The sequence below is a fragment of the Methylorubrum aminovorans genome (assembly GCF_022179725.1).
GTDB lineage: Bacteria > Pseudomonadota > Alphaproteobacteria > Rhizobiales > Beijerinckiaceae > Methylobacterium > Methylobacterium aminovorans.
Genome location: NZ_BPRC01000009.1, coordinates 57,292 through 111,580 on the forward strand (window position 1 = coordinate 57,292; position 54,289 = coordinate 111,580).

The 54,289-nt window shown below is 70.4% G+C and carries 57 protein-coding genes and 1 riboswitch (2 of these 58 running past the window's edge); of the genes, 30 read left to right on the top strand and 27 right to left on the bottom strand.

The annotated features are described in order from the left end of the window. The 4 genes in view from rfbG to MFF24_RS13935 are tightly spaced (at most 6 nt apart) and all read left to right on the top strand, a layout consistent with a single transcriptional unit that may run on beyond the window. Window positions 1-798 carry the 3' portion of a CDP-glucose 4,6-dehydratase gene (gene rfbG, locus MFF24_RS13920; RefSeq protein ID WP_238224996.1) on the top strand. Its footprint begins 309 nt before the window's first position, so the window shows 798 of its 1,107 coding nt (coding positions 310-1,107); the start codon falls outside the window, past its left edge; it ends in the stop codon at window positions 796-798. After that, the gene (locus MFF24_RS13925; RefSeq protein WP_238224998.1) at window positions 795-2,024 is read left to right on the top strand and encodes a class I SAM-dependent methyltransferase; all 1,230 of its coding nucleotides are present in this window, start codon (window positions 795-797) and stop codon (window positions 2,022-2,024) included. The genes rfbG and MFF24_RS13925 overlap by 4 nt, the downstream gene beginning before the upstream one ends. 6 nt (window positions 2,025-2,030) lie before the next feature. Further along, window positions 2,031-2,564 carry a dTDP-4-dehydrorhamnose 3,5-epimerase family protein gene (locus MFF24_RS13930; RefSeq protein ID WP_238225000.1) on the top strand — a complete coding sequence of 178 codons (534 nt, stop codon included), beginning with the start codon at window positions 2,031-2,033 and terminating at the stop codon, window positions 2,562-2,564. Then, the gene (locus tag MFF24_RS13935; protein WP_238225003.1) at window positions 2,561-3,553 is read left to right on the top strand and encodes an NAD-dependent epimerase/dehydratase family protein; all 993 of its coding nucleotides are present in this window, start codon (window positions 2,561-2,563) and stop codon (window positions 3,551-3,553) included. The genes MFF24_RS13930 and MFF24_RS13935 overlap by 4 nt, the downstream gene beginning before the upstream one ends. On the opposite strand, the gene MFF24_RS13940 is transcribed toward MFF24_RS13935, so the two are convergent. The 6 genes from MFF24_RS13940 to MFF24_RS13965 form a co-directional block, all read right to left on the bottom strand. Further along, the gene (locus tag MFF24_RS13940; RefSeq protein WP_108938822.1) at window positions 3,528-3,926 is read right to left on the bottom strand and encodes a response regulator; all 399 of its coding nucleotides are present in this window, start codon (window positions 3,924-3,926) and stop codon (window positions 3,528-3,530) included. The two genes, MFF24_RS13935 and MFF24_RS13940, sit on opposite strands and share 26 nt — an antisense overlap. Before the next feature lie 228 nt (window positions 3,927-4,154). Continuing rightward, entirely contained in the window at window positions 4,155-5,405 is a 1,251-nt protein-coding gene (locus MFF24_RS13945) for an adenosylmethionine--8-amino-7-oxononanoate transaminase (protein WP_238225005.1), read from the bottom strand. Window positions 5,406-5,591: 186 nt separating this feature from the next. Continuing rightward, window positions 5,592-8,438 (bottom strand): aminomethyl-transferring glycine dehydrogenase, encoded by a 2,847-nt coding sequence (gcvP, locus tag MFF24_RS13950; RefSeq protein ID WP_238225007.1) that lies wholly within the window; start codon window positions 8,436-8,438, stop codon window positions 5,592-5,594. Window positions 8,439-8,510: 72 nt separating this feature from the next. Further along, window positions 8,511-8,873, bottom strand: coding sequence for a glycine cleavage system protein GcvH (gene gcvH / locus MFF24_RS13955; RefSeq protein ID WP_108938825.1), 363 nt, complete (start codon window positions 8,871-8,873; stop codon window positions 8,511-8,513). Between the two features lie 26 nt (window positions 8,874-8,899). Then, window positions 8,900-10,078 (bottom strand): glycine cleavage system aminomethyltransferase GcvT, encoded by a 1,179-nt coding sequence (gene gcvT / locus MFF24_RS13960; RefSeq protein ID WP_238225009.1) that lies wholly within the window; start codon window positions 10,076-10,078, stop codon window positions 8,900-8,902. 144 nt (window positions 10,079-10,222) lie between these two features. After that, window positions 10,223-10,325: riboswitch (glycine riboswitch) on the bottom strand. A gap of 58 nt (window positions 10,326-10,383) precedes the next feature. Beyond that, entirely contained in the window at window positions 10,384-10,605 is a 222-nt protein-coding gene (locus MFF24_RS13965; protein WP_108938827.1) for a hypothetical protein, read from the bottom strand. Between the two features lie 101 nt (window positions 10,606-10,706). On the opposite strand from MFF24_RS13965, the gene MFF24_RS13970 reads away from it, so the two are divergent. After that, entirely contained in the window at window positions 10,707-11,870 is a 1,164-nt protein-coding gene (locus tag MFF24_RS13970) for an aminotransferase class I/II-fold pyridoxal phosphate-dependent enzyme (protein WP_238225010.1), read from the top strand. Window positions 11,871-11,873: 3 nt separating this feature from the next. On the opposite strand, the gene MFF24_RS13975 is transcribed toward MFF24_RS13970, so the two are convergent. Beyond that, a complete protein-coding gene (locus MFF24_RS13975) occupies window positions 11,874-12,734 on the bottom strand; it encodes a C40 family peptidase (RefSeq protein WP_238225012.1) in 861 nt (286 codons plus the stop codon). Window positions 12,735-13,046: 312 nt separating this feature from the next. Here MFF24_RS13975 and MFF24_RS13980 point away from each other — a divergent pair, with 312 nt between their 5' ends. Beyond that, window positions 13,047-13,418 carry a hypothetical protein gene (locus tag MFF24_RS13980; RefSeq protein ID WP_108938830.1) on the top strand — a complete coding sequence of 124 codons (372 nt, stop codon included), beginning with the start codon at window positions 13,047-13,049 and terminating at the stop codon, window positions 13,416-13,418. A 4-nt stretch (window positions 13,419-13,422) separates the two neighbouring features. On the opposite strand, the gene MFF24_RS13985 is transcribed toward MFF24_RS13980, so the two are convergent. Both MFF24_RS13985 and MFF24_RS13990 read right to left on the bottom strand, forming a co-directional pair. Next, complete coding sequence (locus MFF24_RS13985) at window positions 13,423-14,109, bottom strand: SDR family oxidoreductase (RefSeq protein ID WP_238225014.1); 687 nt, start codon at window positions 14,107-14,109, stop codon at window positions 13,423-13,425. Between the two features lie 65 nt (window positions 14,110-14,174). Continuing rightward, window positions 14,175-14,891: an MgtC/SapB family protein gene (locus MFF24_RS13990; protein WP_238225015.1), complete on the bottom strand. Its 717-nt coding sequence runs from the start codon at window positions 14,889-14,891 to the stop codon at window positions 14,175-14,177. A gap of 295 nt (window positions 14,892-15,186) precedes the next feature. Between MFF24_RS13990 and MFF24_RS13995 the strand changes: the two genes are divergently transcribed. The 8 genes from MFF24_RS13995 to MFF24_RS14030 all read left to right on the top strand — a co-directional run bounded on the left by MFF24_RS13995 (window position 15,187) and on the right by MFF24_RS14030 (window position 23,212). Next, a complete protein-coding gene (locus MFF24_RS13995; RefSeq protein ID WP_133089886.1) occupies window positions 15,187-16,182 on the top strand; it encodes an AAA family ATPase in 996 nt (331 codons plus the stop codon). A gap of 5 nt (window positions 16,183-16,187) precedes the next feature. After that, entirely contained in the window at window positions 16,188-17,120 is a 933-nt protein-coding gene (locus MFF24_RS14000; protein ID WP_238225017.1) for a DUF58 domain-containing protein, read from the top strand. 33 nt (window positions 17,121-17,153) lie between these two features. Further along, complete coding sequence (locus MFF24_RS14005; protein WP_238225019.1) at window positions 17,154-17,612, top strand: DUF4381 family protein; 459 nt, start codon at window positions 17,154-17,156, stop codon at window positions 17,610-17,612. Window positions 17,613-17,617: 5 nt separating this feature from the next. Next, window positions 17,618-18,637 carry a VWA domain-containing protein gene (locus MFF24_RS14010; protein WP_238225022.1) on the top strand — a complete coding sequence of 340 codons (1,020 nt, stop codon included), beginning with the start codon at window positions 17,618-17,620 and terminating at the stop codon, window positions 18,635-18,637. Window positions 18,638-18,648: 11 nt separating this feature from the next. Continuing rightward, entirely contained in the window at window positions 18,649-19,572 is a 924-nt protein-coding gene (locus tag MFF24_RS14015) for a VWA domain-containing protein (protein WP_238225023.1), read from the top strand. After that, window positions 19,572-20,510: a tetratricopeptide repeat protein gene (locus MFF24_RS14020; protein ID WP_238225025.1), complete on the top strand. Its 939-nt coding sequence runs from the start codon at window positions 19,572-19,574 to the stop codon at window positions 20,508-20,510. The genes MFF24_RS14015 and MFF24_RS14020 overlap by 1 nt, the downstream gene beginning before the upstream one ends. 56 nt (window positions 20,511-20,566) lie before the next feature. Next, window positions 20,567-21,829 (top strand): hypothetical protein, encoded by a 1,263-nt coding sequence (locus MFF24_RS14025; RefSeq protein ID WP_238225027.1) that lies wholly within the window; start codon window positions 20,567-20,569, stop codon window positions 21,827-21,829. A gap of 420 nt (window positions 21,830-22,249) precedes the next feature. Further along, window positions 22,250-23,212, top strand: coding sequence for a DMT family transporter (locus MFF24_RS14030; RefSeq protein ID WP_238225028.1), 963 nt, complete (start codon window positions 22,250-22,252; stop codon window positions 23,210-23,212). Here the strand turns inward: MFF24_RS14030 and MFF24_RS14035 are convergent. From MFF24_RS14035 to MFF24_RS14065, 7 genes are all read right to left on the bottom strand, one after another. Beyond that, the gene (locus MFF24_RS14035; protein WP_238225029.1) at window positions 23,203-23,502 is read right to left on the bottom strand and encodes a hypothetical protein; all 300 of its coding nucleotides are present in this window, start codon (window positions 23,500-23,502) and stop codon (window positions 23,203-23,205) included. The genes MFF24_RS14030 and MFF24_RS14035 overlap by 10 nt on opposite strands. A gap of 352 nt (window positions 23,503-23,854) precedes the next feature. Continuing rightward, window positions 23,855-24,943 (bottom strand): CYTH domain-containing protein, encoded by a 1,089-nt coding sequence (locus MFF24_RS14040; RefSeq protein ID WP_238225030.1) that lies wholly within the window; start codon window positions 24,941-24,943, stop codon window positions 23,855-23,857. Between the two features lie 254 nt (window positions 24,944-25,197). After that, complete coding sequence (gene msrB / locus MFF24_RS14045) at window positions 25,198-25,614, bottom strand: peptide-methionine (R)-S-oxide reductase MsrB (RefSeq protein WP_166058509.1); 417 nt, start codon at window positions 25,612-25,614, stop codon at window positions 25,198-25,200. A gap of 116 nt (window positions 25,615-25,730) precedes the next feature. Further along, on the bottom strand, window positions 25,731-26,885 hold the full coding sequence (locus MFF24_RS14050; RefSeq protein WP_238225031.1) for a YihY/virulence factor BrkB family protein: 1,155 nt from the start codon (window positions 26,883-26,885) through the stop codon (window positions 25,731-25,733). A 170-nt stretch (window positions 26,886-27,055) separates the two neighbouring features. Then, window positions 27,056-28,522 (bottom strand): HWE histidine kinase domain-containing protein, encoded by a 1,467-nt coding sequence (locus MFF24_RS14055; protein ID WP_166058511.1) that lies wholly within the window; start codon window positions 28,520-28,522, stop codon window positions 27,056-27,058. Window positions 28,523-28,772: 250 nt separating this feature from the next. Then, window positions 28,773-30,305, bottom strand: coding sequence for a malonate--CoA ligase (locus tag MFF24_RS14060; protein ID WP_238225032.1), 1,533 nt, complete (start codon window positions 30,303-30,305; stop codon window positions 28,773-28,775). A 166-nt stretch (window positions 30,306-30,471) separates the two neighbouring features. Continuing rightward, complete coding sequence (locus tag MFF24_RS14065; protein WP_238225034.1) at window positions 30,472-30,924, bottom strand: hypothetical protein; 453 nt, start codon at window positions 30,922-30,924, stop codon at window positions 30,472-30,474. A 337-nt stretch (window positions 30,925-31,261) separates the two neighbouring features. Here MFF24_RS14065 and MFF24_RS14070 point away from each other — a divergent pair, with 337 nt between their 5' ends. Continuing rightward, window positions 31,262-32,176, top strand: coding sequence for a collagen-like domain-containing protein (locus tag MFF24_RS14070; RefSeq protein WP_238225036.1), 915 nt, complete (start codon window positions 31,262-31,264; stop codon window positions 32,174-32,176). A gap of 7 nt (window positions 32,177-32,183) precedes the next feature. On the opposite strand, the gene MFF24_RS14075 is transcribed toward MFF24_RS14070, so the two are convergent. Beyond that, the gene (locus MFF24_RS14075) at window positions 32,184-33,407 is read right to left on the bottom strand and encodes a TIGR03862 family flavoprotein (RefSeq protein ID WP_238225038.1); all 1,224 of its coding nucleotides are present in this window, start codon (window positions 33,405-33,407) and stop codon (window positions 32,184-32,186) included. Between the two features lie 314 nt (window positions 33,408-33,721). Between MFF24_RS14075 and MFF24_RS14080 the strand changes: the two genes are divergently transcribed. Both MFF24_RS14080 and MFF24_RS14085 read left to right on the top strand, forming a co-directional pair. Further along, window positions 33,722-34,747: a TerC family protein gene (locus tag MFF24_RS14080; protein ID WP_238225042.1), complete on the top strand. Its 1,026-nt coding sequence runs from the start codon at window positions 33,722-33,724 to the stop codon at window positions 34,745-34,747. Window positions 34,748-34,888: 141 nt separating this feature from the next. Then, window positions 34,889-35,191 (top strand): hypothetical protein, encoded by a 303-nt coding sequence (locus MFF24_RS14085; RefSeq protein ID WP_238225044.1) that lies wholly within the window; start codon window positions 34,889-34,891, stop codon window positions 35,189-35,191. A gap of 92 nt (window positions 35,192-35,283) precedes the next feature. On the opposite strand, the gene MFF24_RS14090 is transcribed toward MFF24_RS14085, so the two are convergent. Next, the gene (locus tag MFF24_RS14090) at window positions 35,284-35,862 is read right to left on the bottom strand and encodes a type 1 glutamine amidotransferase domain-containing protein (protein WP_108938850.1); all 579 of its coding nucleotides are present in this window, start codon (window positions 35,860-35,862) and stop codon (window positions 35,284-35,286) included. Window positions 35,863-36,038: 176 nt separating this feature from the next. Between MFF24_RS14090 and MFF24_RS14095 the strand changes: the two genes are divergently transcribed. Together MFF24_RS14095 and MFF24_RS14100 are read left to right on the top strand one after the other, a co-directional pair. Then, window positions 36,039-36,260 carry a hypothetical protein gene (locus tag MFF24_RS14095; RefSeq protein ID WP_238225045.1) on the top strand — a complete coding sequence of 74 codons (222 nt, stop codon included), beginning with the start codon at window positions 36,039-36,041 and terminating at the stop codon, window positions 36,258-36,260. A 193-nt stretch (window positions 36,261-36,453) separates the two neighbouring features. Beyond that, entirely contained in the window at window positions 36,454-36,885 is a 432-nt protein-coding gene (locus MFF24_RS14100; RefSeq protein ID WP_238225047.1) for a translation initiation factor 2, read from the top strand. A 33-nt stretch (window positions 36,886-36,918) separates the two neighbouring features. Here the strand turns inward: MFF24_RS14100 and MFF24_RS14105 are convergent, their stop codons facing one another. Next, a complete protein-coding gene (locus tag MFF24_RS14105; protein ID WP_108938852.1) occupies window positions 36,919-37,308 on the bottom strand; it encodes a hypothetical protein in 390 nt (129 codons plus the stop codon). Window positions 37,309-37,642: 334 nt separating this feature from the next. On the opposite strand from MFF24_RS14105, the gene MFF24_RS14110 reads away from it, so the two are divergent. After that, complete coding sequence (locus MFF24_RS14110; RefSeq protein WP_009866236.1) at window positions 37,643-37,852, top strand: cold-shock protein; 210 nt, start codon at window positions 37,643-37,645, stop codon at window positions 37,850-37,852. Window positions 37,853-38,065: 213 nt separating this feature from the next. Next, complete coding sequence (locus MFF24_RS14115) at window positions 38,066-38,293, top strand: AsnC family transcriptional regulator (RefSeq protein ID WP_108938853.1); 228 nt, start codon at window positions 38,066-38,068, stop codon at window positions 38,291-38,293. Between the two features lie 76 nt (window positions 38,294-38,369). Here the strand turns inward: MFF24_RS14115 and MFF24_RS14120 are convergent, their stop codons facing one another. Together MFF24_RS14120 and MFF24_RS14125 are read right to left on the bottom strand one after the other, a co-directional pair. Beyond that, window positions 38,370-38,810: a DUF1489 family protein gene (locus MFF24_RS14120; protein WP_166058520.1), complete on the bottom strand. Its 441-nt coding sequence runs from the start codon at window positions 38,808-38,810 to the stop codon at window positions 38,370-38,372. A gap of 60 nt (window positions 38,811-38,870) precedes the next feature. Then, complete coding sequence (locus MFF24_RS14125) at window positions 38,871-40,139, bottom strand: hypothetical protein (RefSeq protein ID WP_238225050.1); 1,269 nt, start codon at window positions 40,137-40,139, stop codon at window positions 38,871-38,873. 166 nt (window positions 40,140-40,305) lie between these two features. On the opposite strand from MFF24_RS14125, the gene MFF24_RS14130 reads away from it, so the two are divergent. From MFF24_RS14130 to MFF24_RS14150, 5 genes are all read left to right on the top strand, one after another. Further along, window positions 40,306-41,511, top strand: coding sequence for an MFS transporter (locus tag MFF24_RS14130; protein ID WP_238225051.1), 1,206 nt, complete (start codon window positions 40,306-40,308; stop codon window positions 41,509-41,511). Window positions 41,512-41,676: 165 nt separating this feature from the next. Continuing rightward, a complete protein-coding gene (locus tag MFF24_RS14135) occupies window positions 41,677-42,825 on the top strand; it encodes an ABC transporter permease (RefSeq protein WP_238225052.1) in 1,149 nt (382 codons plus the stop codon). Window positions 42,826-42,859: 34 nt separating this feature from the next. Continuing rightward, window positions 42,860-43,696 (top strand): ABC transporter ATP-binding protein, encoded by an 837-nt coding sequence (locus MFF24_RS14140; RefSeq protein ID WP_373322693.1) that lies wholly within the window; start codon window positions 42,860-42,862, stop codon window positions 43,694-43,696. Between the two features lie 71 nt (window positions 43,697-43,767). Continuing rightward, on the top strand, window positions 43,768-44,850 hold the full coding sequence (locus MFF24_RS14145) for an MlaD family protein (protein WP_238225053.1): 1,083 nt from the start codon (window positions 43,768-43,770) through the stop codon (window positions 44,848-44,850). Between the two features lie 119 nt (window positions 44,851-44,969). Further along, the gene (locus tag MFF24_RS14150; protein ID WP_238225054.1) at window positions 44,970-45,578 is read left to right on the top strand and encodes an ABC-type transport auxiliary lipoprotein family protein; all 609 of its coding nucleotides are present in this window, start codon (window positions 44,970-44,972) and stop codon (window positions 45,576-45,578) included. Between the two features lie 150 nt (window positions 45,579-45,728). Here the strand turns inward: MFF24_RS14150 and MFF24_RS14155 are convergent, their stop codons facing one another. Beyond that, window positions 45,729-46,547 (bottom strand): inositol monophosphatase family protein, encoded by an 819-nt coding sequence (locus tag MFF24_RS14155; protein WP_238225055.1) that lies wholly within the window; start codon window positions 46,545-46,547, stop codon window positions 45,729-45,731. Window positions 46,548-46,909: 362 nt separating this feature from the next. Between MFF24_RS14155 and MFF24_RS14160 the strand changes: the two genes are divergently transcribed. Further along, the gene (locus MFF24_RS14160) at window positions 46,910-47,410 is read left to right on the top strand and encodes a DUF6101 family protein (protein WP_238225056.1); all 501 of its coding nucleotides are present in this window, start codon (window positions 46,910-46,912) and stop codon (window positions 47,408-47,410) included. A 31-nt stretch (window positions 47,411-47,441) separates the two neighbouring features. Here the strand turns inward: MFF24_RS14160 and MFF24_RS14165 are convergent, their stop codons facing one another. The 4 genes from MFF24_RS14165 to MFF24_RS14180 form a co-directional block, all read right to left on the bottom strand. Then, the gene (locus tag MFF24_RS14165; RefSeq protein ID WP_108938861.1) at window positions 47,442-47,630 is read right to left on the bottom strand and encodes a ribosome modulation factor; all 189 of its coding nucleotides are present in this window, start codon (window positions 47,628-47,630) and stop codon (window positions 47,442-47,444) included. A gap of 66 nt (window positions 47,631-47,696) precedes the next feature. Beyond that, window positions 47,697-48,491: a hypothetical protein gene (locus MFF24_RS14170; protein ID WP_238225057.1), complete on the bottom strand. Its 795-nt coding sequence runs from the start codon at window positions 48,489-48,491 to the stop codon at window positions 47,697-47,699. 66 nt (window positions 48,492-48,557) lie between these two features. Next, the gene (ubiA, locus tag MFF24_RS14175) at window positions 48,558-49,508 is read right to left on the bottom strand and encodes a 4-hydroxybenzoate octaprenyltransferase (protein ID WP_238225058.1); all 951 of its coding nucleotides are present in this window, start codon (window positions 49,506-49,508) and stop codon (window positions 48,558-48,560) included. 21 nt (window positions 49,509-49,529) lie between these two features. Beyond that, window positions 49,530-49,961, bottom strand: coding sequence for a hypothetical protein (locus MFF24_RS14180; protein ID WP_373322694.1), 432 nt, complete (start codon window positions 49,959-49,961; stop codon window positions 49,530-49,532). A gap of 496 nt (window positions 49,962-50,457) precedes the next feature. Here MFF24_RS14180 and MFF24_RS14185 point away from each other — a divergent pair, with 496 nt between their 5' ends. The 3 genes from MFF24_RS14185 (at window position 50,458) to MFF24_RS14195 (ending at window position 53,782) form a co-directional block, all read left to right on the top strand. Beyond that, window positions 50,458-51,210: a 16S rRNA (uracil(1498)-N(3))-methyltransferase gene (locus tag MFF24_RS14185; protein ID WP_238225059.1), complete on the top strand. Its 753-nt coding sequence runs from the start codon at window positions 50,458-50,460 to the stop codon at window positions 51,208-51,210. 29 nt (window positions 51,211-51,239) lie between these two features. Further along, window positions 51,240-52,256, top strand: a complete 1,017-nt coding sequence (locus MFF24_RS14190; protein ID WP_238225060.1) for an asparaginase — start codon at window positions 51,240-51,242, stop codon at window positions 52,254-52,256. Between the two features lie 155 nt (window positions 52,257-52,411). Continuing rightward, a complete protein-coding gene (locus MFF24_RS14195) occupies window positions 52,412-53,782 on the top strand; it encodes a glutamate--cysteine ligase (RefSeq protein ID WP_238225061.1) in 1,371 nt (456 codons plus the stop codon). A 28-nt stretch (window positions 53,783-53,810) separates the two neighbouring features. Here MFF24_RS14195 and MFF24_RS14200 read toward each other — a convergent pair whose 3' ends face one another. Next, window positions 53,811-54,289: the end of a DUF8728 domain-containing protein gene (locus MFF24_RS14200; protein WP_238225062.1), read on the bottom strand. Its footprint extends 1,021 nt past the window's final position; 479 of the gene's 1,500 nt are visible here — the last part of the coding sequence; the start codon falls outside the window, past its right edge — the gene reads right to left on this strand; the stop codon is at window positions 53,811-53,813.

Below are 54,289 nucleotides of genomic sequence, written 5' to 3' on the forward strand. Positions count from 1 at the left end.
GTCGGCACCTTCGCAATCAACACGATGGGCACCGTCCACCTGCTGGAGGCGGCGCGGGCGGTGCCGGGCCTGCGCGCCGTCGTCGTCGTGACGAGCGACAAGGCCTACGAGAACCGGGAATGGCCCTATGCCTATCGCGAGATCGAGGCGATGGGCGGGCGCGACCCCTACAGCGCCTCGAAGGGCTGCGCCGAACTCGTGACGAGCGCCTACCGCGCCTCGTTCTTCGCTGAAGGCGGCCACCCGGCGCGGATCGCCAGCGCGCGGGCCGGCAACGTCATCGGCGGCGGTGACTACGCGCTCGACCGGCTGATCCCCGACATCGTCCGCGCCTTCGGGGCCGGCGAGTCCGTCGAGATCCGCGCGCCGCACGCAATCCGTCCCTGGCAGCACGTGCTGGAGCCGCTGGCCGGCTACCTGCGGCTGGCCGAATGTCTCGCGGGCGCCGACGGAGACCGCTTCGCCGAGGGCTGGAATCTCGGGCCGGCGGACGAGGATTGCCGGCCGGTCTCCGACCTCGTCGAGCGGCTGGCCCGGGGCTGGGGCGACGGGGCCCGCTGGCACCTCTCGCAGAAGACGCACCCGCACGAAGCGACCTATCTCAAGGTCGATGCCTCCAAGGCGCGTGCCCGGCTCGGTTGGGACCGGCGCCTGACCCTCGACACCGCGCTCGACTGGACCGCCGCGTGGTACCGCGCGGCCGCCGCCGGCGCCGATCCCCGCGCTCTGGCCGAGGCCGAGATCGCGCGCTACGAGGCGCTCGGCCAGCCAGGAGCCCCTCTCGGAGTCACAGCGTGACCGCCCCGTCCTGCCGCGCCTGCGGCGCCGCCCTCACCCGGACCTTCTGCGATCTCGGCCTGTCGCCGCTCGCCAATTCCTACGTCACGCCGGAGCGGCGCCACCGGGGCGAGGTCTTCCACCCGCTCCACGCCTATGTCTGCGACGCCTGCTGGCTGGTGCAGCTCGAAGCCTTCGAGAGCCCTGAAGCGATCTTCTCGGACTACGCCTACTTCTCCGGCTTCTCCGCCGGCTGGCTGCGGCACGCGGAAGCCTACGTCGACGCGATGATCACGCGCTTCGGGCTGGGGCCGGACAGCAAGGTCGTGGAGGTCGCGAGCAACGACGGCTACCTGCTGCAATACTTCGTCGCCCGTGGTGTGCCGGTGCTGGGCGTCGAGCCGGCGGCCAACGTCGCCCGCGCTGCGGTCGAGCGCGGCGTGCCCACCGAAGTCGCCTTTTTCGGCCGCGAGACCGCCCGGCGGCTGGCAGCAGAGGGCCATAAGGCAGATCTGACGGCGGCCAACAACGTGCTCGCCCATGTGCCCGACATCCTCGACTTCACCGCGGGCTTTGCCGAGATCCTGAAGCCGGAGGGCGTGGCGACGTTCGAATTCCCGCACCTGCTGCGGATGATCGAGAGCCGGCAGTTCGATACGATCTACCACGAGCACTTCTCCTACCTGTCGCTCGGCGTGGTGATCGGCCTCCTGCGCCGACAAGGCCTGCGGGTGTTCGATGTCGAGGAATGGCCGACGCATGGCGGCTCGCTGCGCGTCTTCGCCTGCCACGAGGGCGCCGCGCACGCGCCGACGCTGGAGTTGGAGCGCGTGGTGCTCTCCGAATGGGGGGCGAACCTGTTTGACCCGTCCGGCTACGCCGGCTTCGGTCAGGCGGTGGCCGACATCAAATGCGCGGCGCTTCGTTTCCTGATCGAGGAGCGGGCGGCGGGGCGGACCGTCTGCGCCTATGGCGCGGCGGCCAAGGGCAACACCTTCCTCAACTATTGCGGCATCGGCCCGGAGCTGATCCGGGCGGTGGCCGACCGCTCGCCGCACAAGCAGGGCACATGGCTGCCCGGCAGCCGCATCCCCGTGGTCTCGCCCGACGAGCTTTTAGGCATGCGCCCCGACACGGTGCTGATCCTGCCGTGGAACCTCAAGGACGAGATCGCCGGGGAGATGGCGGCGATCCGCGAATGGGGCGGGCGCTTCGCCGTGGCGATCCCCGAACTGACGGTGTTCTGAAGCTCGATGATCTTCGAGGAACTTGAGCTGCCCGGCCTGTTCCGGCTCCTCCCTGAGCCGCATGCGGACGAGCGCGGCTTCTTCGCCCGCACCCATTGCGAGAGCGAATTCGCGGAGCGCGGGCTGGTCGGACGCTTCGCGCAATCGAGCGTGTCGTTCAACCACCGTCGCGGGACCGTGCGCGGAATGCATTTCTCGAAGCCGCCTCACGCCGAGACGAAGCTCGTGCGTTGCACGGCCGGCGCGATCCACGACGCGGTGATCGATCTTCGCCCGGGCTCGCCGACCTATCGGCGCAGCCTATCCGTGACGCTCTCGGCCGCGAACCGCCACGCCCTCTACATCCCGGCGGGCCTCGCCCACGGCTTCCAGACACTGAGCGACGACACGGAAATCCTCTATATGATCGACCGGCCCTTCGTGGCCTCCGCCGCCGACGGAGTGCGTTGGGACGATCCCGCCTTCGATCTTACATGGCCCGAGCCGGTGTCGATCATCGCAGCCCGCGACCTCGCCTTTCCCGATTGGACGGGGCGGTGAAGCGGGTCCTCGTCACCGGAGCGGCCGGCTTCGTCGGCCGCCCCGCGGTTGCCGCACTGGCCGCCCGCGGCTTCGAAGTTCACGCGGTCGGCCGGACCGCGCCGGAGGGCGTCCACGCCTTCCACGCCGCCGACCTACTCGACCCGTCCGAGCGACGCGCCGCCGTGCAGGCGGCCGCAGCGACCCATCTCCTCCACCTCGCCTGGATCACCACGCCCGGCCGCTACTGGCAGGCGCCGGACAATCTCGATTGGATTGCCGCGAGCCTCGACCTCGTGCGGACGTTTCGCGAGGCGGGCGGCAGCCGCGCGGTGGTGGCCGGGACATGTGCCGAGTACGACTGGACGCGAATCGACCCACTGTCGCGCGCAGAACTCGAATCCCCTACTCCCCGCCTGCGGAGCGAGGGGGATGCAGCCGCGATCCGAATCGGCCAGCTCTTCGAATCTGCCCCCTGCGAGCCCGCAACGCTCTACGGCGCCGCCAAGGACGGCCTGCGCCGCGTCCTCGCGGCCTACGCGGCCACCGCCGGTCTCTCCCTCGCATGGGGGCGGCTGTTCTACCTCTATGGTCCCAGTGAGACGCCGGGCCGGCTCGTCGGCGATGCGGCGCGGGCGCTGCTTGCGGGCGAGCGCCTCGCCACCAGCGAGGGCCGGCAGCGCCGCGACTTTCTCCACGTCGGCGATGCGGGCGCCGCCTTCGCGGCCCTGCTGGACTCAGCGGTGGAAGGTCCCGTCAATATCGGCTCGGGCGATGCCGTGCCGGTGCGGACGATTCTGGAAACGATCGGTACGCTCACCGGCCGTCCGGACCTGATCGATTTCGGAGCGCGGCCGCTCGGTCCCACGGAGCCGGCCTGCATCGAGGCCGACATCCGGCGCTTGGCGAACGAGGTCGGCTTTTCCCCGCGCTACCGCCTCGATCAGGGCTTGGCGGAGACGGTGACGGGCTGGCGCGAAGCGCTCAGCATTGCGGCATCAGGCCCTTGAGGCGGGCCAGGATATCCTCGCCCGCGCAGGGCCGGGCGAGGAACTGAGCGCCGGCCGGCATGCGCTCGGGATCGGGTGAGGCACGGCCGGAGACGATCAGGATCGGCAGGTTCGGCCGGGCCTGAGCGACGGAATTCGCCAGTTCAAACCCATCGACACGCCCCGAGAGCTGCACGTCGGTCACGAGACCGCAGATATCCGGTCGCGCCTGCAGGATGGACAGCGCGCGCTCGGCGGAGGCGCATTGCACGGTGTCGTAGCCGCCCTCCTCCAGCACGTCGCCGAGGTCCATGATGGTCAAGGCCTCATCCTCGACGATGAGGATGACGGGACGGTCGGCTTCCGGATTCGTCGTCTCGGTCTGGCTCGCCACCTTACGCTCTCCCCGATTTGCTCCAGCGACCCGAATTGTTCGCAGACTTGTTGTTCGCGGACCTATCGCTCGCAGACTTGGCCTTTTCCCGTGACGGAAGCCGCTGCGCTGCGCTGATCCAACGAGTAACCCCGCTGCGGGTTGCAGGGTCCCGGAGAGTGCCCGTCGGTTATCCTGCGGACGAGCCGGCCACCCCTGCGCCGCGGGGCCGGCCGCTGCAAGCCGGCCTCAGGCGGTGGCCTCCGTCACCGCCGTCACGGCGGCAATCAGGCGGTCGAAATCCTCCGCCTCAATGCTCAGCGCGGGGGTGAGGTAGACGATGTCCCCGAACGGCCGCACCCAGACGCCACGCTCGACGAAGCGGCGCTTCAGGTCGGCGAGATCGGGGGCATTCGCGAACTGCACCGCGCCGATGGCGCCGAGCACCCGCACGTCCCGCACGCCGGCCACCCGACGGAGCGGCGCGAGTCCCGCCTCCAGGCGCGCGGCGATGGCGTGGGCCTGGGTCAAGCGGGGCTCGAATTCGAACAGGTCGAGACTGGCATTGGCCGCCGCGCAGGCGAGCGGGTTCGCCATGAAGGTCGGGCCGTGCATCAAGGCCGCCGCAGGATCGTCCGACCAGAAGGCGGAGAAGATTTCGGTGGTGGCCACCGTCGCGGCGAGCGCCATCGTCCCGCCGGTGAGCGCCTTCGACAGGCAGAGAATGTCGGGCACGATCCCTGCTTGCTCGCAGGCGAACATCGTCCCGGTGCGGCCGAACCCGGTGAAGATCTCGTCGGCGATGAGCGGCAGGCCGTGGCGGCGGGCGAGCCGGGCGACGGTGGCGAGCACCTCCGGCGGATGGGTCAGCATTCCGCCTGCGCCCTGCACCAGCGGCTCGATGATCACCGCCGCGAGTTCGTGGCGGTGGCGGGCGAGCGCCGCGTCGAGGGCCGCTTCCTGGCCTGCGTCGCGCGGAAGCTCGCAAAAGACCTGTGCCGGCAGGTAGGCGCCGAAGCGGCGGTGCATCCCCTCCTCGGGATCGCAAGCCGACATCGCGCCCATGGTGTCGCCGTGATAACCGCCGCGGAAGGCAAGGACGCGGGTGCGGCCGGTCTCGCCGCGGTTGAGCCAGAGCTGCACCGCCATCTTCAGCGCCACCTCAACGGCGACCGAGCCGGAATCGGTGAAGAAGACGTGGTTGAGCTCACCCGGCAGCAAGGCGGCGAGGCGCGCCCCCAGCCGCTCGGCCGGAGCGTGGGTGAGGCCCCCGAACATCACGTGCGGCATGCGCAGCAGTTGGTCGGCCATCGCTGCGGCGATGTAGGGGTGGTTGTAGCCGTGAACGGCGGTCCACCACGAGGCGATGCCGTCGATCAGTTCCCGCCCGCCCTTGAGCGTGATGCGCGTGCCCCGCGTCGCGATCGCCTCCAGCGGCGGCGCGGCCGTCTTCATCTGGGTGTAGGGCCGCCAGAGGTGGTGCTGATTGAGCGCGGTCATGGGCGGGGGATGAGGGGTGGGGGCCGCCGAGTCAAACGCGCAGCCGCCCCCTGTTCGGGCGAGGGTAGCCCCCCGAAGGCGGCCGCGTGAGGGGAGCGCCGCTTCCGGACGGGTCCGTGCCAGCCCTCGCCTCCTGCTTCGCAGACCCCTCCCCCCCGCAGGGGGGGCGGGGTTCAGGCGCGCGCTCTACTCCGCCGCCTCGCCGTAGGCTTCGGTCGGCGGGCAGGAGCAGACGAGGTTGCGGTCGCCGTAGGCGTTGTCGACGCGGTTCACCGGCGGCCAGTACTTGTCCATGCGCAGGGACCCCGACGGGAAGCAGGCCGCCTCGCGGGAATAGGGCCGTTCCCAGGCGCCGATCAGGTCCTGCACCGTGTGCGGCGCGTTCTTGAGCGGGTTGTTGGCCCGGTCCATCCGCCCCTCCTCGATCGCCCGGATTTCTTCCCGGATCGCCAGCATGGCGTCGCAGAAGCGGTCGATCTCGGCCTTGGTCTCGGATTCGGTCGGCTCGATCATCAGCGTCCCCGCCACCGGCCAGCTCATCGTCGGCGGATGGAAGCCGCAATCGATCAGGCGCTTGGCGATGTCCTCGACGGTGACGCCCGCGCTCTTCTGGAAGGGGCGCACATCGACGATGCATTCATGCGCCACGCGCCCGTTTTGTCCGGAATAGAGGATCGGGTAGGCGCCCTCCAGCCGCCGGGCGATGTAGTTGGCGTTGAGGATCGCCACCCGCGTCGCCTGGGTGAGGCCGCGCCCGCCCATCATCAGGCAGTAGCTCCACGAGATCGGCAGGATCGAGGCCGAGCCGAAGGCGGCGGCCGAGACCGCGCCCTCCTCTCCGGTGCGCGGATCGGAGGGCAGGAACGGGATCAGGTGCGTCTTGACGCCGATCGGCCCCATGCCGGGCCCGCCACCGCCATGCGGGATGCAGAAGGTCTTGTGCAGGTTGAGGTGGCTGACATCGGCGCCGATGTCGCCGGGCCGGGCCAGCCCCACCATGGCGTTGAGGTTGGCCCCGTCGAGATAGACCTGTCCGCCATGCCAGTGGACGATGTCGCAGAGTTCGCGCACCCGCGCCTCGAACACGCCGTGGGTCGAGGGATAGGTGATCATGCAGGCGGCCAGCTTGTCGGCGTGCTGCTCGGCCTTCTTCGCAAAATCCTCGACGTCGATGTTGCCGTGGGCATCGGCGCCGACCACCACCACGCTCATGCCGCACATCTGGGCGGAAGCCGGGTTGGTGCCGTGGGCAGACGACGGGATCAAGCAGACCGTGCGATGCCCCTCCCCGCGCGAGAGGTGGTAGCGGCGGATGGCGAGCAGCCCCGCATACTCACCCTGCGCGCCGGAATTCGGCTGCATCGAGATCGCGTCGTAGCCGGTGATCGCGCAGAGCTTTTGAGACAGGTCGTCGATCAGCTCCCGGTAGCCCAGCGCCTGATCCTCCGGCACGAAGGGGTGCAGCTCCGAAAACTCCGGCCAGGAGACCGGCAGCATCTCGGCGGTGGCGTTGAGCTTCATCGTGCAGGAGCCGAGCGGGATCATCGCCCGGTCGAGGGCAAGGTCGCGATCCGCGAGGCGGCGCATGTAGCGCGTCATCTCGCTCTCGGCCCGGTTCATATGGAAGATCGGGTGAGTTAGGTATTCCGAGGTCCGCTCCAGGGCCGAGGGCAGGCGTGGCTCGGGATAGGCCTCGTCGTAGGCCAGTTCGGTGCCCCCGAAAGCGCGCCAGACCGCCTGGATGATGTCGGGCCGGGTGCGCTGATCGACGCTGATGCCGATGCGGTCGGTGCCGATCCGGCGCAGGTTCACTCCGTTCTCGACCGCGCTGCGCAGGATCACGCCCTGGAAGGCGCCGACCTTGACGGTGATGGTGTCGAAGAAGTGCCGCGGCTCGACCGTGAAGCCGAGCTTTTCCAGCCCCGCGGCGAGGCGCACGGCGTCGCGGTGGACGCGGAGCGCAATGGCCTTCAGCCCGGCCGGCCCATGATAGACCGCGAACATCGAGGCGATGACCGCAAGCAGCACCTGGCTGGTGCAGATGTTCGAGGTCGCCTTCTCCCGGCGGATATGCTGCTCGCGGGTCTGGAGCGCGAGGCGATACGAGCGGTTGCCGCGGGCATCGACCGAGACGCCGACGATGCGGCCGGGCAGCGCGCGCTTGTGAGCGTCGCGGGTCGCCAGATAAGCGGCGTGCGGGCCGCCATAGCCCATCGGTACGCCGTAGCGCTGCATCGAGCCCACCGCGATGTCGGCGCCCATCTCGCCCGGCGCCTTCAGCAGCGTCAGCGCCAGCGGGTCCGCGGCAACCACGGCGAGCGCCCCGGCCTCATGCAGCGCGGTTATCACCTCGGAGAAGTCGTGAACGGCGCCGTTCACGCCGGGATACTGGAACAAAGCCCCGAAGACGGCGGAGGGGTCGAGATCCGAGAAGGGATCGCCGACCACGATGTCCCAGCCGAGCGGCGCGGCGCGGGTCCGCAGCACGGCAATGGTCTGGGGCAGGCAGTCGTGATCGACGAAGAAGGCGTTCCGGTCTGACTTCGCCACGCGACGCGCCATGCCCATGGCCTCTGCCGCGGCGGTGGCCTCGTCGAGCAGCGAGGCGTTGGCGACATCGAGGGCGGTGAGGTCGCAGACCAGGGTCTGGAAGTTGAGCAGCGCCTCCAGCCGGCCCTGGCTGATCTCGGGCTGGTAGGGCGAGTAGGCGGTGTACCAGGCCGGGTTCTCGAAGATATTGCGCTGGATCGCCGGCGGCATGGTCGTGCCGTGGTAGCCCTGGCCGATCAGCGAGACGAGAAGGCGGTTCTTGTTGGCGGTGGCGCGCAGCTTCTCCAGCGAGCGGCGCTCGGTCAGCGAAACGCCGAAATCGATGTACTCCGCCTGACGGATGTCGGGGGGCAGAGTCTCGTCGATCAGCGCGTGCAGCGACTTCGCGCCGACCGTCTCCAGCATCTGGTCGATCTCGGACAGCTTCGGGCCGATATGGCGGCGGGCGGCGAAATCGAAGGGATCGTGGCGATCGTATTTCATCGGGAAGCCTTTTCGAGCGACCGGTTGCCGTGGCGTCCCTCCCCCGCGGGGGGGGAGAGCTCGTTCAGCGAGCTACTTCGCGAATTCGGCGTAGGCGGCCTCGTCCATCAGCCCGTCCATGGCCGACGGATCGTCGAGCTTGAGCCGGTAGAGCCAGCCGCCGCCCTGCGGGTCGGCACCGACCGAAGCCGGATCGGAGACCGCCGCCTCGTTGACCTCGGTGACCTCGCCGGAGAGCGGGGCGTAGACGTCGGAGGCCGCCTTGACGGACTCGACCACGGCGGCCGCCTCGCCCTTGGCGAGCTTCGCGCCGACCTTCGGCAGTTCGACGAAGACGAGGTCGCCGAGCTGTTCGGCGGCATGCGCCGTGATGCCGACCGTGGCGACGTCGCCGTCGAGGCGCAGCCATTCGTGCTCGTCGGTGAAACGCAGCATGGTTCGAACTCCTGTCACGAGTAGGATCAGCCGCGCTTGAAGCCGGCTGGGACGAAGGGAAGCGGGGAGACGACGAGCGGCAGCCGCTGGCCGCGCAGTTCCGCGAAGACGCGGGTGCCGGGGGCGGCAAGCGCCGCCGGCAGGGTGCCCATGGCGACGGGTGCGCCGAGGGTTGGCCCGAAGCCGCCCGAAGTGACGCGGCCGATCGAATCGCCCCCGGCCTCCGCGGCGAAGAGCGGCGCATCCGCCCGCACCGGCGCGCGACCTTCCAGGCGCAGGCCGACGCGGCGGCGGGCGGGGCCCGCCTCCATCTCGGCCAGGATTCGGTCCGCGCCCGGAAAACCGCCCGCGCGGGCGCCGCCGCGGCGGCGAGCGGGGGAGATCGCCCAGGCCAGACTGGCCTCGACCGGGCTGGTGCCGGCGTCGATGTCGGCACCGTGGAGAGGGAGACCGGCTTCGAGGCGCAGGGAATCGCGGGCACCGAGGCCCACCGGCATGACCTCGGGCGCGGCGAGCAACGCCTCGGCCACCGCCTCGGCTTGCTCGGCCGGCACGGCGATCTCGAACCCGTCCTCGCCGGTATAGCCGGAGCGGCTGACGAGACAGGGCACGCCGAGGATCTCGACCGCGCGCACGTCCATGAACCGCATCGCCGCGGTGTCGGGGGCGAGGCGGGCGAGCACGTCCGCCGCCTTCGGCCCCTGGAGCGCGATCAGCGCATCCGGCAGCAGCGTCGCATCGATGCCCTCGGGCAGGTGCGCCCGGATCCGCGCGAGATCGGCCGCCTTGTTGGCAGCGTTGACCACGACGTGCAGCCGATCGGCCAAGCGCGCGACCATCAGGTCGTCGAGGATGCCGCCGGCCTCGTCCGTCAGGAAGCCGTAGCGCTGGCGCCCGATGCCGAGCCCGAGGATATCGATCGGAACCAATGCTTCGAGGGCGCGGGCCGCCTCCGCGACATCGCCGGAGCGGGGCGTCAGCGCGATCTGGCCCATATGCGAGACGTCGAAGAACCCGGCGGCCGCCCGCGTATGCAGGTGCTCCTTGAGCAGCCCGGCGGGGTATTGCAGCGGCATCGCGTAGCCCGCGAACGGCACCATCTTGGCGCCGAGGCGCAGATGAAGTGCGTGCAGCGGCGTCTGTGCCAGGGACTCAGCGGAAACGGGGGCGGCAGGGCTCACGGCCCCGGCGGCTTGCAGGCTCATCGGGCACTCCACGACAGATGGATCTTGCCCGCCGGCCGGCTGGCAAGTTGCCCCCATCTGTCGCGCTTACCTGAGAGCTTCCCTCACTCCGCGGAGCGAGGTTTCTCCTTCGGTGGACGCCGGTCGGCGCCTCTCTCCAGATTGTCCAACGATACGGTGATTGTGCCTGAGAGTTTCCGGGGGTCGTTGCTCCGTCGGCGCCATAACCCCTCTTTACGAGCGGTCTGGGCTCTCCCGTATCGTCTGTATCGGACGGCCAAAGGCTCGCACGGTGCGAACCGCGCTGCAACCCACCGGCGTGACGATCACCGCTGCATGTTGCGGAAGCGGCAATAGCCGCGAAAGCTCTGGTATCCTGCCGGGCAGCGGCGGACGCAGGCCCCGTCCGCGTATTTCAACGGCGGGCGGCAGGCGTTGCGGAAGCGCTGCTCGCCGAACAGGTAGTCCTGAGCGGGTCCGGCCAGGACCGGCGCCGGGGCGGTCAAGACACCGGCCAGCATAAGGAGGGCAACGAAGGCGCGCGTCATGGCAGCGTGTTCCGAGAGAGCAGGAGCAACGCGCCGCTCTGCACCGGGTTCGCACCGGGCGGCGGCTTGACATCCAACGGACCGCGTCGCCTTCAGGCCCCATGTCGCCGAATCCCTCGCCGAACTCATCGAACAGCCTCGACGCCTTCGCCGCGGAGAAGCTTGCCGGCCTGGAGGCTGCCGCCCTGCGTCGCCGGCTGGCAGTGACCGCCCGCGGGCCGGGCGCGACGGCGGAGCGGGGCGGCCGCGGCCTCATCTCGTTCTCCTGCAACGACTATCTCGGCCTCGCCCATGATCCGCGGGTGATCGCGGCGGCCACAGAGGCGCTGGCGCGCTACGGCGCGGGCGCGGGCGCCTCGCGGCTGGTGACCGGCAACGCGCCTCCGCTCGCGGCGCTGGAGGAGCGGCTCGCCCGGCACAAGGGCAAGGACGCGGCCCTCGTCTTCGGCTCCGGCTATCTCGCCAATCTCGGCATCGCTCCGGCGCTGGTCGGCGCAGGCGACCTGATCCTGATCGACGAACTCGGCCATTCCTGCCTGTTCGCAGGGGCGAAGATGTCGGGCGCTCAGGTCGTGCGCTTCGCCCATAACGACCTCGCACAGTTGCGCGCGGGTCTCGCCGCGCATCGCGGCGGGACGCGGCGGGCGCTGATCCTGACCGAGCGGGTGTTCAGCATGGACGGCGACCGGGCGCCGCTGCCCGAGATCCTGGCGCTCGCGGCCGAGTACGACGCCTGGACGCTGGTGGACGACGCCCACGGCCTCGGCGTGGTCGAGCCCGGCCTGCGGGCGCCGCTCGAAATGGGAACGCTGTCGAAGACGCTGGGCTCCTACGGCGGCTATCTCTGCGCCTCTCAGGCGGTGATCGACCTGCTGACGAGCCGGGCCCGCAGCCTCGTCTACACCACCGGCCTGCCGCCGGCCTCCGCCGCCGCCGCGCTCGAAGCCCTGGCCATCGTCGAGGCCGAGCCGGAGCGTGCCGCCCGGCCCTTGGCGCTCGCCCGCCGCTTCACCGCGCGGCTCGGCCTGCCCGAGGCGGAAAGCCCGATCGTGCCGGTTCTCGTCGGCGCGGCGGAAGCCGCGCTCGCCCTCTCGGCGGCGCTCGAAGCGCGCGGCTTCCTCGTCGTGGCGATCCGTCCGCCGACGGTGGCGCCGGGCACCGCGCGCCTGCGGGTGGCCTTCTCGGCAGCCCATGACGAGGCGCAGGTCGATGCCCTAGCCGAGGCGCTGGCCGAACTCGCGCCCCAGACTGTCCGCGCCGCCTAAGCGTCAGGCGGAGAAATCGAGCCGCCGGATCGAGGTGACGGTGCCGAAACTCTTGACGGCGATACGCGCGACCGCCTCGCGCAACGGCTCGACCGCCACCGCCATGTGGTGGCCGTTGGCGTGGATCAGCCGCTCGGCGTCGAGCATCAGCCCGACATGGCCCTTCCAGAACACCAGATCGCCGCGCCGCAGGCCGTCGAGCCCCGGCGGCAGGCTGTCCCCAAGTGCCCGCTCCTGCTGGTCGGCGTCGCGCGGACAGGCGCGGCCCGCATGCTCCAGGCAGAGCTGCACGAGGCCGGAGCAATCGAGGCCGAGGCTGGTGCGCCCGCCCCAGAGATAGGGCGTGCCGACGAGCCGCTCGGCGGTGGCCGCGTAATCGGCCTCGGCGGTCCCGAACGGCACGGCATGGCCCGCGAAGACGAAGCCGCCTCCGGCGAGTTGCCAATACTCGCCCTCCTGCGCCTGCGCTGCGAAAGTGGCGCCGAGGCTCAGATGAGCCACGTGCGGGCGCTTCAGATCGGGCGCTGGGTAGACGAAGGTGCGCAAGGCGGCGACCCGGTGAGTCGGCTCCGGATCGACCGCTCCCAGAGCCGATTCCGGCAAGTAGCCGACATAGCCGTCGCGGTGGATCTGCACCCAGGCGAAGCCGTCACGGATCTCGAAGACGCTCACCGCGTCGCCCATCACCGCCTCGGTATCGAGTCCAGCCTCGAGGCGCGGCGCGCGGCGCAAGGGCGCGGAGGGCACGGCGACCCGCGCCGGCGCGCCCGCGACATAGCGCTCGGCGGCGACGACGCCCCTCAGGCGAATATCGGCGAGGTCGGATCGGGCCGGGGTGAGGCGGGGATCGGAGGTGTCTGGCATCGTGTGGCCGGAGGTGCCGCAGGATCGGGGCGGGATTCGGGATGGAAGTCTCTCGAAACCGCGAAATTCCGCACGCCCGGTTGGCCGGACCAGCGCGACATCCACTTGCTGCGCTGCCGCGACACTTTGCCCATCGCGGGCCCTGCCGACCGGGCGGCCCCGTCAACGAATGTGCTGGCGGCGCTGCGGATCGGCGCGCATCCTGCATCCTCGACGAGCGGGGCGTCCGCCCGGCAGCCATGCGGCCGGCGGTCCGTCACGTCCGATGTGTGTGCAATGCACAAACCGGACGGGCCGTCCTATGATCGGTGCATGAAGACCGCGAGTCGTGCCGTGAAGAAAACGCCCAAGAGCTTCCAGGATCTGCCTCCGATCCGGGTCCGGCGCGAGCCGCCGACGGTGGCCGAGGCGGTCGCCGCCGCGCAGGATCTCGCCGACGATGTCGACCAGCAGGTGGAGATCGCCTGCGGGCTGATCGGCCTCGGCCCGGACGAGGTGCGCCCGCACGTGGTCGCCGCCGCCAAGGCCGCGGCGGCGCGGCCCGCCCATCGTCCCCAGGAGCAGCGCATCCTGGCCCCGACGAGCCCCAACCGGGCGCCGCCGCGCGCCGTCATCGTCGAGCGCCGCAGTCGCCCGACGGTGGTGGTCGAGCGCCGCAGCCGGCCTCTCGACCCGCGCCGCTGAAGCCTCACCAGGGCAGCGTTTCGCCCCGGTAGTCGAGAAAGGCGAGATCGGTCCGGCCCGCCCTCGCCTCGATCACGTCCGCCAGTCCGGCCGCGCTCGTCGCCACATCGAGATCGGCCCCCTCGCCGCCCATATCGGTGGCAACCCAACCCGGATGCAGCAGGAGCACGCCGAAATCGCGGGCCGCGTGACGCGCCGCGAAGCTCCGGGCGTTGGTGTTCAGCGCCGCCTTGCTCGCCCGGTAATTCTCCCAACCGCCCTCGGTGTTGCGGCCGACGCTACCGAGCACAGAGGACATGAAGGCGAGCGTGCTGCCGGGCGCCAGCCGGTCGCGGAAGGCCTCGGCGAACAGGAGCGGGCTCACCGCATTGGTGAGGAAGATCTGCGCATGGACGGCCCGCGATACGGCGTGGAGCGGTTGGTCCGACTCCAACACGATACCGGCCACGACGAAGATCAGGTCGAACCGTTCGCCCGCCAATCGCTCGTGCAGGGCGGTGACGGAGGCATCGTCGTCGATATCCACTGCCTCCACCCGCACGCCCTGCGCCGTGAGCGGTTCGAGGCCGGGCGCCGCCCCGCGCCGGGTCGCGGTGACCCGCCAGCCGCGCCGCAGAAAGGTTTCGGCGAGCCCGAGCCCGAGGCCGCGGGAGGCGCCGACGATCAGGGCATGCTTTTTCGAATGGGTCATGATGGCTCGTCCGCGTCTGCACGCTCCTGCGCAATGACGGCGGTACGCCCAGCCTCAAGGTCGGATCAATCCCCCGTCTGTACCGTCCAGGTCGCGTGGCGCACCTCCGGCCGCTTCTCCAGATCGGCCACGACGGCGTCGAGATCCTTGGCATGCGCCGTCCGCGCGGTCAGAGTGGCGATGACGTCGACATTGGCCTCGCCGCGCTCCTCCACCGCCGTCGTGCCGACGGGATAGTCCGCCGCCTCCAGGCGTTCGACCAGCAGGTCGCGAGCGAGGCCGGCGGATTCGGCGGGCGCCGTCACCTGCACCTCGTAGGTCGCCTCCGTGGCACTCTCGTCGATAGGGATGCGGTCGATCAGGTTGACGAGCGGACGCAGCAGCGTGTTGCCGGCCAGCACGGCGAGGGTGACGAAGCAGGCTTCCAGCGGCAGGTCGGCCCCGGAGAAGGCGCCGACGGCGGCCGAGCACCAGAGGGTCGCGGCGGTGTTGAGGCCGCGCACGTTCATCCCCTCCTTCATGATGACGCCCGCGCCGAGGAAGCCGATGCCGGAGACGACGTAGGCGACCACGCGGGTCGCCCCCTCGCCGCCGGTCAGCCGCATGCCGAGATCGACGAAGGCGGCGGCGCCCAGCGCCACCAGCACGGCGGTGCGCAGGCCCGCGCTGCGCTGCCGGTACTGCCGCTCGACCCCGATCAGGGTGCCTAGGCCGAAGGCGACCGCGAGGCTGATGCCGGAATTCAGGGCTTCGGGCGTGGGAAAGGGAAACGGGCCGGGCATCGAACCTTTCGGGGACTTTTTCGGTGTCGTGCGGTTTCTCCGCTGTCGCACGAGCGTGACGGTTGCGTGACGAAACGTCACCGATCGGCGCATCCCCGGTCGAATACGGGCAATTTGCCCGTGGCCGGGGTCGTGATGCGGGATTGACGCGGCAAGCGGGCAGCGGGCAAACCGGCAGGATTGTGGGACCTATAAGAAAAACCCACGCTGAGGAGACGTGCATGCGGCAGGATTGTTCTCCTGCGACGAGGGCCGAGGCTCGGCCGGCGCAAGGAACGCAGGCAGAGGCGCTGGCATGAGCGTCGAGGCACTCGCCCGGCCCGCGGCAGGGGCGGCTCCGGTTCGCGACCGCATCCTCCAACTCCGCGATGGATTGAGCCACGGGCTGATCGGCGCCGACAAACTGGTCGAGCGCCTGCTGATCGGGCTTCTCACCGGCGGCCATCTGCTGATCGAGGGCGCGCCGGGTCTTGCCAAGACCCGCGCGGTCAAGCGCCTGTCGGATGGGCTCGACGGCTCCTTCGCCCGCGTGCAGTGCACGCCCGACCTGATGCCGGCCGACCTGACCGGCACCACCGTCTGGCGCCAGGATGCGGGCACCTTCGAGTTCCTGCCCGGTCCCCTGTTCCACTCGCTGATCCTCGTCGACGAGGTGAACCGCGCGCCGCCCAAAGTGCAGTCGGCCCTGCTGGAGGCGATGGCGGAGGGGCAGATCACGGTTTCGGGCCACACCCACCGCCTGCCCGACCCGTTCATGGTGGTGGCGACGCAGAACCCGATCGAGCACGCGGGCACCTTCCCGCTGCCCGAAGCGCAACTCGACCGCTTCCTGCTCCACGTCGTCGTCGAGATGCCCGACGAGGCCTCCGAGCGCCGCATCCTCGACCTCGTCGAGGGTGAGCTGAACCACCACGCCGAGGCGATGCCGGTGAAGCTCTCGGTCGCCGAGGTCATCGCCGCCCGCGAGGCGGCGCTCGCCACCTACGTCTCGCCGGCCCTCAAGGACTATCTCGTGCGGCTCGTGGCCGGCACGCGCACCGATGCGGTGGCGCCGGAGCTGCGCGCGGCGATCGAGCACCCGGCCTCGCCGCGCGGGACGCTCGCTCTGATGGTCGCGGGCAAGGCGCGGGCCTACCTGCACGGCCGCGATCACGTGGTGCCCGAGGATATCTCCGAACTCGCCGCCGATGCCCTCTCCCACCGCATCGGCCTGACCTGGCGCGCGGCGGCCGAGGGGCGCACCACGCGCGGCATCATCGACGGGCTGGTCGAGCGGACGCGGGCGCTGTAGCCGCCATGACCGCGACCGCGGCCCCCGCGAGCGACGACCCGACCGACGCCCCCGGCATCCACCTCTCCGGCGCCGGGCTGATGAGCCTGCGCCACCTAGCGCGACGCGGCGTCTCGCCCGCGACCCGCACCATCGCCGGCCTGCCCGGCGGCATCGTCACGCGGAAGCGCGGGCGGGGCTCCGAGCCCGACGACGTGCGGCCCTGGTCCGAGGGTGACGACCGCCGCTTCATCGACCGCAACGCCACCGCCCGCACCGGCGAACTGCACGTGCGCACCCACCACGACGAGCGCGACCGCGCCGTAGTGCTGCTCGCCGATTTCCGACCCTCGATGCTGTTCGGCACCCGCCGGGCGCTGCGCTCGGTGGCGGCGGCGGAGGCGCTGGCGCTCCTCGGCTGGCGCATCGTCGGTGACGGCGGGCGCATCGGCCTGATCGCAGCGGGGACGGCCGAGCCCTCGGTGGTCCGCCCGGCCGGTGGCGAGCGGGCGATGACTGCCGTCACCGGAGCGATGGCCCATGCCCACGCCGCCGCGCTTGCCCGCCCGGCGGCGGACGATCCGCCGCTGACCGATACCCTGGCGCTCGCCCGCTCGCTGCTGCCGTCGGGCGGACACCTCGTCGTCGCGACCGCCCTCGATGCGCCGGGGCCGGATTTCGAGAACCTGATCACCGCGCTCGCCGAGCGGCTCTCGATCCGCCTGCTCCTGGTCAGCGATGCCTTCGAGCGCCTCCGGCCGCCCGGCTTCTACCCCTACGCCTTGCCGGACGGACACCGTGGCACCATCCAGGCCCGCCGCGGGGCAGCGGCTCCCGATGACATCGACCCGCGTCTCGCCCGCCTCCACGCCTGCGGCGTCGAGGGCCTGCGCATCGATGTCGAGGCCGGGCCGGAAAGCTACGCCCCTCTGATGGAGCGGCTCGATGCGGTGCTGTGAGGCAGGGAGAGGGGATGCGCGGAGGGGTGAGGGATGACCGCCTCCCCCGACCTCTCCGCCCTGCGCAGCTTGCATCTGCCCACCGGCGGCACCGGCGCGGTGCAGCCCGAGATGGTGGCCGCCATTGCCATCGGCTTCGGCCTCGCGCTGCTCGTGGGCGGGATCCGCCTGCTCCGCGCACGGCGCGGTGCCTCCCTGCGCCGGGCGGCCCTGCGGGAGCTGGCACAAGCCGCGCGGCTGGAACCGGAGGCCCGGCGCGTCACCCAGGCCCGTCTCCTGCGCCGCGTGGTCCGCACCCTGAAGGGCGAGGAGGCGGCGCGCGCCCGCGGCGCCGCCTGGGCTGCGACGCTCGATGCCACCTTCGGCACCGATTTCTTCCGCACCGGCCCGGGCCGCGCCTTCGCCGACGACCTCTATCGCCGGCCCGCTTCCGTCGATTCCGCCGCCATCGATGCCGGCCTCGGCCGCCTTCTCACACAGATCCGGGCCTGACCCGAATGCCCGCCTGGTTCACGGCCCTCGTCTCCGCCTTCGACTTCGCGACGCCGCTCGCGCTGCTGCTCCTGCCCCTGCCGCTCGCCGCCCGGCTGATCCCGCCGGAGCGCGAGGGCAGCAGCGGTGCGCTGCGGGTCCCGCCCTCGCTCGTCCTCGGCGCCGAGCGCTCCGAGTCCATCGCCGCCCGCGGACGGCGGCGGCTCTGGCTCATCGGCACGCTCTGGGTTGCGCTCGTGGTCGCGCTGGCCGGTCCCCGCTTCGTCCTGCCCGCCACCGCGCTGCCGGCCTCGGCCCGCGAGATCGTGCTCGCCCTCGATCTGTCGGGCAGCATGGAACGCAAGGATTTCTCGCTCGACGGCGAGACGGTGAGCCGCCTCGCTGCGGTCAAGCGCGTCGGCGCCGAGTTCATCCGCCGCCGGGCCGGCGACCGCATCGGCCTCGTCGAATTCGCCGATCAGGCCTACGTCGCCGCCGCTCCCACCTTCGACACGGCGACCGTCGCCCGCACCCTGGAGGAGGCCACCATCGGCCTCGTTGGGCGCTCCACCGGCATCGGCGACGGGCTCGGCCTCGCCCTCAAGCGCCTCGCTCCGGCGCAGGTCGCCGCCGCGGACGGCAGCGGGCCGCCTCCGTCCCGCGACAAGGTCGTGATCCTGCTCTCCGACGGCGCCAACAATGCCGGCCAGACCGCGCCCAAGGACGTGGCGGCTCTGGCCAAGGACCTCGGCGTGCGCGTCTACACTATTGCGCTCGGACCGATCGACATGGCCGACAACCCCAACAACGAGCAGGACGTGGTCGATGTCGAGACGTTGCGGGCCATGGCCGAGACCAGCGGCGGCCGGGCGTTCCGGGTGAAGACCACCGACGACCTGGAGGCGGTCGCCAACGCCATCGACGAGCTGGAGGGCGGACGCGCCAAGGCACCGCCGCTGCCGCTGCGGCGCGACCTCTGGCCGTGGCCGGCGGCGCTGGCCTTCCTCTGCGCCTGCGGGCTGCTGGCGACGCGGCGCCGGATCTGAGCGGGAATCGCATGATCGAATCCCTCACCCTTCTGCGCCCGCTCTGGTTTCTGGCGCTGCCCGTCGTGGCCGTGCTGGCGCTGCGCGCCGCGTGGCGCTCGGCGCCGCTGGGCGATTGGAACAAGGCGATCGATCCCCACCTGATGGCGCTGCTTGCCCGAAGCGGCGCCCTGCTCGGCGGGCGGCGGCAGGCCAATATCGCCGCCGCGCTCGCCGCGGGCATCCTGGCGCTCGCGCTCACCGGGCCGGCGATCGAGCGCCCGGAAGCCGCGACCTTCCGCAACCTCGACGCCACGGTGATCGTGCTCGACCTCTCCCGCTCGGTCACCGAGGGCGGGCGCTTCAAGGAGGCACGGCAGGCGGCGCAGGCCGTGGCGGAGGCCGCGGGCACCCGCTCGCTGGCCCTGATCGTCTATGCGGGTGACGCTTACACCGCTCTCTCGCCCACCCACGACCGCGAGACGCTGGCCACCACGCTGTTCGCGCTGGACGCCGACACCGTCCCCGACCGAGGCAGCCACCCGGAACGCGGGCTGGCGCTGGCCCGCCGGACTCTCGCCGAGGCCAACGTCGTCGCCGCCGACGTGGTGCTGATCTCCGACGGCGACGGCATCGGGCAGGCCGCCGAGCGCGAGACCGCCGCGATCCGCGACAAGGGCTGGCAGCTCCACGCCCTGTTCGTGCCGGCCGCCAAGGCGCTGCCGGCCGGTGCGCCGCGTCCCGACCGGACCGCCCTCGACCGGCTCGCGACGGCGGGCGGTGGGCGCGCCGCCGATATCGAAGGTCCCCAGGCGGTGCTCGACCGCGTCGGCGCCTCGACCGCGCAGCACCTCGCGGCGGGCGGTTACGGCGTGCTCGCCTTCGCCGATCTCGGCCGCTGGCTGCTGCTGCTGGCGCTGGTGCCGGCGTTCTTTCTCTTTCGACGGAGCGCGTGATGGTGGCGCTCACTCCGCCCCGACTCTTCGCCGGCGCAACGCCTCTGCGGCGGGCTCTGCCAATCGCTTTTCCGCGCCACTGGCGCAAGCTCGCACGCATCGCCGGCCTCACGCTCGCAGGGCTCGGCATCCTTAGTCTGCTGCTCGTGTCGGAGCCGCGCACGACGCTGGGCCGCTTCCTGATGGCGGTCGGGCTCCCCGGCGCGGCGGTCCGTGTGTTCGATGTGCCGGCATGGCGTGCCGCTGCCCTCTACACGGCCGGGCATTACGGCGAGGCGATCCCGCTGTTCCGGGCGCAGGGGAAGCGCGGCGCCTACAATCTCGGCAATGCGCTCGCCCGCTCCGGCGACCTGAAGGGCGCGCTCGACGCCTACGACGAGGCGCTGACCTACAACCCGCGCGACGCCGACGCGCAGGCCAACCGCTCGCTGATCGCGAAGGCGCTGGAGGAAGAGATCGACCGCGGCAAGGGCGGCGGCATCGCCAACGCCTCGGCGCAGTACGGCGCCCGCTACAACAACACCGCCAACCAGGACCAAGACGACGATATCCGCTCTACCTCCAGCGGCGAGGGCCTGGCCGGCAACAAGGAGGCGAGTTCGTCCGCCTCGCTTCCCGGCACCAGCCCGGTGGCGCGGCGCGGCAAGGCGGAGCAGCAGGCCATCGATTCCGGCAAGGGTCAGGCTCGCGGCTCGGCGAGCGACGCGGCCGGCCGCGGGCGCCAGGGCGCCGGCTCGGCCATGGTCGCCGCCGCCCCGGAGCGCGAGGCGCGCCGGGTGACGAAGAGCTTCGAGGCGCACGAGATCCACCCTGACCGGCTCTGGCTTCAGACCCTGCCGGACGAGCCCGGCCGCTTCCTGAAGCTGCGCCTCAAGGCCGAGCAGGCCCGGCGCATCGAAGCCGGCACCGCCATCCCGGGAGGCAGCAACCCGTGGTAAAAGCCGGCACAATTCGCAGCGCGCATCCTCTCGCCTCTCTGCGGGAGAGGGGAGTGTTGGCAGCGCTGTTCCTTCTCCTGCTGGCCGTCGTCACCCCCGCCCAGGCGATCGAGCCCGGCGACCTCACCCTGACGGTGACGCCCGATCTCCCCGGCGGCGCGCAGCCCTATGCCCGCGAGATGGTGCTGCTGCGCCTGCGCGGCGTCTACCGGACGCAGATCCTGCTGGAGGAGATGCGCCAGCCGGCGCTGGTCAACTTCTCCTGGACGCAGCTCGGCCGCGATCATTGGGGCCGCACGCGGCTGCCCGACGGGCAGATGGCGCTGGAGTTCGAGCGCACCATCGCGGTCTTCCCCCAGCACACGGGAACCTTCACCATCGACCCGTTCATCCACCGCCTCACCATCAATGATGGCGGCGAGCGCAAGCAGATCGACGTCCGCTCAGAACCCGTGCCGTTTCCCGTGGCAGCCTGGACCGGAGCGGGCGGCGGCCCCGATGCGCCGGAGCCGTGGTGGCTGCCGGCGCGGGACGTGTCGATCACCGATTCCTGGGATCCTGACCCGGAGACACTGAACAAGGGCGACACCGCGCGCCGGATCGTGACCCTCGAAGCGCAAGGCATGCTCGCCGAGGGGCTGCCGCCGCGTCCCGTGATGCGCACCCGCGGGATCATCACCTTCGCCGGCCCGGTGAAGCGCGAGACCCTCATCACGCCGTCGGGCCCGGTGGCGCGGGCGACCTACCAGTGGGACATCAAGAAGGGCGTGTCCGAGGTGATCCCGCTCGACGCGATCAAGATCCCCTGGTTCGACACGCTCACCCGCACTCAGCGCGAGGCCGAGATTCCCGCCCGCCAGATCGGCGGCGGTCTCGCCGACCGGGAGGAGGACCTCAAACCCGCCGCCCCCGCCTCGTGGCCGGCCTTGGCGGCGGCGGCGCTCGCCGCCTTCGGGCTGGGGCTCGCGCTGATCGGCTTCCGCACCGGTTCTGCCCGCCTGCGCCTCGACCGCGGACAGGCCCGTCGCCTGCGCCTCGCCGCGGCCGCGGGCGACGCGGCGGCGTTCCGGGCCGCGCTCGGCCGAGCCGCGCAAGCGCAGCCGGATCTCGCCGCGCTCTGGCGCAGTGAGCCGGATCTAGCGCGCGACCTCGCCGCCCTCGACCGAACGGTGTTCGGCCAGACGGCGGAGAGCGAAGCCCCGCTCGATCTGCCCGACCTCGCCCGGCGCCTCGCCCGGCCCCGTCGGCTCGGCCCCTCGGCGGCGCTGGCGCCCGAGCCTCGCCTTGCCCCCCTCGACGGCCCGGTCGCGCAAGCGTGACCGGGCGCGGCTGAACGGCCACGCTCGATTCCCGTTTGGTCCCGGATCGATCGCGCACGAGCCGGCCGATCCTCCAAAAGAGGCTGGACGTGAGCGCCGCAAGCCCGTTTCCCGATCATATTGTTTCCGGTTGATCGCGTCGGTTCGACGCCGGCCGCCCTCATTCCCGGGCGCCGGGAACGTGCAACCCACGGATGGCCTCGGCATCATGTCCCAGCGTCGCATCGCGGCTGGATCTCGGCTTGCGCTGACCGGCCCTGGGATGACGGGAGGCCGGAGCGAAGGGATCAACCGGAAACCGTACGGGACGTGAGGCTCTTCCCATCGGGCAGGAGACCCGCATCGGAGCCGGGATGCACTGGCCTCCGGCATGGTCTACGGCCTCGATCCGGACAGGAGCCGCAAGACCGGGAGGGGGACGTGTCCGCGAGACAGGCCGGCGAGCCGGGAGCATCGATCGCCCGCGATCCGCGGCGCCTCGTCGGCATTGCGTTGATGTGCGTCGCGCCGGTGTTCTTCGCCAGCCTCGACGCCACGGGCAAGGTACTGGCCGGCACCGGCGTCGATCCGCTCCTCACCACCTTCATGCGCTACGCCGTCAACGTCGCGCTGGTGACGGCCTTCCTCAATCCGGTGACCCGGCCAGGCGTGGCCCGCTCGCGCCGTCTGCCGCTGCAGATCCTTCGCTCACTGCTCCTGTTCGGCTCGACCGCCTGCAATTTCCTAGCCCTGCGCTCGCTCCAGCTCGCCGAGACGATCTCGATCCAGTTCGCCGCGCCGCTCGCCGTGGCGTTGCTCGCCGGGCCGCTGCTCGGCGAATGGTCGTCGCGGATGCGGCTCGCGGCGGTGGCGACCGGGTTCGTGGGCGTCCTCGTGATCGTACGACCGGACGCGCTGGTGGCCAAGCCGGCGATCCTGCTCAGCCTCGGCGCGATGCTCTGCTACGCGGTCTACGTAATCGTGACGCGCAAGCTCGCGGCCCACGACTCGACCGCCACCACGGTGTTCTACACCGGCCTCGGCGGCCTTGCGGTGATGAGCCCGCTCCTGCCATGGATCTGGACGGCGCCGGATTCGGGCCGGGTCTGGGGTCTGCTGATCGCGGTCGGGCTGTTCGGAACGATCGGGCACTGGCTGCTGGTGCTGGCCCACGCGCGGGCACCGGCGAGCCTGCTCGCGCCCTTCCTCTACACGCAGATCCTGTGGTCGGTGCTGCTGGGATACCTGCTGTTCGGCGACGTGCCGAGCCTCTGGACGATGCTGGGCGCAGGGATCATCGTCGCCTCCGGCCTCGCGTTGCTCGCCGAGGATGCCTTCATGCGCCGGCACGCGCGGCGGAGGGACGCCCCTCCCCCGCGCGATGGAACCCCGCCTCAGCGGTAGCGATGGCCGCGATGATCGCGGCGGTGATGGCGGCTACGATAGTCGTGGCGGTGCGAGCGCATGCGAGTGCGGTAGGCGCGCCGGCCCGGATCGATCCCGAGCACGCCGTTGACGCCGCCCACCGCGCCGCCGACGGCGCCGCCCACGATCCCGCCGATCGGCCCGGCGACGCGGTCGCCCTCGGCCGCGCCGCGGCGCATGCCGCCCGGAATCCCCTGGGCCTGGGCCTCACCGACGATCGGCAGGAGGCAGAGCATCAGCCCCGCGGCGGCGATGGCGAGACGTCTCATGGCAGAGATTCCTCATTTGTTGTGTGGACTTACCCGTGCCCCGCACGAAGCGGATCGCGACCGGATGCCAGCCAACGAAGCGTAGCCCATCCCGGTTCCGACGGGTCGAGGCGCCATCCCCAGAGATCGGCTGTGGGGCCGTGGAGTGGTGCTGGCGGCGGCTCGGTCATTCACCCCTCACGCCGTCAGCGCGAGCAGCAGCCAAGCGATCCGGGGCGAGCCGTCTCCGGACAGGACTGCGCCCTGGATGGCTTCGATTTGGCCTCACAATGACGATCCGACACGAGTAAGCCGGCTCCCTCGCGGAAGCCGGCTTTCCTCAGTCTCGTCGATTCTCACGTGTCGCGGACGGTCAGGTCTGCTGCGTGCGCCGGGGACGGACCTGCCAGCGCTCGAACGCCTCGGTCACTTCCTCGTCGCGACCCGGCTCCTGCGGGTTGCGGATCGCGGCGCCGAGCGCCTTCGAGAGGCTCTCGATCACGTCGTCGATGCGCGCATCCGGCGCCAGCCGCTCCCCAGATTCCGACGCGGGCTTCTGGGCCTCGGTCGCCTCGGCCGGGGCCTGAGCCTCCTCAGGCTTGGCCGCCTCGGCCGCCTCGGGGGGTGGCGGCTCCTCGGCTGACGGCGCAGGCTCGGATACAGGCTCGTCGGCCCGGGGGGCCTCGGTCGGAGCTTCCTCGACCTTGAGCTCTTCCGGAGGAGACTCCGCTGCCGCCGCCGGGAGAGGCTCCTCGGCGGCCTGTGGCTGCTCCTCCGCCTTGGCCTCGGCGGGCGTTGCCGGCTCCGCCACGGCCGCGGCGAGGAGTGCCTCAGGAATCGGGGGATGCCGCGGCGCCTCGAATGAGCGGGGTGGGGTCGAGGAGTCCCGCGGCGGCGACACCGGCTTCGACGGAGCGAAGGACTGACGGTTCGAGCCGAAGCGCGGCTCGATCAGGTCCAGCACCGCATCGAGGGCGGCGTTGCTGAGGGGGATGTCGCCCGGGCTCGGCACACCGGTCAGCGCGATAGACTGACCGTCATAGGCCTTGTCCGTCGTCACCTCGGCACCGAACCAGACCGGCGGCGTGAAGTTCTGGGCCGCGGCGGCGTCGGGGAAGACGAGGCTGACGATGTCGAGGCCGGACGGGCGCACGTAGCGGTCGACCAGCGCCTCGACCGAGCCGCCGAGGGACACCGTGGTGCGCTCGTAGACGGCCCGCCCCTGGCAAACGTCGAGAAGGGCGTCGCCATGAGCGCGCGGCACCTCCGTGCGCTCCTCGGCCATCGCGCCCTCGGCGCCGGTCATCAGCACGAGGAAGCAGTTGGTGCCCTGCAGGCGCACGAACGAGGTGCGCCCGGCCTGCGGCGCGAAGTAGCCCTCCGTGACACGGGACCCGCCCCGCTCCTTCCGCAGGAGGCGGACCAGAGAGGGCGCCACGAGAAACCGGCGAACGACACTCATTCACTTCCCTCCGCGGGTCGGCATGCACCGGTCCGGGACCAGCCCGGACGCTCGGTCTTCGGGGCGCCGATCCGGGTGAGGATCGGCAGCCGCCCACCGGCTCGGCCACGGGCGGCCCGCGAAGACCGGGGCGTTAACCTCTTCTTCACACGGACCTTCATGGCGAAGTGTTGAGCCCGAAACAACCACGCGGCAAGCCTGGAGGCGGAAAAGGCGTGGAATTCATGGGGCGAAGCCCATGGATTTCGACGGGCTCAACCCTCCGGCTCGAAGCCGAGCGCGACGCCGTTCATGCAGTAGCGCAGGCCCGTCGGGGCCGGGCCATCCTCGAAGACGTGACCGAGATGGCCCTTGCAGCGGGCGCAATGCACCTCGGTGCGGGTCATCCAATGACTGCGGTCGACCTGCGTCTCGACCGCGCCCTCGAGCGGCGCGAAGAAGCTCGGCCAGCCGCTGCCCGACTCGTACTTGGTGCCGCTCTCGAACAGTGGGGCACCGCATCCGGCGCAGGAGAAGGTGCCGGGGCGCTTCTCGGCGTTGAGGCCGCTCGTGCCGGCCCGCTCGGTGCCGTGCTCGCGCAGCACGTGATATTGTTCAGGCGTCAGCGCCGCGCGCCACTCCGCCTCGGTGCGGATCTCGGGATCAGTCCCGATCAGATCGGATCCGGCCATGGTCGCGTTCCTCGGTTCGTTTCTCGTTCGGCAAAATGGTGCCGGGCATCGCTTGTCACGAGTGCGACCCGCGCGCGCAAGATCGGATGATGCACCGGTGATGCCTTGTCCGCGGCTCAGGCCGCCGCGCCCACCGTGTCGGCCATGCGCGCGCCGCGCTGCCCCAGCGGTTTCTGCGGGCTCGTGGTCGAGTCGCGGGCGGTCTGATGCTCGATCTCGGCATTGATCTCGCCCCCGAGCAGCACGATCGTCGCCGAGATCCAGATCCAGGTCATGAAGCCGATCACGGCGCCGAGCGAGCCGTAAGTCTCGTTGTAGTTGCCGAAATTGGCGACGTACCAAGAGAACAGGATCGAGGCGATGAGCCAAAGCAGGCCGGCCACCACGCTGCCCGCGCCGACCCAGCGCCAGCGCGCCCGCTCGCGGCTCGGGCCGTAGCGGTAGAGCACGGCAAGCCCGCCGAGCAGGACGAGGAGCAGCGCCGGCCAGCGCGCCATGGCGATGAGGCGGGCCCCGTCGCCGAGGCCGAGGAAGTTGAACACCACCGGCAGCACGACGATCGACATCAGCGCCAGGATGATGAACAGCAGCGCGCCCGCGGTGAAGGTGAGCGAGCGGACATTAAGCCAGAAGAAGTTGCGCTTCTCCTCCTCCTCGTAGACCACGTTGAGCGCATCGAACATCGCCTTCATGGCGGCGTTGGCGCTCCACAGCGACAGCGTCAGGCTGGTGAAGAAGGTGAAACCGAGTGCGCTACTGTCCTTGGTGGCGATGCGCTTGACCTGCTCGCCGATGATCTCGATGGCGCTCTCGGGCAGCACGCCGTGCAGCGTGGCGAGGTGGACGTTGATCGTGTTCACGTCGGCCACGAGCCCGTAGCAGGTGACGAGCGCGGCGATGGCCGGAAACAGCGAGAGCAGGGTGTAGAAGGTGACGCCCGCCGCCACCGAGAGCACCCGGTCCTTGTTGAACTCCAGGTAGACCCGCGTGGCGATGTCCCACCAGCCGGGGGACGGGATCTCGCCGGGATGGTCGGCGGCGCGCCCGCGGTCGGCCTGCGTCGCCGCCACCCATCGGGCCGCGCGGCCCTCGTGGGAATGGGCGCCGCCATTGGGCTCCTTCGCCTCGGGAGGCTCCGGCGGCGCGTCGTCGGGCCGGCGCCGGGGCGCGGCAGCGAGCGCGACCAGAGCCGCCCCCATCATCAGGGTCCAGAGCACGGAGGCCGTGCTCTCCGCAGGCAGGCGGGGCGGGATCTGAGGGGAGGACGGCATGGCTCGCGGGGTCGGGCACGCGCGATTCGGGCGCGCACCTTGGGTGAGACGCGGTTCAACCCCGGATCAGGCTTGGCCGTTCCCTCCAACCACGCGGCATCCCGTGGAAAAATCCAGAGGAGAGAAGGTGATGGCGCGCGAGGCCTGCGGCGGGCGTCTTCGAAAAGCCGTCAACCGCCCTCGCGCTCCGGCAGCGGTGCCTCAAGCGTGAGGACGAGGCCGTGGGTGCGGTAGTCGATCTTGGCCTCACCGCCGAACTCGGCGGCCAGCACCCGCTCGATCATCCGCGTACCGAAGCCGACGCGAGACGGCTTCTCCACGGGCGGACCGTCGAGCTCCTCCCAGCGCAGCGACAGGCGCTTGGACACCGGTCCCTCGACCTCCCAGTTGAGGATCACCCGACCGGACTCGTTCGAGAGGCCGCCGTATTTCACCGCATTGGTGGCGAGTTCGTGCAGCGCCATCACCACGGCCAGCGTCAGGCGGGCCGTAAGGCGCACCTCCGGGCCGCCGAAGCGAATGCGGTTGCGCGGGGTGACGCGGAACGGTTGCAGGGCGCTCTCCACCGCTTCGGCGAGGGTCGCGCCGTCGGTGGCCTCCGAGGTGAGGATGTCGTGGGCGGTGGCGAGCGAATTGAGGCGCGCGTCGAGCGTCCGGCGGGCATCGTCGAGCGAGGCGGCGTTGCGCAGGGTCTGGTGGGCGATGGACTGGACCGTGGCGATGGAGTTCTTCACCCGGTGCTTCATCTCGGCGGCGAGCAGGGCGCGCTGCTCGTCGGCCCGCTTGCGCTCGGTCACGTCGAGCGAGATGCCGGCCATGGAGAGCGGTGCCCCGTCGGCCCGGTAATAGGCCCGGCCGCGCAGCTGCACCCAGCGGACCTCGCCGCAGGGCGCCGAGACGCGGTGCTCGACGTCGTAATCGCTGCGGCGGTCGATGGCGGCCTTCATCGCCGCCTGCATCCGCTCGCGATCCTCCGGCACCACGGCCTCGACGAGGTCATCGTAGGAGAAAGGCTCGCCGAGCGGTCGGCCGAAATTCAGCTTGCACAGGTCCGAGGCGACGAGCCGGCGCTCGGCGAGGTCGAGGGTCCAGGCGCCGAGCCGGCCGGCGGCGAGCATGAATTCGAGGCGGTGCTCGCTGCGGGTGAGATCGTCGTTGCGGCGCTCGACCTCTTGTTCCAGGGCGTCGCGGTCGCGCTGGAGCCGGACCATGCGGTCGCGCTCCAAAGTCACGTCGAACTGCGAGGCGAAGAAATAGGTGAGCTGCCCCTCGTCGTTGAAGACCGGCGAGATCAGCAGGCGGTTCCAGAACACCTCGCCGCTCTTCTTGTGATTGAGCAGCTCGAGTTCGACCGGCACCCGCCGCTCGATGGAGTCGCGGATGCGCGCCACGTCGCGGGGGTCGGTCTCCTGCCCCTGCAGGAAGCGGCAATTGCGCCCGAGGATCTCGTCGCGGCCGTAGCCGGTGAGCTTGATGAAGGCGTCGTTGACGAAGATGATCGGGTTGTCGGGCCGGTGCGGGTCGGTGATGAGCATCGGCATCCGCGTCGCCTTGACGGCGGCGGCGAACGGATCGGAGCTGTCGGAGACGCGGACCAGCTCGGCATCGATCCGGTCCTGCTCGGTACTGCTGGTCACGTTCGAACGAAACTCCGCGGTTTGAACAACACACACCATGGGCGCGCAGCGGCTCGCTGCCACCGGGACGGCTCAACCTCCCGGAACCCTATGGCCCGCTCTTATCACCCGCACAGCGAAGCATCGCATCACAGGAATGAGAGCGCCAGCGCCCGGAAGGGGTCGGCATTCCGGTTCGGGAACAGGCCAATGGAGACCCTTTCGCGAGAGGGTGGATCCGCCGGCCGCCGAGCCATCCGTCGATGCGCCCTCAGCCGCGATAGAGGTCGGCGTGCGTCTCGCGCAAAAGATTTTTTTGCACCTTGCCCATGGCGTTGCGGGGCAGTTCCGATGCGAAGAGCACGCGCTTGGGACACTTGTACTTGGCCAGCCGTCCCTCCAGCGCCGCGAGAACCGCGGCCTCGTCGGGCGCGCCCTCGCCCGGCACGACCACGGCGGTCACGCCCTCACCGAAATCGGGATGGGGGAGGCCGATCACCGCGGATTCGACGACGCCCGGCAACTCGTCGATCTCAGTCTCGATCTCTTTGGGGTAGACGTTGTAGCCGCCGGTGATGATGAGGTCCTTGCCGCGGCCGACGATGTGGACGTAGCCGTCGCGGTCGATCTTGCCGAGATCACCGGTGATAAAGAACCCGTCGACCTTCAGCTCGGCGGCAGTCTTTTCCGGCATGCGCCAGTAGCCCTGGAACACGTTCGGGCCCTTGACCTCGATCATCCCGACCTCCTCGGGGCCGAGCGGTGCCCCGGTCTCGGGATCGACCACCCGCAAGGTCACCCCCGGCAGCGGGAAGCCGACCGTGCCGGCCCGCCGCGCCCCCTCGTAGGGGTTCGAGGTGTTCATGTTGGTCTCGGTCATGCCGTAGCGTTCGAGGATGGCGTGGCCGGTGCGCTGCTGCCATTCGCGGTGCGTCTCGGCCAGAAGCGGCGCTGAGCCCGAGACGAACAAGCGCATATGCGCCGCCGCCTCGCGGGTGAGGCCGGGCTCCTTCAGGAGGCGGGTGTAGAAGGTCGGCACCCCCATCATCGCGGTGGCCCGCGGCATCAACTCCAGGATTTTTTTCGCGTCCAACCGGGGCAGGAACAGCATCGTGCCGCCGGTGGCGAGCACGATGTTGGTAGCCACGAACAGGCCATGGGTGTGGAACACCGGCAGGGCGTGGATGAGCACGTCGCGTTCGGTGAAGTGCCAGTACTGCGCCAGCGTCAGCGCGTTCGAGGCGAGGTTGTCGTGGCTCAGCATGGCGCCCTTGGAGCGCCCGGTCGTGCCCGAGGTGTAGAGGATGGCGGCGAGGTTGTCGGGCCCGCGCGGCACGTCGGCGAAGTCGGGGCTCGCCGCGTCGGCGGCCTGCGCCATGCTGCCGTGGCCGGCCGCATCGAGGCTGCGGACCTGCTTCACGCCGGCCTGCGCGGCCACCGCCGACAGGTCGGCCTCGCGGGCCGGGTCGCAGACGAACAGGGCCGGCTCCGCGTCGCCGAGGAAGTAGGCGATCTCGGGCGCGGTATAGGCGGTGTTGAGCGGCAGGAAGACCGCGCCCGCCCGCACTGCACCGAGATAGAGGAAGATGACCTCGGCGCTCTTCTCGACCTGCGCCGCGACCCGGTCGCCGGGCTTCACCCCGAGGGCCTGGAGAGCGTTCGCGTAGGCGCCCGACCGGGCGACCAGGTCGGCATAGGTGTAACGCGCGCCGTCCGGCGTCTCGATGAAGACCTTGGCGCCCGGCTCGGCCGGGGCATGGCTGCGCACGAGACCGAACAGATGGTTGACGGGTCGTTCGGCCATCGCGGGGTTCCTCACCGAATGTCCTGTAATGGATTTTTGCGCCCGATCCGTGCGGATCCTTGCGACGTTTCCTGTCCTCCGCATTGGCGCGGGCGTGCGCTTCGTTCAAGCGGGAACGATCGGGAAAGATCGCCGGCGACGTCTCAGGCCGCCCGCGCTGTCAGCCTCACTCCGTCGGGATGCGCCCGACCGAACAGAGGGTGCGCAGCGCCCCCGCGCTGTCGGTGTAGCAGCTCGCCGACCAACCGTTCTGCTGGATGAAGGATTTGCGGCCCTCGCGCAGGGCTGTCTGGTAGGCGCGGGCCAGGATCGGCTCCACGGTCGCGGCCGGCTCGCCGACGACGAGTTCGGCGGCGATCGTCAGCTCGCGAAAATACTCCGCGGAGGGCGAGGGATCACCGGAGGCCGCCTGCACGATGGGCTGGGCGCGGCAGGTGAGATCGAGCCGGATGCCGCTCGCCGCGCGGACGTCAATGCTGGGACCGACCCGGCGGCCGGCCTTCTTCGCGCCGGTCGCCTGGGCGATGCGGGCGGCGAGCGCGTCGCATTCGTCGGCGCGCGCGGCGGCCTGCGTGACGGGGGACAGGAGAAACAAGGCGGCGAGGAGCGGGCGGAGCATGGCGGCAGGTCGGTCTCGGGGTCGCACGTCCCGGCTCGCCGCGTCCCGATGGGCCCTCGGCGGATCGGGCACTTCGCCGGTCTTCTTAAGGTATCGTCCCGCCCATGGCTTCCGCTTTTCTGCGGCGGCACCCGCGCAGCGCTGCCACTCACGGCGGTCGCGCGGGAGGATCTGTGGACCGTCTCGCAAATAGCCAGACGTGCGAGGACCTTGGCTTGTGGATACGCATTGTGGACGGTTGTGGACGATCGCGCGGGGTTGACCCTTGCGGGCCAGCAACCGAAACCTGCTCGCCGCCGCGCCAGAAGATGCGCGGGTCAAGATCGGAGGAGCGAGGATGCGGATGAAGCGGAGCCTGGTCGGACGGACGCCGGCATCCCGGCGAGAGCCTTCCCGCACCTCTCTGGCGATCCTCTCGCCGCTCGTGATCGCGCTCGGCCTCGCTCTCGCCGGACCGGCGGCGGCGCAGGGCGAGTCCGCCGCGTCACCGTCGCGGCCAGCCCGCGCCGGCGCGACGGCCGCGCGCGCGCCGGCCCCGCCGATCCAGATCTGGGACGCGCGCATCGAGGGCGGCAACCTCCAGGTCACCGGCAGCGTGCGCAAGAGCGGCGTGACCGTGACCCTCGACGACGACATTTCCGTCCTGTCCGACCGGCGCGGTCGTTTCGAGTTCCGGCTGCCCTACCGGCCCGCAACCTGCGTCGCGGTGATCAAAGTCGGCGAGGACGAGCGTGAGGCCGTGGTTGCCAACTGCGCGCCGGAGGGACCGGCCGGCAAGCCGGGCGAGCCGGGCCCGGCTGGGCCGCAGGGGACGGCGGGGCTGCAAGGACCGCCCGGTCCCGCGGGGCCGAAGGGGGACGCCGGACCCAAGGGCGATCAGGGACCGAAGGGAGAGGCCGGACCACAGGGCGAGCCGGGCCCTAAGGGAGAAGCGGGTCTTGCCGGATCTCCGGGCGCGCCGGGGCCGAAGGGTGAAACGGGCGCGAAGGGCGAGCGCGGCCCCAAGGGCGAGCCGGGCGCAAAGGGCGAGCCGGGCGCGAAAGCGGAGGCCGCCGCGACGGTGCCAGCCCCGTTCCGGGTCGTGCGGGCGCGCGCCTGCACGGACACCGGCTGCACGCTCACCTGCGAGGCGGGCGAGGTGCTGGCCTCGGCCACCTGCCAGACAGGCGGTGCGGCGGCCCTGGACGGGGAGGCCAAGGCCTCGTGTCCGGCCGGCAGCGGCGGCATGGTCGGGATCTGCGCCCGGCCCTGAGCCGGGCTCAGGGCTGCCGATCGAGCCAGGCGAGCATCCCCTTCGCCGCCGCCCGGCCGCTGGCGAAGGCAGCCTGGAGCAGGTAGCCGCCGGTCGGCGCCTCCCAATCGAGCATCTCGCCGGCCAGGAACAGGCCGGGCCGCGCCCGCAGCATGAACTGCGCGTCGAGTTCGCTGAAGGCGACGCCGCCCGCCGTCGAGATCGCCCGCGCGATCGGCGCAGGCGCGCCGAGCCTCAGGGGCGCCGCCTTGATCGCGGCTGCCAGCGCGGCGGCTTCCGACGGCAGAGCGTTGGCGTGTGCCTCGCGCAGCAGGCCGATCGCGGCCGGGCTGAGCGAGGCTGCCTTGCGCAGGCGGGTGGAGAGACTTTCGCCGGGCCGGCTTTTGGCGAGACGCGCCGTCAGCGCGCCCGCATCGAGATCCGGGCGCAGGTCGAGGACGAGTTCGGCGACGCCGTCGCGCTCCACCGCCTCGCGGATCGGCCGCGAGAGCGCGTAGATCACGCCCCCTTCGATGCCGTCCGCCGTGGCGACGGCCTCGCCTCGGGCGCTGGTGGCACCGATGCGCGCGGCGAGGCGTTTGAGCGGCTCGCCCGCGAAGCGCCCGGCGAAATGCGCCGACCACGCGACGCGGAAGCCGACATTGGCGGGCCTGAGGGGCGCGACGGCGACACCACTCTCCTCCAGTAGCGGAACCCAGGCCCCGTCCGATCCGAGCCGCGGCCAGCTCGCCCCGCCGAGCGCGAGCAAAGCCGCCCGCGGCCGGACGACCTGCGCCTCCTCCGGCGTTTCGAAGCGCAGCGCACCCTCCTCCAGGCCGACGAGCCGGTGCCGGGTGCGAATCACGACTCCGAGCCTGTCGAGGCGGGCGAGCCAAGCGCGCAGCAGCGGCGAGGCCTTGAAGCTTTCCGGGAAAACCCGGCCGCTCGATCCGACGAAGGTGGGCTGCCCCAGTTCGTCGCACCACGCCCGCAGCGCGTCGGGCGGATAGGCCTCGACCGCCGCCGGCAGGCGCGGATCGACCGGGGCGTAGCGTTCCAGAAAGTCCGGCATCGGCTCGGAATGGGTCAGGTTGAGCCCGCCGCGCCCGGCGATGAGCAGCTTTCGGCCGACCGATGGCATGCGCTCGTAGACCGTGACCGGCCGTCCCGCGCCGGCCAACCACTCCGCCGCCGCCAGTCCCGCCGGGCCCCCGCCGACGATGGCGATTCCGTTCTCTCGATCCGCATCCATGGTCCGCGGCAGGGCCCGGAGCGAGCCCCGCTGTCAAGCGGAACGGATTCGAAAATCCGTCATTCGCTTTGTGGATGATGGCCAGGGATGAAAATCGCGCTGCCCTTGATTCGACGCGATCTCCTCTCTAACTGCCCGGCATCGGCTGCGGGCCCCTCTGGCGGAACGCGCACCGTGCTCCTCGCGACGCTCCCGGACTTCCGGTGAGACCATTCGTCCGCCGGTTCGGCGGCCTGTTCGAGAGAGGCGCGGCAGACGCTTCCGCGATGTCGGAGCCGATGCTCTCCCGAAAGTGAAGCATCCGGTCCCGCGCGATGATGATGGAATTTTTCACCCACGAGTGGCTCGGCAAGCCCGTCTGGATGTGGCTCGGCTTCCACGCCTTGGTGGCCGGCCTGCTCGCCTTCGATCTCGGCCTGCTCCACCGAGACAAGAACCACGAGATCGGCGTGAAGGAGAGCCTGCTCCTCACCGCCTTCTACTTCACCCTCGGCCTCGCCTTCGGCGGCTGGATCTGGTGGATGCTCGGCTTCGACCCGGCTCAGGAATACGTGACCGGCCTGGTGATCGAGAAGTCGCTGTCGATGGACAACGTCTTCGTGATTGCGGTGATCCTCACCTCGCTGGGCGTGCCGCGGGCGGCCCAGCACCGGGTGCTGGTCTGGGGCATCCTCGCCGCCGTGCTCCTGCGCGGCCTAATGATCGGGCTCGGCTCCGCCCTCGTGCAGCAGGCGCACTGGGTGCTCTCGGTCTTCGCTGTCTTCCTGCTCTATATCGGCATCAAGATGCTCGTCTCGAAAGAGGAGGACGAGCAGGACATCCAGAACAGCACCTCCATGCGCCTGCTCAAGAAGTGGGTCCGCATCACCGAGAAGCCGGAGGGGCAGCACTTCATCGTCCGCAAGCCCGACCCGAAGACGGGCAAGATTGTGCGCTGGCTGACGCCGCTCGCCGTCGCGCTGGTGCTCGTCAACATCGCGGACGTAATCTTCGCCGTCGACAGCGTGCCGGCGATCTTCGCGATCACCACCGACCCGTTCATCGTCTACACCTCGAACATCTTCGCCATCCTGGGCCTGCGCGCGCTCTACTTTGCGCTTGCGGCGATGGTAGACCGCTTCGCCTACCTGAAGACGGCGCTCGCCCTGATCCTGCTGTTCATCGGCGCCAAGATCATCGTGGCCGACACGCTCGACCTGATCCACCTGCCGCCGTGGGTCTCGCTCCTCGTGACCCTGGTCCTTCTCACCTTCGGTGTCGTCTACAGCCTGTGGCGCACCCGCGCCGCGGCGGAGCCGGAAAACCAGAAGCCCCCGGCGGAAATCGCACACAGAACCTAAGGTGGCCTTCGATCCGTGCCGGCGCCTTCCCGATCCGGCACGCTGCGCCGGCAGGGTCTCGGACGGTTCGTTCACGATCTTGCGCGATGCTGGGGACAGGCCGGGGAACCGGCTGCGTCCCCAGTGTTTTCGGGCTCGACCATGCGGCGTTTCCTGACCGGCGGCATCAAGGCGATCCTGGCCATCGCCGTCCTCTCCACCGCCGCCCATTGGGCGATGCGGGTCCAGCGCGACCCCGCTTCTCCGGCCCTGCCGGTTGCGGCGCTGGCCGATCCCGTCACCACCGGCTCCATCAGCTCCCAGAAGTCCGAGCGCCCGGCCGTTCAGGCGGCGGTCGTACCGGGGAGCCTCGGTGGCGGTCTCGACCAGGACCACCTCGCCAAGCTGATGGCCGGCGCCGCCTCGGACCGGCCGAAGCTGCAGAAGGCCGTCGCCAAGCGCTGATGCCAAAACGCTGAGCGTCGATTCAGGTCTCCGCGGGCGTAAAAAAGCCGCCGACCCGAGGGGCGGCGGCCTTGTCGTGCGAGAGCGTGCGATCAGGCGGCGAGCTGGCGCGGCTCGTGGCGGCCTTCCTTCACCTCCTCGACGATCTTGGCGCAGAAGGCCTCGAGGTCGCCGGGATTGCGGCTGGTGATGATGCCGTTGTCCGTCACGACTTCCTTGTCCTGCCAGTCCCCGCCCGCGTTGATCACGTCGGTCTTGATCGAGGCGAACGAGGTCAGGGTGCGCCCCTTGACCGCTCCGGCCTCGATCAGCAGCCACGGACCGTGGCAGATCGCGGCCACGACCTTGCCGGAGGTGACGAAGCTTCGCACCACCTCCAGCGCCTTCGGCTCGAGGCGCAGCTTGTCCGGGTTGATCTGCCCGCCCGGCAGAACCAGGGCGTCGTAATCTGCCGGGTTCACGCTCTCCAAGTCGAGATCGACCGGCACGTCCTTGCCCCAATCGGTCTTGTCCCAGCCGCGGATCGTGCCCTTCGACTGGCGCGATTGCGGGCTTGCCACGGTGACCTTGGCGCCGGCCTCGTTCAGCTTCGCTTGCGGCACCGTCAACTCGCTCTCCTCAAAACCGTCGGTGGCGACGATGAGGATCTTGGCCTCGCGAATATCGGGCATTGTGTTGGCTCCGTCTGTATCGGGAGGATTGCCGGGCCAACCGGTCGCCCGGAGCGAGGTTCCGAGCACGGCGACAGCGTCGCACCCGGGCCGGTGACGCTCGAACCAGGAACGGAACCGGACCGAGGGGCACGTGTTGGACCGCCACTGCCCGAAACCAACGAAGGAGGCGGTCCATGGCCAATCCTGGCATTCCGACCCCCGAGCCCACCCCCGGCGGCCAGATCCCCGGCGATCTCCCGCCGCCGCCACAGCCCGACGATCAGCCCGATATCGGCCCGACCGGCCCGCGCACGCCCTATCCGGTCGATGATCCAGGCGTGGACGAGCCGCGCGGCCCGGGCTCCGAACCGGACTACCTGCCCGGCGGACCAACGGATCCGGGCATCCGAATGTGATCCGAAACGGATGCAACCTGCGCCGTGCCCCATCCACGGATTGGGGCGCGTTCAACTTATGTTACATTTGCGTCACGACGTCCTGAAGCTGCAGGATTTTCCCGCCATCCGGCATTCTGCACGCTTGTGTTGAGACGCGCTCGTCTCGACAACCATCCCCACCACACGCAGAGGCGGCTGGGGATATGAGGGCATGGTCAAGCAAGGTCTGGCTGCCGCGCTCGTCGCGGTGAGCGTCGCCGCGTGCGGAAGCGTCACGCGCGGCACCAGTGAGTTGGTCGCCTTCACGTCTGAACCGCCCGGCGCCTCCATTGCGACCACGACGAACCGGTTCTGCCCGGCCACGCCCTGCGCCCTCGACATCCCGCGTTCGGAAGAATTCGACGTGACCTTCGCGAAGCCGGGCTTCCGGCCGCAGACGGTGCCGGTGCGGACCAAGGTGGTGGGCACGGGCGCCGCCGGCTTTGCCGGCAATGTCCTGGCAGGCGGCGTGATCGGGATGGGGGTCGATGCCTATACCGGTGCGGCCATGGATCACACGCCCAACCCCGTCGCCATCACCCTGGTGCCGGATGCCCTGCCGAGCGCGGAGCGCACGCGCCGGCGTCGGAAGCCGGAGGTCTGATCGAAGACCTGCCCAAGGCTGCAGAAAACGGCCTCAATGGCCGCCATGCGAGGTCCTGACATCCCGCGGCGCGGCCAGAATCTCGCTGAGGCTGGCGGCCACGTGGCGGGCCTCCTCGTCGGTCAGGCGGAGTTGGAACGGCGGCAGCGCGCCGGCCTGGAGCGCCACCACCGCCTGCCCCTGCTCGTCGGTGCCAACCTCGATGGCCGAAGAGGTCACGTCGAGCATCGCGACTTCCTCGTCGCCGTTCTCATCGGGCAGGTCGACCTCGCCGTCGTCGTCGATGGCGGTGAGGAGCTGGCCGACGGCGCGCACGAGGGCGCGGGCGGCGCGGGCGTCCATGACCACCGCCGTCGACTGGTCGTCCTTCTGGAACGAGAGCTGGATGTTCGCGCCTTCGAGGGAAACCGAGATGCCCGCCATGAACCGCCTGACCGCACTGCCTTGAGGGCGGTCCCGTAACCGCCTGGATTGACGTTCATATATGCATCGGCCCCGCGCTTTGTCACAGGGTGGCTGGGGCAGGACTCCGGGCTCGGATCAGGAGGGCCGCGCGGGGCCGCGCGCCGTCGGCCGCTCATTCTGCCTTGTTAAGGCCGCATCGGCGGCCTACATACAGTTCTGACGGCCGCGGCGAGGCGAAAGGCTTCGATTGATCCGCACACCGCCCGTCATCCCGCAAAATCGGCGGACGATGCCACGTGCTCGCTTCGAGCAGATGCTTGCGCTTGGCGTTTGAAGAACGAAGGAACTATTCGTGGATACTGGGACTGTTAAGTGGTTCAACGAGACCAAGGGCTACGGCTTCATCCAGCCGGATAACGGCGGCAAGGACGTGTTCGTCCACATCTCCGCCGTCGAGCGCGCCGGCCTGCGCAACCTCGTCGAGGGCCAGAAGGTTTCCTACGAGGTTCTGACCGACAAGCGCAGCGGCAAGGACGCGGCTGGCAACCTTCAGGCGGTCTGATCCGCCTCGGGGCCGGCGCAGAGCCGGCCCGACCGTGCCACTCGAGCGCCGGAACGGCGCCCATGGGCCGGGAGCCCCCGGGAACACGTGTCCCAGGGGTGCCTTATGGCGGACGCCGCCGACAAGCGAAACAACCAAACCCAAAACAACCAGAAACGACGCCGGCCACGCCGAAACGAAGGCGCGGGATCCGGTGAGAAAGATAGAAAGCAAATGACGATCGAGTTCAGGCGCCATGAGAGCGCTATTTCGCCGGTGACCAACACGGCGACCTTTCGGGTGGGCAGCCTGGTCGACACACAGGCGCGCAACGCGCAGGCCGACCTCAGCCACCTCATCGACGCTTCCTACGAGTACCACTCCCCGCGCGAACTGCGCTGGCACCTCGCCGACCGGCTCGGGATCACCCCGGCCGCCGTGCGACTGAAGGAAGCGGCCTAACCGCACCGGCCTCGCCCCCTTCGGAGCGAGGCCATCCAGGCTGCCGCCGGGACAAGCGGCCGCCTCGACAATTCTCTCAAATCAAACCCAGCGCGGCCAGTTCGCGCCGCAAGCTCTCGGGCATCTCGGCGACCTCGCCGGCACTGGCCCGGTCGAGATCGGCCGGCGCATCGCGGGCCTCAAGATAGCGCCAGCCCTGAAACGGGCGGCAGGGACGCGGCGAGACCGGCATCACCACCGGATCGAGAACGAGGCGACACCGGTCGATCCCATCGCTGCCCGTGACCGGCTCGATGGCGCGGATCGCCTGCCGACAGCTCAGCGTCCCCTTCATCACCCAGTAGATCGAGCCGCCGCCGGCAATGGCCTGCGCTCGTTTGGGGAACATGCGGGTGACGTGCGCCGTCACCGGCTCCTGGCCGAGGCGCAGAGCCTCGGCCCGGTTATGGGCGATCCGTGCCTCCAGCTCCTCGATGGAGGCGGGACCGACGCAAAGCTTCAGAAGATGCAGGGCCATGACGCGGGCCCGTATAGACCCAATCGGCGACGATGACGCGCGCGACGGCCCGCCGCGCCCTTAGGCGAACAGCGCGATCTTCTCCTCGATGCTCAGCGTATCGAGATCGGGAAAGGCGAAGGCGAGGTCATCGTCGTCCCCCGGCGCGATGGCTGCCACGACCAGGGGCTGAGCCACCGGCATGACCGTTTCAGACGCGGCCTGGGGGGTAAGATCGGCCGGTGCATCAGCCTCGCCGGCCAACTCCATCTCTTCTTGCGCGAATGCCTCGGCGACGGCTTCCGCCTCTTCCGCCTCCAGCGCAAGACCGAGCGCGCTCTCGGCGTCCTCCGCTTCGATCGCCTCCTCGGCCCAAGCCGTGTCGAGGATCACCGGATCGGCTTCCGCCACCGGTTCGGCAGCGTCGGCGTCCGCGGCGTCGACGCTCAGCGTCTTCAAAGCCGCGAGGTCGGCCGAGATTTCGTCGGCCAGCAGCATGGCGGGGGAGATCGTCTCGAGCGGCGCCTGCGCGGCCGGCTCCTCTTCGCCCAAAAACCCCTCTTCGTGCTCCGGAAGGGGCTCCTGCGGGACAGTTTCCGGCAGAAAGGCGAGGTCGTTGTCGAGAACCACGACCGGCAGCGGCGGCCGGGTCGCCTGAGGTGGCACGGGCGCCGCTTCCATGTCGAGGAAGCGGTCGACGTCGCTCTGGTCGAGGGCTGCCGCAGCCTCCGCATGTGCATGCGGGTCGAGGACCGGCACCGCGTCGTCGGGATTGCCCCAGATCCCGATCATCGAGGCGATGCGACTCTCGAGATAGCGCAGGGTATGCACCACGCGGCTGGTGCGCTGCGCCGTGAGATCCTGGAACGAGCAGGCGGTGTAGATCTGCGTGGCGTGCCGATCGAGGGCGTCGCAGAGCTCGGAATCGACTCCGGTCTCGCGCAGCGTCCAGGCGGCTTCCTGCACCTCTTCCGCGGCACTCAGAATGTCGGAGGTCGCCCGCTCGGTGGCGCGCACGATCGCGTCGAGGGCCTCCGACGCTACGGTCAGGCGGCTTTCGCCCTGCTCGGCCGTCGAGAGGGCGGCCACCTCGGCGCGGGTGCGGGCGATGGCGTCGGCCATCTCCATCAGGTCGCCGCGGAAGCGCCCGACATCGTCCGGCCGTTCCGTCGTCGTGACGACGTTCTCGATGCGCCGGATCGCGTCCAGCAGCACCTCGGTATCGGCGTTGCGGTTGCGGCGGGCATATTCTGTGAGAAACCACCGGCCGCGTTCGGTCTCCCGGACGGCGTCCTCGATGGCATCGTATTGCGACGCGTCCAGCGGCGTCAGGGAACGGGAACTCGACATCACACCCCGCACAGACTCGGCCCCGCCGCGAGGCGTGCCGCGACCATTGACGGTCGATGCGAGATTGACAGGCGCGCTTTAACGGCGGCTTACGCTTTCGCGCGCTTCGCCCCGCCGCGCGACGTTTTCTGCCGATAAGAGGGGCGGCCCGCCTCGCCGCGATCCCGTGACACGCACAGCTCCGATCGGTGAGCCCGATCCCGTCCGGCTCGGCCTCCTCTACGCCGTGGTCTTCGTGGAGATCGGCATTGCCATGCCGTTCATGCCCGTCTGGCTCGGCGCGCTCGGGCTCGATGCCGGGCTGATCGGCCTGCTGCTCGCCCTGCCGATCGCCACCAAGGTCATCGCGACGCGGCCCCTGATGGGGCTGATCGACCGCGGCGTGCGCCCGCGCACCCTGCTCGTCGCCGGCAGTCTGACCCTGGCGGTGAGCTACGCCCTGATGCCCGTAGCGGCTGCCATCGCCGCAGCGCTGCTCGTCCCGCTGATCGTCGCAAATGCCGTGGCGCAGGCGCCGCTGGTGCCGAGCATCGACTACCTCACGCTCGCCGCCGCCCGCCGCTCGAAGCGGATCGATTACGCCCGCATCCGGCTCTGCGGCTCCGTCGCCTTCCTCGCCGCCAACCTCGCGGGCGGCGCGCTGCTCGGCGTGCTGGGCGATCAGGTCGCGGTGCCGCTGCTGCTCACCGGGCTCGCCCTCGTCGCGACCGTCGTCGCCGCCTCCGGTCCGGAGGCCGGGCCGGCCGTCTCGCGCTCCGCCGAGACGGGGGTCTCCCCGCCCCTGCCGCGGGTGCTTCGGCTCTCCATCGCCGCGGCGGCGCTGATCCAGGCGAGCCACGCGGCGATCTATGCCTTCGGCAGCCTCGACTGGGCGCGCCACGGCGTCTCGCCCCCCTGGATCGGCACGCTCTGGGCGCTCGGCGTCGCCGCCGAGATCGCGCTATTCGCCGTGGTCGGCCGCTTTCCCGCCCGCTGGCGCAGCCCGTTCCGCCTGCTCGGCCTCGGCGGGGGCGCCGCCCTTCTACGAGCCGTCGGTCTCAGCCTCGCGGACGGCGACCTCGCTCTGCTGCTGCCGCTCCAGATGCTGCACGGCCTCACCTTCGGCGCGACCCATCTCGGCGTCATGGCGGCGGTGTCCGGCTTCGCGCCGGAGGGCGCCCGCGGCCGGGCGCAGGGGACGGTCGGCGCCTCGACCGCCCTCGTCTCGGCGGTGGCCACGCTGGCCTGCGGCGCGGTCTACGGCGCGTTCGGCGGTCCCTCGACCTTCCTGATGATGGCGCCGCTGGCGCTCGCCGGCCTCGTCCTCGTCGCGCTGGCGCAACGCATCCATGATCCCCGCCGATTTGGCGGCGGCTCACCCCATACGGTATAGGCCCGATCTTGGGATTCCAGAGGGAACCTCCCTTTGGCGGGGTATCGGGGCGGCGTCCCGATCAGCGGCTTGGCCCGCCGCAGCGTCGAAACCGACGGATCGGATTCGACGCATCTTGGTAAGGATTTCGTTTCAAGAGTTTCGGAGCGGAAGCGGGAGCGGCGCGTGCGGATCGCAGACGGCTCAAGCATCGTGGAAACTGCGGGCGCCGACCTCGATGCGGGCGGCGGCCGCGTGATGCTGCGCGGCCGCTGGACCGCGGATCAGGGTCCGGCGGTGGAGAGTGCCTCGGCGCGCATTGCCGCTCAGGGCCGATCCCAGCCGGTGCTGGTGGATCTCAGCGGATTGGTGCGCCTCGATACCCTCGGCGCCTGGGTCCTCGAGCGGACCCGCGCCGAGATCGAGGCGGCGGGCGGGCGGCTCGCCTATGCCGGCGCACGACCGGAGCACCGCATTCTGCTCGGCGAGATGGGCCTGCGCGAGCCCGAGCCGGCGCCGCGCGATACGCGCAACGTCGGACTGCGCTTCCTCGATTCCACCGGCCGGCGCGTGGCACAGGGCGGCGGCGAGATCCTGGCCGGCATCGCCTTCCTCGGCGAGGTGGTGGCCGCCGCCGGCCGGGTCGCGCGCCGGCCGCAGACCTTCCGCATGGCGGCGCTGGTCAACCAGCTCGAACAGGTGGCGCTGCGCGGCGTGCCGATCATCGTGCTGATCTCGTTCCTGGTCGGCGGCATCGTCGCGCAGCAGGGCATCTTCCAGCTCCAGCGCTTCGGCGCGCAGAGCTTCGTCGTGAACCTGATCGGCCTCCTGATCCTGCGCGAACTCGGGGTGCTGCTCACCTCCATCATGGTGGCGGGCCGCTCCGGCTCGGCCTTCACCGCCGAGATCGGCTCGATGCGGATGCGCGAGGAGGTCGACGCGCTGCGCGTCATGGGCCTCGACCCGATCGAGATCCTGATCCTGCCGCGCATTCTCGCCCTCGTGATCGGCCTGCCGATCCTGGCCTTCCTCGGCTCGCTCGCCGCGCTCGCCGGCGGCGGCCTCACCGCTGCGATCTATGGCGGTATGACCGTCGACGCCTTCCTGGCGCGACTCCAGGCGGCGGTATCGTTCCACCATTTCGCGGTCGGGCTGATCAAGGCGCCGTTCATGGCGCTAACGATCGGGATCATCGCGACGATCGAGGGTTTCGCGGTTCAAGGCTCGGCGGAATCGCTCGGGCGCCACGTCACCGCCTCAGTCGTCAAGTCAATCTTTATGGTGATCGTGCTCGACGGCCTGTTCGCGGTCTTCTTCGCCGCGATCGATTTCTAGCCTCATGCGGACGGAAGACGGTCGGACAGCGCCCTTGACCACCCCTCACCTTTCCTTGAACGGGCAGGAGCCCGGCCAAAGCGACGCGATCATTCGCGTGCGCGATCTCGTGGTCGGCTTCGGCCACCGCACGGTGATGAAGGGGCTCGACCTCGACATCCGCCGCGGCGAGATCCTGGGATTTGTCGGCCCCTCAGGCCAGGGCAAGTCGGTGCTCACCCGCACCATTCTCGGGCTGGTGCCGAAGCGCTCCGGCACGATCGAGATCTTCGGCGAGGATGTGGACGGGCTTACCGTCGCCCGGCGTCGCCAGTTGGAGCAGCGCTGGGGTGTGCTGTTCCAGCAGGGCGCGCTGTTCTCTGGATTGACCGTCAAGCAGAACATCCAGATGCCGATGCGCGAGCATCTGAAGCTCTCCGAGCGCCTGCTCGACGAGTTCGCCCGCCTCAAGATCGAAATGGTCGGCCTCAAGCCGGATGCGGCCGACAAGTACCCCTCGGAACTCTCCGGCGGCATGATCAAGCGCGCGGCGCTGGCCCGCTCGCTGGCGCTCGACCCCGAGATCCTGTTTCTGGACGAGCCGACCTCGGGCCTCGACCCGATCGGCGCGGGCGAGTTCGACGATCTCGTCTCGACCCTGAAGAAGACGCTCGGGCTCACCGTCTTCATGGTGACGCACGACCTCGACAGCCTCTACACCGCCTGCGACCGCATAGCGGCGCTCGGCGATGGCCGGATCATCGCGGCAGGGACGATCGAGGAGATGCTGGCGAGCGACCACCCTTGGCTGCGCTCCTACTTCCACGGCAAGCGCGCCCGCGCGCTGACCACGCCGGCTCAGGCCGTGCCGCCGGGTTACGCCCATGCGTAAAGCCCCGATAATCGCCCACGGTGCGGTTGCGCACCGCTTCGCCCCCTCGGATCGGGATTAGGCTTGAGCCGATGGAGACTCGCGCAAACTACGTGCTGATCGGCGCCTTCACCATCGGCGTCGTGCTGGCCGCCTTCGGCTTCGTGTTCTGGCTCCAGGGCGGCTCGCGGGGGCAGGCGACCCAGGCGATCCGCATCGTGTTCTCCGGCTCGGTCGGCGGACTGGCCAAGGGCTCGACCGTGTCGTTCAACGGCATCAAGGTCGGCGAGGCGCTCGAAGTGCGCCTGCTGCCGCAGGATCCGCGCCGGGTCGTCGCCGTGGTGCAGGTCGATCCCTCGACCCCCTTGCGCGCCGACACCCGCGCGCGCCTCGATTCCGCGATGCTGACCGGCGTCTCGCAGATCGCGCTCTCGGGCGGCAGCGCCGACGCACCGGCGCTCACGCCGGGCTCGGGCGACAAGATGCCGACGATCTTCGCCGATTCGAGCGACATCCAGGACATGATGGCGGCGGCCAAGCAGATCGCCCAGCGCGCCGACGACGTGCTCCAGCGCCTCGACAAGGTGGTGGCCGGCAACGAGGGCGCGATCAACCGCACGCTGGCCAATGTCGAGGCTTTCTCGAAGACGCTGGCGGATGCCGGTCCTTCGATCGCCGGGCTCGTCAAGGCGGTGGACGGCCAGCGCCTCAACCGCGTGATCGAGAACGCCGACACCTTCTCGACCGCGCTCGCCAATTCGAGCCCCGACATCGAGGCTGGCCTTCACGACGCCCGCGCGCTCGCGGCCAAGCTGAGCGCCTCCGCCGACCGGATCGACGGCGTGCTCAAGGGCGCCGAGGGCTTCCTCGGTTCGGCCTCTGGCCAGCAGGGCTCGGGTACCTTTGCCGAGATCCGCGAGGCGGCAATCTCCGTGCGCGAGGCCGGCAAGGCGTTCCGTGCGCTCTCGGAGAATCTCGACAAGCGCACCGCCAATATCTCGACGAGCTTCAACCGCCTGTCGGGCACGAGCCGCCGCGAGGTCGAAGCGCTGTCGACCGACGGCCAGCGCACGCTCAACACCCTGAGCCGTGCCGCCCGCAGCCTGGAGCGCGACCCGTCGCAGGTGATCTTCGGCGGCAAGCCGTCGTTGCCGGAATACAACGGTGGCCGCTGAGCGACGCGGATTCAGGAGGATGTGTCAGCACGCACGGCACAGCTTGGGCGTTGGCGTATGCTCTTACGTGCTAGAGGGAAGGTAGCCTCCCCGACAGCGTATGGACGGTGCCCGAGCGTATGACGCGTCTATCTCCCTCGCCTGCCCTTCCGGGTCGCCTTCTGCGGGCGGGTGCCCTGCTCGCGCCGCTCGCGCTCCTCGGCGGCTGCGGCGGCGGCACACCGCTCACCTTCGATCTCGCTGCCCTGCCGGGGCAGGCCCGCGCCGGTACTGCTGCGCGCTCCATCGTCGTGTCCGAGCCCGTCGGCCTGCAGCCGATGGAGGCCGACCGTATCATCGTGCGCGAGCCCGGCGGCTCCCTCTCCTTCCTCGGCGGCGGCCAGTGGGCCGACCGCTTGCCGCGCCTGATCCAGACACGGGTGATCCAGAGCCTGGAGAATACCGGCCGCCTGCGCTCGGTCTCGCGGCCCGGCGACAAGGTGCCGTCGGACTACCAGCTCGTCAGCGAGATCCGCGAGTTCGACATCAACTCCGGCACCGGCGAGGCGGTGGTCGACCTCTCGGCCAAGCTGATCGCCGAGGGCAGCGGCCGGGTCGTCAACGCCCGCGTCTTCACTGCGCGCGTCCCGGTGCAGAAGGTCGATCCGCAGAGCGCCGCCGCCGGTCTCGATGCGGCGCTGAGCCAAGTGCTCGCCGACCTCGTTCGGTGGGTAAATACGAGCCGGTAGAGTGCATCGGTGTCCCGGCGCAGGATGGGCTGCGCCGCGAGGGCAAGAAGGGACTGAACCGACACCGGTCATTGCGAGGCGAAGCTGTGGCAATCCAGGGCTCCGCACGGCCCGTAGGTCGCGCGTTGGATCGCTTCGGCCAACGCGCGATCAGGCGTCTAAGGCCGCCAGCGCGGCGTCGCGCAGGGGGAGCGGCACGGCGATCAGCTCGCCGTGGCGCGGCTCCGGGCGGTTGTAGACCGCCGGCCGCCCTTTCAGGTCGCAGACCGCCCCGCCCGCCTCGCGGACGATGAGGTCGGCGGCGGCCAGATCCCAGTCCCGCGCATCCCGCGACACGAGGCCGAGATCGATCCGTCCCTCGGCCACCCGTGCGAGCCGCAGGGCCAGCGACGGCACCCGCTCGATCACCGTAACCGATGGCCTGGGTCCGAGACGGGCCGCGCCGTCGAGCAGACGATCCTGGAACGGCTTCGGGCCGGTGACGCGCGCACCCTCCAGCGTCTCCTGCGGCGCGACGCGGATCGGCGTTCCGTTGAGGGTCGCGCCCTCGCCCGCAACCGCCTCATAAAATTCGTCCGTCGCCGGCGCGAAGACGCCGCCGATCACCGGCTCGCCCCGCGACAGCAGCGCCACCGCGATCGACCAGTCCGGATGTCCCGACAGGAAGGCGCGGGTGCCGTCGATCGGATCGACGATCCAGACGAGGTCGTGGCCGAGCCGCACCGGGTCGTCGCTGGTCTCCTCCGAGAGCCAGGCGGCCCGCGGCTCGATCTGCGACAGGCGGACCTTGAGGAAGGCGTCGACGGCGACGTCGGCTTCGGTGACCGGCGACCCGCCGGCCTTGGACCAGACCCGCGCGCTCGTGTGCTCTCCTTTCCGGAAGGCAGGCAGCGCGAGCGCGGCGGCCTCCCGCATCGCGTCGTGCAGCACGGGCCGCAGCGCCGCGAAGGAGGATGTCGTCTGGGTCATGGATCCGGTCGGAGCCGTTCGTGCGAGGCCGGCCTCATGCCGATTGAACGGCGCCGACGCCCCTTCGTTCTAGGGCATTGATCGGAAAAGTGGCCATCGGTTTTCGGAAACGCAGCGATGCAAGGTCGGTTGCCGCACCCCGGCGACGGTCGATGCCGCGCCGCGACAGCCCGGCGGTCAACGAGGTTACCGGCATTTCTACCAATCCCGGCAAGGGTCCGTTGAGCATCCGACAGGCTTCAGCTCGATCCACGAACGCTTAACGCTCACTCTTAAGGCGCCTTGGGGGAGACGACTGGCACTGTGCTTGTCAGATCAGCGCGTCCGACAGAGACCGCGACACGGGATAGGGCGTCGAACCGATGATGACTTTCAAGATCGCGAATCTGAACTGTCGGCCCGGCTGCGATGAGGCCAACTCGCAGAGCATCGAGGCTCCTGTGATGCTGCTGCCGGCTCTCGGCGCGACCTATGGCAGCGGCAAGCCCGCCGGCGTGGCCCTGTCCTTCGCCGACGATGCGGCCGATGCCTGCGGCGAGGATCGCTTCGCCCTGCTCCTCGTCGACGGCGAGGGCGAGGTGGCGATGCGGCTCGGTCCGTTCCCCGAAGAGGATGTCGTGGCGGTGTGGCGCGACATCTCGAGCAAGGGCGGCCTCGCCCGGATGCTCCTGCGCGAGGACGGCGACATCGTCCCGGTCTCGCAGCAACTCGGCCCGGTCGTGCTCGGCAAGGGCCGCCAGCGCCGCCGCCACGCCGCGCTGAGCGGACGCCGCCCGCGCTTCCTCGTGCGGCGCAAGACCGCCCGCCTCCCGGCCCGGCCCTGCATCCACCGGGGCGAGAGCGAGATTATTTCGCGGAGCTGAGGCGGCTGCCCGCCTCAACCCGTTTGCTGCATCACCCCTTGTCGAGCGGGCCGTCCGGCGCGCGGTCGGCCGGGGCGCCGTCATAGCCCTCGAACCACTCGGTGCGCTCGGGCGAGTTCAGCGGATAGGGGCAGGCGTCGCGCGGGCGTCCCTGGTTGCGGGCGCGCGCGCCTTCCGCGATCGGATCGGCGGGGGGTCGGTGCGGATCTGTCTCACTCATGCGACCGGATATGGCGCGTGGCCCGTCGCCAGCGAGTCCCCGACACCGGCTTTCCTCACCCCCACTTCAGCCGACGACCAACTCGGCTCCGTACTCGATGAAGGTGGCGAGATACTCCTCGTAGTAGGCGTTGTTCCAGACGGCCTCGTCCATACAACCTTCGCGGCTCGCAGCATCCGACGTTACGCGGCAGAGAGCATGCACCCGCCGCGCATTTCGCGTCAGCCTCCCGGCATGTTCATGGAAACGGCTGATCTCGATCCGAACGCCGGCGACATCGAGTTCATCGCAAAGGACGTTGCGCAGCTCGCCAACGGTCGAGCCCATCGTGCATCCCGGCCCGAAGAGGCCGTGTCCGATACGGATGGGGATCTCGTCGAAGTACCTGACGCTGGCCGCATCGATGCAGGCGGCATCCTCCGTGCGGCGCATCGGGCCCTGCACGGTCGGCGGGAACATCCGACAGGCGGAGAGATAAGCCTCGATCTGCCTGTAATGGCGGAAGGCCGGCACCGCACAGGGCGTGCCGCGGGATCGAGCCTTGAGGAGGCTTTCGAAGATCCCGATCGTGGCAACATCGAGCTTTCTCTGGAAGCCTGCCGTGATCGTCATGATCTCCCCTTCGACGCCGAGTGTCGCCAAGCCGTCGAAGATCGGGCGGTCGTCGAGCCGGAGTTCGAGATCGACCACGTCGTTGACCGGAATGAACCCGGATGCGTTGGGATCATCGGCATCCAGCAGGACATGCAGCCGATGTGATTCGGCGCAGGACCCCTCCTCGCCCAGCAGCCGGGCGGTCAGGCGGCGCCCCCGTCCGGGTCCGTCGAGGATCGCGACGCCGATCGTCGGATTGGTCGTCATCACGCCGGTCCGGGCTTGGTGATCGAGAAGGGTCGGCAGGCGGATCCCGGCCCGGCCGCGATTCGTTCAGTGCCAGCCCTGCCACAGCGCGTCGGCGGCCAGCCCCGCGAACAGGATGAGCCCCGCGTTGCGGTTCGAGCGGAACAGTGCCAGGGCGCGCGCCCCGTCGCGCTCGGAGAGCTGCACCACTTGGCCGGCGAGATGGGCGGCGAACAGCGCGAGCCCGAGCCAGCTCAAGGGCCCGGCCCCGGCACCGAGCAGAGCCGGTACGAACAGGGCGACGGTGCCCGCGTAGCAGAGCCCAACCGCGCGGCGCAGCCGTGCCCCGAACAGCCGGGCCGAGGAGTGGATGCCGACGATCTCGTCGTCCTCGATGTCCTGCACCGCGTAGATCGTGTCGTAGCCGACGATCCAGAGGATCGTGCCAGCGTAGAGCCATAGGGCCGGTGCGTCGAGGCGGCCGAACACGGCGACCCACCCCATCAGCGCGCCCCAGCCGAAGGCGAGGCCGAGCACCGCCTGCGGCATCGGCATCACCCGCTTCATGAACGGGTAGATCGCCACTGGCGCCAGCGAGAGCATGCCGACGAGGATCGCCGTCGCATTGAATTGCAGCAGCACCGCGAGGCCGACCAGCGCCTGCGCCACGAGGAAGGCGGCGGCCTGCTTCGTCGTCACCTGCCCCGAGGGCAGCGGGCGCGAGCGGGTGCGCTCGACCTGCGCATCGAGCTTGCGGTCGGCGATATCGTTGTAGGTCGAGCCGGCGCCGCGCATCGCCACGGCGCCGATCAGGAACAGCACGAGGTGGCCCGGATGGGGACCGGGATTTCCGGCGGCGATGGCAGCGAGCGCCGCCGACCACCAGCACGGCAGCAGCAGCAGCCACCAGCCGATCGGCCGTTCGATCCGGGCGAGCCGCAGATAGGGCCGCGCCGCCGCCGGCGCGAGCCGGTCGGCCCAATGGCCGGCGACCGCGTCGGCGACGCGGCCGGAGCCGGGCTCGGAGGGAGAGGGCAAGAGTGAGGCGGCGCTGGCGGGTTAGAGCGCACCCTGCGGCATGCGGAACGAGCCGGACAGGCCGGGGCCGCCGAGCAGGCCGCCGCCACCGCCGCCGTTCTGCGCCTGGGCCTTGGCCTGGGCTTCCATCTTCGAGGCCTGGGCGGCGATACCGCAGACCTTGGTGCGGATCGTCGCGACCTTGTTGTGGTCGGCCTTGAAGCCTTCCGAGAACGAATCGGGGATCGAGCACCATTCCTTGTTGGCGGTGATCCACTTGATGCCGGTGGTGCCGTTGGCCTGAAGCTGGCCGAACAGGGAGCAGGCCTCCTGCGGCGTCATCTTCTTCTTGGAGTTCGAAGCCGAGTTGGCCTTGGCCACGAGGTTCTTGCGCTCGATCAGGGTCTTCTGGATCGCGCTGCAATCGGTCCCCGCCTGCTGCGGCACGGACTGGGCGGGCGCGGCCGGGGCCATCGGCGCGGGGATGCTCATTGGCGCACCGGCCGAGGGCGCGGGCTCGGCGGGGGTGTCCATCGACGGCAGCGGCATGCCACCCATGCCGCCCATGCCCTGGGCTACGGCCGGCCCGGCCAGCAGCACAAGGCCGAGCAGAGCGGCGGCGGTCTTTGTCGGTGCAGTTATCCTGGCAGACATTCGGCCCGGTCCTTCTCCCCGCATGCCGCGACGGGTGTGCCCCCGATCCCGCAGCGCCTACCCGGCGCGGGCCCCCGGCGCTTGACGCGACGGGACCGGCTGGGAGGCTTGAACGTGTTTCGATGCGGCAGTCTTCTGCGCACGGGATTGTGGCGCCAATGGTGCGTTCCGCCGCTCCGGGGCCACGAGCGTGGGAAACACCGCGAAACCCGCCGCGCGTGGCATTTTCGCACCACCCTCCGCGAGGAGCCGAACGGGGCTCCGATTGACAGCCGATGGCGACCACGCGACGAGACCATCCTGCTTGCGAGAGACTATGGCCGCCTACGATTTCACCGCCCCGCGCCTGTTCGTCGAAGCGGATCTGGCGGAAGGGATCGTCCTGCCGCTGGAGCGTGCGCAGGCGAACTATCTGCTCACCGTGCTGCGCCGCGCCGAGGGCGAACCCGTCCTGTTGTTCAACGGGCGCGACGGCGAGTGGCGCGCCGAGATCGTGCCGCAGGGACGCAAGAGCGCGGATCTGCGGGTCGTGGCGCAGACTCGGCCGCAGCCGGCTTCGGCCGACCTGCACTACCTGTTCGCGCCCCTGAAAACGGGGCGCCTCGACTACATGGCGCAGAAGGCGGTGGAGATGGGGGCCGGGCGCCTCCAGCCGGTCTTCACCCGCTTCACCCAAGGCGAGCGGATCAAGCTCGACCGGCTCCAGGCCAACGCGATCGAGGCGGCCGAGCAGTGCGGCATCCTCGCGATTCCCGAAATTGGCGAGCCGGACCGGCTCCCGGCCTGCCTTGATGCGCTGGAGCCTGAGCGCCTGCTCGTGTTCTGCGACGAGGACGCGCCCGTCACCGATCCGGTGGCGGCCCTGCGAGGCGCGGCCGACCCGGCCAACCCGCCGCCGCTCGCCGTGCTGGTCGGCCCCGAGGGCGGGTTCCACGCAGAGGAGCGCGCCTTGATCGCAGCCCGCCCCAATACGGTCGCCCTCTCGCTCGGTCCGCGCATCCTGCGGGCGGATACGGCCGCCGTGGCGGTGATGGCGCTGGTGCAGGCGGTGCTCGGCGACGCGCGGTGATCCGGCCCGATTCGAGGATGTCTTAAAGAATGACGCTGCCCCGCATCCTCCTCCTGTCCCTGGGCGGGACGATCACCATGACCCGGAGCCTCGAGGGAGGGATCGTGCCGACCCTGACGGCCGCCGACCTCGCGGCCTCGGTGCCGGGGCTCGCCGCGGTGGCGCAGATCGAGACGCGCTCGCCTCTGCGCCGGCCGAGCGCAGGGCTCACCCTCGACGACCTGATCGGCGTGGCGCGCACGCTCGACGCACGCCTTGCGGGTGATTGCGACGGCGCAGTGGTGATCCAGGGCACCGACACGATCGAGGAAACCGCGTTCGTCCTCGACAGCCTGATCGCCGGCAACAAGCCCGTCGTCGTCACCGGAGCGATGCGCGGTCCGGAGAGTGCCGGGGCGGACGGGCCGGGCAACCTGCTGGCCGCGACCATCGTCGCGGGGAGCGCGGCGGCGCGGGGGCTGGGCGTGCTCGCTGTCCTCAACGACGAGGTCCACGCCGCCCGCCTCGTGCAGAAGACCCACACCGCCCTCCCCTCGGCCTTCCGCTCGCCGTTGGCCGGCCCCCTCGGCCTCGTGATCGAGAGCGAGGCCCGGATCTTCATGCGTCCGCAACGGGCCCCCGTCGTCTCCGGATCGTTGGGCGACGAACCAGTCCCTGTGGCGCTCCTGAAGATGGGCATCGGCGACGATGGGCGTCTGCTCGCCGCCCTGCCGGACCTCGGCTTCCGCGGCGTCGTGATCGAGGGGATGGGCGCGGGCCACGTCCCGGAGCCCCTCGCCGAGATCGTCTCCAGCCTGGTCGAGCAGATTCCCGTCATCCTCGCCTCACGCGCGGAGACGGGCCCTGTGTTCTCGCGCACATACGGTTATCCCGGCGGCGAGATCGATTTGCTCGCCCGCGGCGTGCTCTCGGCCGGCATCCTGTCGGGGGTGAAGGCGCGGCTGCTGCTCCAGATCCTCCTTCGGGCCGGCGTCGATCGGGCGGTCTACGCCCCGTACTTCGCGGATCCGGGATCACCGGGTTTGACGCCGCAAACAGAAGCTTGAGGCATGTCTGCCATGCGGTCGGCGGGCGCGTTGTTCAGTCTTGCGGCGTCCTCTAAGGACACGACATCCGGTGAGGCCGCTGCCGGCCCCGTCCGGTGGCGGATCCTCGGCGCGCCGCTGATACCCTTCGACCGACGTTACCTTCGAGGCAGCGCATGGCGCGCGACACGTCCGACACGACCCCGCTGACCACGCGGGACGAACTGATCGCGTGGTTTTCCGCGGGCGAGAAGCCGCGCGAACGCTTCGCCATCGGCACCGAGCACGAGAAGATCCCGTTCTACACGGCCGATCACGCGCCTGTGCCCTACGAGGGCGAGCGCGGCATCCGGGCGCTCCTGGAAAACCTCGGCCGCGAAACCGGCTGGGAACCGATTCTCGATGGCGGCAACATCATCGGGCTCGCCAACAACGAGGGCGGCGGCGCGATCTCGATCGAGCCGGGCGGCCAGTTCGAACTCTCCGGCGCGCCACTGCCCGACATCCACGCGACGGCGACCGAGCTCGACGAGCATCTCGCCGCGACGAAGCGCGCGTCCGAACCGCTCGGCATCGGCTTCCTCGACCTCGGCATGAGTCCGAAATGGACCCGCGAGGCGACGCCGCAGATGCCCAAGAGCCGCTACCGCATCATGCGCAACTACATGCCGAAGGTGGGCAAGCTCGGCCTCGACATGATGCTGCGCACCGCGACCGTGCAGGTGAATGTCGACTTCGCCTCCGAGGCCGACATGGTGCGGAAGATGCGCGTCAGCCTTGCGCTCCAGCCCGTCGCCACCGCGCTATTTGCCAATTCCCCCTTCACCGACGGGCGGCCCAACGGCTTTCTGTCGCGCCGCTCCGAGATCTGGCGCGACACCGACGCCGACCGCACCGGCATGCTCCCCTTCGCCTTCGACGAGGGCTTCGGCTACGAGGCCTATGTCGACTGGCTGCTCGACGTGCCGATGTATTTCGTCAAGCGCGGCGAGACCTACCACGACGTCGCCGGCGCCTCGTTCCGCGACCTGATGGACGGGCGCCTCGCGCAATTGCCGGGTGAGCGGGCGACCGTCTCGGACTGGGCCAATCACGCCTCCACCGTCTTCCCGGAAGTGCGCCTCAAGCGCTTCCTCGAGATGCGCGGTGCCGATGTCGGCGGTCCCGCGATGATCGCGGCGCAGTCGGCCTTCTGGGTCGGGCTCCTCTACGACGAGACTGCGCTCTCCGCGGCCTGGGATCTCGTGCGCGGCTGGTCCGCCAGCGAACGGGAATCGATCCGTGCCGCCGTGCCGCGGCTCGGGCTGCATACCAGCATCGGCGGACGCTGCCTCGGTGCGGTCGCGGCGGAAGCGCTGGCCATCGCCCGCAGCGGCCTGCAGGCGCGGGCGCGCCGCGACGGGAACGGGCGCGACGAGGCGGTCTATCTCCAGCCCCTGGAAGCGATCATCGCCGCCGGGCGCAGCCACGCCGAGGATCGGCTCGCCGATTACGAGGGCCCATGGGAAAAGTCGGTGGATCCGGCCTTCACCGCCTGCACGTTCTGAATCCGAGAGTGGAGCCCAGCCCTGCCGCCTACTCCGCAGCAGCGCTCGCGGGCGGCGTCAGGTGATAGAGGATGTAGGGACCACGCGCGATCCCCGTATCCAGTGGATCGAGAGTCCAGCCGCCGCGGCGTAGATCATCCGCAAGAGAGGCCCAGAAGCGGTCGGGCGCGTCGTCGAGGATAATCGCGTGGGTCGCCCCGCTGCGCCGGACGATCGCGTCGAGGGCACGGAACCGCGCGGTCCCACCGCTCGGTGCCGTCCAGCGGCGGTGATCGGCAATGCTGTCGGGTGATTTCAGGCCGACCAGATCGGTGAGCGGGAGGTTGCTCGCCTCGGCGATCACGCCGGCATCGTGGATCAGAAGATGCGCCTGCGGCAGGTTTGCCTGCGCCCAGTGCGCGAGGGCCCTGTACTGCGCCACGCGCTCCTGCCCGGCGGCGATGTGGGTAGGGGATAGCAGGGCGACCGCGGCCTGGGTCAGAATGAGGGGACGCAGAAGGCGCAGAC

What these genes read in the sequence shown, in the direction of transcription:
- MFF24_RS13995 (WP_133089886.1), top strand. Translation starts at nt 15,187, where the DNA reads ATGAGCGTCGAGGCACTCGCCCGGCCCGCGGCAGGGGCGGCTCCGGTT.
- MFF24_RS14050 (WP_238225031.1), bottom strand. Translation starts at nt 26,885, where the DNA reads ATGCCGTCCTCCCCTCAGATCCCGCCCCGCCTGCCTGCGGAGAGCACG.
- MFF24_RS14195 (WP_238225061.1), top strand. Translation starts at nt 52,412, where the DNA reads ATGGCGCGCGACACGTCCGACACGACCCCGCTGACCACGCGGGACGAA.
- MFF24_RS14075 (WP_238225038.1), bottom strand. Translation starts at nt 33,407, where the DNA reads ATGGATGCGGATCGAGAGAACGGAATCGCCATCGTCGGCGGGGGCCCG.
- MFF24_RS14125 (WP_238225050.1), bottom strand. Translation starts at nt 40,139, where the DNA reads ATGTCGAGTTCCCGTTCCCTGACGCCGCTGGACGCGTCGCAATACGAT.
- MFF24_RS14080 (WP_238225042.1), top strand. Translation starts at nt 33,722, where the DNA reads ATGATGATGGAATTTTTCACCCACGAGTGGCTCGGCAAGCCCGTCTGG.
- MFF24_RS14120 (WP_166058520.1), bottom strand. Translation starts at nt 38,810, where the DNA reads ATGGCCCTGCATCTTCTGAAGCTTTGCGTCGGTCCCGCCTCCATCGAG.
- MFF24_RS14160 (WP_238225056.1), top strand. Translation starts at nt 46,910, where the DNA reads ATGATGACTTTCAAGATCGCGAATCTGAACTGTCGGCCCGGCTGCGAT.
- MFF24_RS13930 (WP_238225000.1), top strand. Translation starts at nt 2,031, where the DNA reads ATGATCTTCGAGGAACTTGAGCTGCCCGGCCTGTTCCGGCTCCTCCCT.
- MFF24_RS14070 (WP_238225036.1), top strand. Translation starts at nt 31,262, where the DNA reads ATGCGGATGAAGCGGAGCCTGGTCGGACGGACGCCGGCATCCCGGCGA.
- MFF24_RS14185 (WP_238225059.1), top strand. Translation starts at nt 50,458, where the DNA reads ATGGCCGCCTACGATTTCACCGCCCCGCGCCTGTTCGTCGAAGCGGAT.
- MFF24_RS13985 (WP_238225014.1), bottom strand. Translation starts at nt 14,109, where the DNA reads ATGACCCATTCGAAAAAGCATGCCCTGATCGTCGGCGCCTCCCGCGGC.
- MFF24_RS14190 (WP_238225060.1), top strand. Translation starts at nt 51,240, where the DNA reads ATGACGCTGCCCCGCATCCTCCTCCTGTCCCTGGGCGGGACGATCACC.
- MFF24_RS14150 (WP_238225054.1), top strand. Translation starts at nt 44,970, where the DNA reads ATGACGCGTCTATCTCCCTCGCCTGCCCTTCCGGGTCGCCTTCTGCGG.
- MFF24_RS14040 (WP_238225030.1), bottom strand. Translation starts at nt 24,943, where the DNA reads ATGAGTGTCGTTCGCCGGTTTCTCGTGGCGCCCTCTCTGGTCCGCCTC.
- MFF24_RS14105 (WP_108938852.1), bottom strand. Translation starts at nt 37,308, where the DNA reads ATGGCGGGCATCTCGGTTTCCCTCGAAGGCGCGAACATCCAGCTCTCG.
- MFF24_RS14145 (WP_238225053.1), top strand. Translation starts at nt 43,768, where the DNA reads ATGGAGACTCGCGCAAACTACGTGCTGATCGGCGCCTTCACCATCGGC.
- MFF24_RS14000 (WP_238225017.1), top strand. Translation starts at nt 16,188, where the DNA reads ATGACCGCGACCGCGGCCCCCGCGAGCGACGACCCGACCGACGCCCCC.
- MFF24_RS14005 (WP_238225019.1), top strand. Translation starts at nt 17,154, where the DNA reads ATGACCGCCTCCCCCGACCTCTCCGCCCTGCGCAGCTTGCATCTGCCC.
- MFF24_RS14090 (WP_108938850.1), bottom strand. Translation starts at nt 35,862, where the DNA reads ATGCCCGATATTCGCGAGGCCAAGATCCTCATCGTCGCCACCGACGGT.
- MFF24_RS13990 (WP_238225015.1), bottom strand. Translation starts at nt 14,891, where the DNA reads ATGCCCGGCCCGTTTCCCTTTCCCACGCCCGAAGCCCTGAATTCCGGC.
- MFF24_RS14100 (WP_238225047.1), top strand. Translation starts at nt 36,454, where the DNA reads ATGGTCAAGCAAGGTCTGGCTGCCGCGCTCGTCGCGGTGAGCGTCGCC.
- MFF24_RS13970 (WP_238225010.1), top strand. Translation starts at nt 10,707, where the DNA reads ATGTCGCCGAATCCCTCGCCGAACTCATCGAACAGCCTCGACGCCTTC.
- MFF24_RS14035 (WP_238225029.1), bottom strand. Translation starts at nt 23,502, where the DNA reads ATGAGACGTCTCGCCATCGCCGCCGCGGGGCTGATGCTCTGCCTCCTG.
- MFF24_RS14165 (WP_108938861.1), bottom strand. Translation starts at nt 47,630, where the DNA reads ATGAGTGAGACAGATCCGCACCGACCCCCCGCCGATCCGATCGCGGAA.
- MFF24_RS13975 (WP_238225012.1), bottom strand. Translation starts at nt 12,734, where the DNA reads ATGCCAGACACCTCCGATCCCCGCCTCACCCCGGCCCGATCCGACCTC.
- MFF24_RS14020 (WP_238225025.1), top strand. Translation starts at nt 19,572, where the DNA reads ATGGTGGCGCTCACTCCGCCCCGACTCTTCGCCGGCGCAACGCCTCTG.
- MFF24_RS14015 (WP_238225023.1), top strand. Translation starts at nt 18,649, where the DNA reads ATGATCGAATCCCTCACCCTTCTGCGCCCGCTCTGGTTTCTGGCGCTG.
- gcvP (WP_238225007.1), bottom strand. Translation starts at nt 8,438, where the DNA reads ATGAAATACGATCGCCACGATCCCTTCGATTTCGCCGCCCGCCGCCAT.
- MFF24_RS14170 (WP_238225057.1), bottom strand. Translation starts at nt 48,491, where the DNA reads ATGACGACCAATCCGACGATCGGCGTCGCGATCCTCGACGGACCCGGA.
- MFF24_RS14010 (WP_238225022.1), top strand. Translation starts at nt 17,618, where the DNA reads ATGCCCGCCTGGTTCACGGCCCTCGTCTCCGCCTTCGACTTCGCGACG.
- gcvT (WP_238225009.1), bottom strand. Translation starts at nt 10,078, where the DNA reads ATGAGCCTGCAAGCCGCCGGGGCCGTGAGCCCTGCCGCCCCCGTTTCC.
- MFF24_RS14180 (WP_373322694.1), bottom strand. Translation starts at nt 49,961, where the DNA reads ATGGCCCCGGCCGCGCCCGCCCAGTCCGTGCCGCAGCAGGCGGGGACC.
- MFF24_RS14155 (WP_238225055.1), bottom strand. Translation starts at nt 46,547, where the DNA reads ATGACCCAGACGACATCCTCCTTCGCGGCGCTGCGGCCCGTGCTGCAC.
- MFF24_RS13965 (WP_108938827.1), bottom strand. Translation starts at nt 10,605, where the DNA reads ATGACGCGCGCCTTCGTTGCCCTCCTTATGCTGGCCGGTGTCTTGACC.
- msrB (WP_166058509.1), bottom strand. Translation starts at nt 25,614, where the DNA reads ATGGCCGGATCCGATCTGATCGGGACTGATCCCGAGATCCGCACCGAG.
- MFF24_RS13980 (WP_108938830.1), top strand. Translation starts at nt 13,047, where the DNA reads ATGAAGACCGCGAGTCGTGCCGTGAAGAAAACGCCCAAGAGCTTCCAG.
- MFF24_RS14115 (WP_108938853.1), top strand. Translation starts at nt 38,066, where the DNA reads ATGACGATCGAGTTCAGGCGCCATGAGAGCGCTATTTCGCCGGTGACC.
- gcvH (WP_108938825.1), bottom strand. Translation starts at nt 8,873, where the DNA reads ATGCTGCGTTTCACCGACGAGCACGAATGGCTGCGCCTCGACGGCGAC.
- MFF24_RS14085 (WP_238225044.1), top strand. Translation starts at nt 34,889, where the DNA reads ATGCGGCGTTTCCTGACCGGCGGCATCAAGGCGATCCTGGCCATCGCC.
- MFF24_RS14065 (WP_238225034.1), bottom strand. Translation starts at nt 30,924, where the DNA reads ATGCTCCGCCCGCTCCTCGCCGCCTTGTTTCTCCTGTCCCCCGTCACG.
- MFF24_RS13945 (WP_238225005.1), bottom strand. Translation starts at nt 5,405, where the DNA reads ATGACCGCGCTCAATCAGCACCACCTCTGGCGGCCCTACACCCAGATG.
- MFF24_RS14060 (WP_238225032.1), bottom strand. Translation starts at nt 30,305, where the DNA reads ATGGCCGAACGACCCGTCAACCATCTGTTCGGTCTCGTGCGCAGCCAT.
- MFF24_RS14095 (WP_238225045.1), top strand. Translation starts at nt 36,039, where the DNA reads ATGGCCAATCCTGGCATTCCGACCCCCGAGCCCACCCCCGGCGGCCAG.